The following is a 56,514-nucleotide window of genomic DNA, read 5'->3' as shown; positions in this document are numbered from 1 at the left end:
CCTGTGGCCCCGAGGAGTGCATGCCCGCTGACGACGTCATCGAGGCCTGCAAGCCTATCGCCGAGGCTAACGACTGCACCATCAAGCTGACCACCGACGTCAAGGACGGCGTCACCGGTGCCGACGTTATCTACACCGACGTGTGGGTCTCCATGGGCGAGCCTGACGAGGTCTGGGCCGAGCGCATCGCTCAGCTCACCCCGTATCGTGTCACCTCCGAGGTCATGGCTATGGCCAACCCGGGTGCCATCTTCCTGCACTGCCTGCCCAGCTTCCACGACACCAACACCACGATTGGCGCCGAGAAGTGCGAGCAGTTCGGCATTACCGAGCAGGAGGTCACCGACGAGGTCTTCGAGAGCCCCGCTTCCAAGGTTTTCGACGAGGCCGAGAACCGCATGCACACCATCAAGGCTGTCATGTACGCAACGCTCAAGTAAGAGCCTTTAAGCATTTCGCTCGGGGTGTATTGCTGCACACCCCGAGCGGTTTGTCTGGTAAATATCTTGCGTCGGGCGGTGGGCACGGCACGGAAGATCCGCTTCGCGCGAGAAAGTTAAATGATTTATGAAGGGGGGATGAGAACTATGACTGAGACCGCTAAGAAAAAGCGCGGTATGCCTTCATCGTTCACCATTCTTCTAGCTCTGCTGGCAATTGTTGCAGTGATTACCGTTATCGTCTCCGGCACGTCCGGCGGCGCTGTTACTGCAGCCCGCCTGAGCGATTTCTGCACCGCCCCGATTCTGGGCTTCGCTGACGCTCTGCCCGTCTGCCTCTTCGTTATGATCTTGGGCGGCTTCCTCGGTATGATGACCGAGACCGGCGCCCTGGACAACGGCATCGCCGTTCTGGTGCAGAAGCTTAAGGGCAACGAGATCATGCTCGTTCCTGTCCTTATGCTCATCTTCTCCCTCGGTGGTACCACCTATGGTATGTGCGAGGAGACCGTTCCCTTCTACGCCCTGCTCGCCGCTACCATGATGGCTGCCGGCTTCGACCCCATGGTCGGCGCCGCTACCGTCCTGCTCGGCGCTGGCTGCGGCTGCCTGGGCTCCACGGTTAACCCGTTCGCCGTCGGTGCTGCCGTCGACGCTCTGACCGGCGTTGGCATTGAGGTCAACCAGTCCATCATCATCGGCCTCGGTGCCGTCCTGTGGATTGTTACCACGGCCATTTCCATCTTCTTCGTCATGGGCTATGCCAAGAAGGTCAAGGCTGACAAGGGTTCCACCATCCTGTCGATGCAGGAGCTCAAGGGCGCCGAAGAGGCTCACGGCAAGGCTGCTTCCGAGGTTAACAAGGAGGTCAAGCTCACCGGTCGTCAGAAGGGTGTTCTGATCGCCTTTGCCTTCACCTTCGTCGTCATGATCGTCGGCTTCATTCCGCTGGCCGACCTCAACGAGGGCGTTGCCAACTTCTTTGACGCTGGCGCTGTCTACGATGCCGACGGTAACACCGTCGTCCAGGGCTGGTCTGCCCTGATCACCGGCCTGCCCATTGGCCAGTGGTACTTCGACGAGGCTTCCACCTGGTTCTTCCTCATGGCTATCCTGATCGGTATCATCGGTGGCCTGTCCGAGAAGCAGATCGTTAACACCTTCATCACCGGCGCTGCCGACATGATGTCCGTTGTTCTCGTCATCGCCCTCGCCCGTGGCATCTCCGTCCTCATGGCCAACACCGGTCTCGACGTCTACGTCCTCGACGCTGCCGCCAGTGCCCTGGCTGGTCTGTCCGGCGTGATCTTCGCTCCCATGAGCTTCCTGGTCTACTTCGGCCTGTCCTTCCTGATCCCCTCGACCTCTGGTATGGCTACCGTCTCCATGCCCATCATGGGACCGCTGGCTGTTAAGCTCGGCTTCTCGCCCGAGGTCATGGTCATGATCTTCTCCGCCGCCATCGGTGTCGTGAACCTGTTCACCCCGACCTCCGGTGCCATCATGGGCGGTCTCGCCCTGGCAAAGATCGAGTGGACGACCTGGCTCAAGTTTGCCCTTAAGCTCATCGTCGTTCTCTCCGTCGTCTGCGCCATCATCCTGACCGTCGCCTGCGTGTTGATCTAAGTACCCAACGGGTGCCCCACGGAAACCTTGACGATCCTGTAGAGGATCACTTGGTCATCGTCTGTCCGGTGGGGTCAACCCACCGGTAGACTCCTACCTTTAGCCCCCTCCCGTTCCGTGCGCGGGAGGGGGCGCTCTTATGTTGCGCGGTTCTACGAACCGCGCAACCAGTTGACGCTGCGCGCCGCCCAGAACGACAATTTGTCATTCAAAAGGCAAGGCATGACCAAAAGGTCTATGCCTTGCCTTTTTCATGCCAACTCGTACGTTCTGGACGGCGCTCGCTGACTTATGCTCAACCTGCGATGTTGCCATTGCTGGTGCAGGGGAAGTGCGTTTGGGGCAGCTAATTTGGGACGGGGCTTTTTTGACTACCCTTTATGTGGGGGTAGTCAAAAAAGCCCCGTCCCAAATTAGCTGCCCCGGCCTCGTCGGTGGGGGAGGGTCTGCTCCGCTATAATCGCCTAGGACATTAAATGGAAACGGGACGGGAGCCATACATGCGCCAGGGTTTCGACAACGCGAAGTATATCGAGCTGCAGGCTGCTCATATTAAGGAGCGCATCTCGCAGTTTGGCGGCAAGCTGTATTTGGAGTTTGGCGGCAAGCTGTTCGATGACTATCATGCGAGCCGCGTGCTGCCGGGTTTTGAACCGGACAGCAAGTTCCGCATGCTCAAGAGCATTGCCGACGACGTCGAGGTCATCATCGCAATCAATGCGAACCATATCGAGAAGAACAAAGCCCGTGGCGACTTGGGCATTACCTATGACGAGGACGTCCTGCGTCTGGTCGATCTGTTCCGCGGGAACGGATTTGCCGTTGCCGCCGTGGTCATCACGCAGTATGCCGGTCAGCCCGCTGCCGACGTCTTCCGCAATCGTCTAAACGCGCTCGGCATTCCCGCCAAGCTGCACTATCCCATCGAGGGCTATCCGCACGATGTCGACCTGATCGTTTCTGATGAAGGCTACGGCAAGAACGAGTTTGTCGAGACCACGCGTCCGCTCGTTGTCGTGACGGCGCCCGGCCCTGGCTCGGGTAAGCTCGCCACCTGCCTGTCGCAGCTGTATCACGAGCACAAGCATGGCACCGCTGCCGGCTATGCCAAGTTTGAGACCTTCCCGGTCTGGAATCTCCCCCTCACGCATCCGGTGAACATTGCCTATGAGGCTGCCACGGCAGACCTCGATGACGCCAACATCATCGACTCGTTCCACCTTGAGGCATATAACAAGACCACGGTCAACTACAACCGAGACGTTGAGGCGTTCCCGGTTGTTCGCGCCCTGATGGAAAAGATCTTGGGCGAGAGCCCCTATCAGAGCCCCACGGACATGGGCGTCAATATGGTTGGTTTTGCCATTACCGATGACGATGCATGCCGAGATGCCTCCAAGATGGAGATCGTGCGTCGCTATTTTGCCGCGGTTGAAAGCGTGCGCCGTACTGGCGTGGGCGATGAGCAGGTCGACCGTCTCAAACTCATTATGAAAAAAGCCGGCATCGACAAGAACTATTCGCCGGCACGCTCGGCTGCTCTCACCAGGGAGCAACTGACGGGCGGTCCCGTGGGTGCCATGGTGATGCCGGACGGTTCGGTAGTGACCGGAAAGACCTCAACGCGTCTGGGTGCCGCGAGCTCGCTCATCATGAACGCGCTTAAGCATGTTTCAGGCGTCGATCTTGAGCTCGAGGTCATCAGCGATGAGGCGATTGAGCCTATCAGCAAGCTCAAGACGCATTTCCTTGGCAGCAAAAACCCGCGTCTCCACACCGACGAGACGCTCATGGCGCTCTCTATCACCTCGGCCACGAGTGAGACGGCTACTCGTGTTCTTTCGGGTCTTGAGCAGCTGCGCGGCTGCGACGCCTTCTTTAGCGTGATTATCTCGCCTACGGACGAGACGGTGCTGCGCAAGCTGGGCATTAACGTGTGCTGTGAGCCCAAGTTTGAGCGCCGTGGCTTCTTCCATCGCTAAGATTGAGATGAGACGCCGCATCGGAGTGCGCACCCGATGCGGCGCTTAGGGGTTTTTAGGGCTTAATTTGCCGAAATTTAGGCCGTTTACCTGCCCAAAAGCGATTTGCGCGGTATACAATTACCTCAGTGGATACATCCTTTGCGGGGCTACCCATGATGGATGTTGCCGGCCATCGAGGGATGCGCCGGTCATGCGCGGTGCTTTTGATGCTCGTGCTCGGTTTGAGGAGGCTGCCATGGCGGGCAAGGGTCGTGCGAGTGTCAACGATATGAAGCGTGTCGAGGTGCTGGTGCTGATGGAGATCGCTCGGCAATCTAAGGGAAACGGTGTGCCGTACGGTTTCTCGCGCAAGACACTCTCCGAGTGCGTAGGGGTTTCGCCGTATCGTGCCCGCGCTGCAATCGACCGTTTGGATTCTGATGGCCTTATCGAGGTCGTTTCTCGTTATAACGATGATGGCGGCCAGCTTGCAAACGGCATATGCCTGACCGGGCGAGGCGAGTGGTACCTTAAGGGTGTTCGTGCCGGCATGCTTGTTCAAGATATGTTGAAGGATGAGACTGCCGATCGGTAACAACACGGCAGTTTCGACGAGCCTGCACCGCCCAAAGCTACTTGGGCGGTGTTTTGTTTCGAGATGGAGAAATGCGGGCATGCGGGTGAAAAATAGCGAGCGGCTTGCTTTTCGAGTATTACAATGAAGACCCGTAAGATGTGAATGGAAAACTTCTACGGGAAGCGCAGGTAATTCAATATGACCAAGCATGTATTTGTAACCGGCGGCGTAGTTTCGTCTTTGGGTAAGGGCATCACCGCGGCCTCGTTGGGCCGTCTGCTCAAGTCACGAGGCTACAAGGTGACGATGCAGAAGGCCGACCCGTATCTGAACGTCGACCCCGGCACCATGAGCCCGTTTCAGCATGGTGAGGTCTTCGTGACCGAGGATGGCTACGAGTCCGACCTGGACCTGGGCCATTATGAGCGCTTTATTGACGAGAATCTGACCCGTGATTCCAACTTTACGACCGGCGCTATCTACAAGAGTCTGATTGCCCGCGAGCGTCGCGGTGACTTTTTAGGCGGCACCGTTCAGGTGATTCCGCACGTCACCAACGCCATTAAGGATAAGTTCCGCCGCATCGAGGAGCAGACCGGTTCCGACGTGGTCATCACCGAGCTGGGCGGCACGATTGGCGATATCGAGTCGCAGCCGTTCGTGGAGGCCATTCGCCAGTACCGTAAAGAGGCCGGCCCCGAGAACGTCTGCTACATCCACGTGTCGCTCGTTCCCTATATCGCCGCCGCGCATGAGGTCAAGACCAAGCCCACGCAGCATTCGGTCAAGGAGCTTCGCAGCTTTGGCATTCAGCCCGACATCATTGTGCTGCGTTCTGATCACCATATCGACGATGCCATCCGTGGCAAGATCGCAAGCTTCTGCGACGTCGATACCGACTGCGTCTTTACCAACGAAGATTGCGCGAGTATTTACGACGTGCCGCAGCTGCTCGCCGAGCAGGACTTTGACCTGCGCATTTGCGAGCGCCTGGGCTTGGACCCGCGCGAGCGCGACATGAGCGAGTGGAACGAGTTCCTGCGCAAACAGAATCATGCCAACCACCATGCCGACAAGGTCAAGATCGCCGTTGTGGGCAAGTACACCCAGCTCCCCGATGCCTACCTGTCGGTTATCGAGGCCCTGCATCATGCAGGCGTTTTCTATGATCGTCATGTGGACGTGCAGCTGGTCGACGGCGAGAGCCTCGACGAGCAGAACGTCTCCGAGGTGCTGGGCGACGCATCGGGCATTTTGGTGCCCGGCGGCTTTGGCAAGCGTGCCCTGGAGGGCAAGATTCTTGCTGCCGAGTTTGCTCGCGAGCATAAGATTCCGTATCTGGGCATTTGTCTGGGCATGCAGGTCGCCGTGTGCGAGTTTGCCCGCAACGTGGTCGGCCTTGCCGGCGCTAGCTCCTCCGAGTTCGATCCGGACGGTCCGTTTAGCGTAATTGACCTGATGAGCTCGCAGGAGGACGTGACCGAGAAGGGCGGCACCATGCGCCTGGGCGCCTATCCGTGCAAGCTCGCTGCCGATACCCTTGCGCGCGAGGCCTATGGCGAGGAGCTTGTCTATGAGCGCCACCGTCATCGCTTTGAGTTCAACAATGCCTTCCGCGACCAGCTCGAGGGCGCGGGTTTGGTTATCTCGGGTCTTTCGCCTGACGAGCGTCTGGTCGAGATGGTCGAGCTGCCACGTGACGTGCATCCGTGGTATGTGGCCACCCAGGCCCACCCCGAGTTTAAGAGCCGTCCGACCAAGCCGCAGCCTCTGTTCCGCGAGTTCGTGCGCGCCTCGATTGGCCAGCACGAGGGCATCGATCGCCTGCAGGTGACGCCCATGAACCTCGCGACGGACTAAGGGTGCCAGCGAACGAAAGACATACCGAAGATACTCCCTCGTTGCTCGATACGGTGACGGGGGAGTATCTTGATTACCTTGCGGTCGAGCGAGGCTTGGCGCGCAATACGATCGCGGCATATCGTCGTGACTTGACGACTTACTGTTCCTACCTGGAGCGGGCCGGTGTTGAGTCCTTTGAAGGCGTGAACCGTCAGATAATAGAGGGTTTTGTCGGTGATCGGCGCGACGGGGGCTACTCCGATGCCTCGGTGGAGCGTGCAGTTGCGGCCGTGAAAGGTTTGCATGCCTTTTTGGTTCGCGATGGGATCGTCGCCCAAAACCCGACGGCTGCACTGCGCCTGCCCAAAAAGGCGGAGCGCCTTCCGGAGTATCTCTCGGTAGGGGATGTCTCGGCGCTCCTCGACCAAGATTTCCCGGAAGGGGAGATGGGTTTGCGGGACCATGCCATTTTGGAAGTGCTCTATGGATGTGGCCTGCGCGTGAGCGAGTTGGTGGGGCTCGATGTGGGCGATGTTCATTTTGACGACGGCTTTGTGCTGGTGCGCGGCAAGGGCTCGAAGGAGCGGCTTGCCCCACTCGTGGGAAGTGCCGCACGGGCTATGGCTCAATATATTGCTGATGGGCGTCGGCGCCTGGCCGCCCATGCCCGCGGGTCAAAGACACCGGCAGTCTTTTTAAATAAGAACGGTGGTCGCCTGTCACGTCAGAGTGTTCATGTCATATGCGAGCGATACGGGCGTCAGGTGGGACTGGTGGGACTTCATCCTCATACCTTGCGTCACTCCTTTGCGACCCATATGCTTGCGGGCGGTGCCGACCTGCGCGTGCTACAGGAGATTTTGGGACATGCCGACATTTCGACCACACAGGTCTACACGCATGTCGACCGCACGCAGCTGACCGAGGTCTACCTGGCGGCTCATCCGTTGGCGCATCGCTAGCGACTCTTTGACCTGCATATTTACAACTAATGGGGGACGGACCCCAGGTTGTCGTGACGCGGTTTTGTGCGCGTATCGGCAATCTGGGGTCCGCCCCATCTTTTGTCTTGCGCCGATGCGCCGGTGGGTCGCGCGTGACGTTGGTGGGGAAGTTTGGGGGGCGATGTGAACGGCGCGTAAAGGGACACAAAATTCGCCTCAAGGTCAACTTGAAGGTTGAAGTTGAAAGCCGGGCTGCTACAGATGGCATCCCGGCTTTGCTGTAAACACAACATGTTGTGTTTTCGAACATATGAACGAGGGTGTTTTACAGCACATAAAGGGTGGAGTGGTGGGGTGTTGTGGGGGAAGGTGTGGGGAAAGATGTTGAAAAATGGGGCAGTTCCCCATATTATTAATGACGTCGACAGGCGGGGTGGTTCCCCGCGTACGTGCCATCTGAGTAACCGAGGGGAGGGCGCACATGGGAATGACGGGTGCATACGAGCGCAATCTCGATGCAAAAGGTCGTCTGTCCCTGCCTGCACCCCTTCGCGAGGAGCTTGGAGAGCATGTTCGCGTGTTCAAAGCCCTGGATGTCGATGCTCTGTACGTGTTCTCTGCCGAGGCCTTCGATAAGTGGGTCGAAGGACTCTTCGCGGGTCGTGAGGGCCACGAGGGTTTTAACCCGCGTGACATCAACGACCAGAAACTCATGAGGGCGATCAACAAGCGCACCACCTCGATGGATGTGGACAGCGCCGGTCGTATCGGTCTTTCTGAGTCTCTCCGCAAGCAGGCGAACCTCGACCGCGAGGTCACGGTTGTGGGCAACTACGACCACCTCGAGGTTTGGGACCGTGCTACGGCCGATGAGGACGATGACGATGAGGCTCTGCTGGACCTCTTCTTCTCGTAAGGGCAAGGCATGAGTAACGGATGGAGCGTGGGATCTTGACACAAGAATATCGGCATGAACCTGTCATGCTCGGCGAAGTGCTTGAGTCGCTGCAGCTAAAGAGCGGATCTGTCGTCTGCGATTGCACCCTTGGCGGTGCCGGTCATTCGGTAAAGATGGCCGCGCAGGTGGGGGAGACGGGTCTTTTGCTTGGCGTCGATCAGGACGACATGGCCCTCGAGGCCGCTGGTGCCCGTCTGGACCGCGAGGTCCCCGGCGTCCCGCATCAGCTGCTGAAGGGCAACTTTGGCGACTTGGACGAGCTGCTTTGCTCGGCCGAGGTGCCCGGGGTCGATGGCTTCCTGTTCGATTTGGGCGTTTCGTCACCGCAACTCGATATCCCTGGCAGGGGCTTTTCGTATAACGAAGATGCCCCATTGGACATGCGGATGGATCCGGGTAACAACACCCTAAACGCAGCTGAGGTCATCAACACCTATAACGAACACGACCTCGCCCGGATTCTACGCGTCTATGGCGAAGAGAAGTTCGCCTCGCAGATCGCACGCGAGATCGTGCGTCGACGCGAGTCCGAACCGATTGAAACCACCGGTCAGTTTGTCGAGATCATCAAGGCTGGCATTCCGGCTGCCGCTCGTCGGCATGGCGGACACCCGGCCAAGAAAAGTTTCCAGGCCATTCGCATCGAGGTCAATCATGAACTCGATGTGCTCGAGAGAGGACTTGACGCCGCCACCAGGTGGCTCAACCCGGGCGGACGCATCTGCGTCATCTCGTATCACTCGCTCGAGGACCGTATCGTAAAGAACCACTTTAAGGAGATGAGCCAGGGGTGCACGTGTCCGCCGGAGATTCCGGTGTGCGTGTGCGGCAACGTGCCGATACTCAAGGTCATCACCCGCAAACCCTTGGTTGCCCAACCCGATGAGGTTGCGCGCAACCCTCGGGCGAGATCAGCCAAAATCCGCGTGGCGGAGCGCTTGTAGCGTTACGCGCGCGATATTGGACCTCCCGCTCGCGCCATAAACGAAGCTTAAACACACTACCAACGTACTCGGGATGGGAGGCGGCATATCATGGGCTACAACACCTCAAACGCAGCACTCGCCTATGATATGAACGCCATGCCCGCCTACCGCGAGGCACCGCAGGCGCCCGCTGCTCCTCGTGAGCAGCGCACACCGCGCTTTGATGTCTACACGGGCGCGGGCCGTCAGGCAAACCAGGCGGTAAGCCCGGTTTTCATGAGCGTTCTTAAAACGTTTTGCATCATTGCGGCTATCTTCATGACGATTGGCGTCGCCCGCGTGGCGCTTGCAAGCGTTACGGCCCAGGTGCTCAACAGCAACGCCGAGCTGACTAACACGCTCGAGAAGGCGACCGATGAGAGCTCTGACCTTGAGGTCATGCACTCTGTTTATGGTGCCGATACGCGCATTCGCGATCTTGCGGGCGCTTATGGCATGGTGGAGCCCAGTGAGAGCGTTACACTTGATTTTTCGCAGGATGCAGCCGCGGGCGCTAGCTCGGCTGCGGCTGTCCAGTAATAAGACGGTAGCTGAGTATGACAAATGATTATCACCGCGGTCCAGACGGGAGTCGCGGGCAGGGACGTCCCTCTTCGCGGGGACGTTCTGGTTATCAAGGATCGGGTCGGTCATCTTACAACTTGGGGTCGAATCGTGGCAACGACCCAACGTCGCGCCTTCGCGGCTCGGATGACCCTCAAGTACGCAATAGCAGATCGAATAGACGATCTTCGACCGAATGGCTTACGGGGACGCCATTGCCTCGCCGTAATGTCGTCATGGGTTGTATCGGTTTGGGCCTGGCTGCGGGCGCCATCCGCCTTACCGACTACCAGATCGTAAATGCCGATGAGTTGCGCGGGCGCGCCGATGCTCGACGCCTGCTTGCGGAGACGCTTTACGCCAAACGCGGCACGATCTACGACCGAAACGGCAACGTGCTGACGTCGTCGGTCGAGTGCAGCAATGTCGCCGTGAATCCACAGCTGATCGAGGATGTCGATAAAACGGTATCGGCCTTGGTTAAGGCGACTGGAATCGATAAGAAGACTTGCCGCAAGCTGGTTCAGTCCGATGGCACCTGGGTGTATATCAAGCGCCAGGTAGACGAGGACGATGCCGCGGCATTGAAGAAGAAAAATCTGCCCGGCGTGCTCTTTGAGCAGGCGATGAAGCGGGTGTATCCATACGGCAATCTGGCTTCGCAGGTTCTAGGCGTGGTGAACGTTGACAACGTGGGCCTAACGGGACTTGAAAAGCAATATGACAAATTGCTGACCGGAACAAACGGCACGCTGGTACGAGAGCGTGCGAGGGACGATAGCTATATTGCGGGTGGCGCCTATAAAAAGGTTGCCGCCATCGATGGCGTTGACATCGTGACGACGCTGGATGTCAATATCCAGCGTGCAGCAGAGGACGCTCTGGCGGAGGCGGTCGAGAAGACCAAAGCCAAGAACGGTTCGGCTTTGGTGACAGACCCTACTACCGGCGAGATTCTGGCCGCCTGTTCGTATCCGACCTACGACCCGACCAATCTGGAGAACGCCAAGACCGAGGATATGAACTTGCGCTTGGTCACCGATGCGTATGAACCCGGTTCGGTCTTTAAGACGCTCGTTGCAGGTGCGGGTTTCGACTTGGGCGTCGTGCGCTCGAGTACGTCGTTTGAGGTGCCGGCGAGCATTAAGGTCGGCGACGATACCGTCACCGATGTCGATAAGCGTCACTACGCCATGACCATGGATGTGCGCGAGATGATGCGCCGCTCATCCAATGTTGGCTTTGTATTGGTCGGGCGTAAGATCGGCGCGGACGATTTTGCCGCGTACGTGGACAAATGGGGCGTTGGACACAGTTCGGGCATCGATTTTCCCGGCGAGAGCCTTGGCATTGTCAAGGAGCGTGACCAGTATGACGGTGCCACGTTGGGCTCGATGAGTTTTGGCCAAGCGCTGTCTGTCTCGCCGATCGAGATTGCGCGCGCCGTGGGCGGCATTGCCAACGGCGGCGTGATGATGACGCCGCACTTTTATAAATCCAGCAAAGGCGAGGAGAAGGACTGGGGCGAGGGCGAGCAGGCGATTTCTGAGGACGCCGCCGCCCAGGTGATATCGTGCATGCAGACGGTCGTTTCCGAGGGCACGGGTGTCGGGGGCGCCGTCGACGGTTACGACGTGGCGGGTAAGACCGGTACGGCCGAGCGCGCCGATGAAAAAGGCGGCTACCTCAAAGCGAGCTATATGTCGTCCTTTATGGGGTTTGCCCCGGCGCAAGCACCCAAGGTTTTGTGCTATATCACGCTCGACGGAACGCCGAGCGGTTCGGATGCTGCCGCCGTGCCGTTCCAGATCATTATGGCTAACGCGCTCGATGTGTTGGGTATCCCACGCACCAAGTAGGGGGTTACAATCCTGAAAAGGGCTGTCGATTAATCTGGAGGGTGTTCACATGCCCTGCACCACGCATGCGCGGCGCTGGGATACAATACGCCGATAGCATTATTAGGTTTACAGGGGAGCTGCAATGATAGAGATCGCCGTCAACAACCTCGCGGCCGCAACAGGGGCCCGGACCGTGACGGGAGAAGCCGATCGGGTATGCCGTGGGTGCGTTATCGACTCGCGCCAGGTTGAGGAAGGCACGATTTTTGTTGCCTTTCCGGGTGAAAAAGTCGACGGCAACGATTTTGCTTCCCGCGCCATCGAATCGGGTGCCGGCGCTGTTGTGATGACGCGCGAGCCCAATGCCGAGCTTGTATCGCTGGCTCAGCGTAAGGGCTGCGCCATCCTGCACACCGATGATCCCGAGGAATTTTTGCTGCGCCTGGCACATGCCTATCGCACGCAGCTTGGCTGCCTAGTGGTTGGCATTACCGGCTCTATCGGTAAGACGACGACCAAGGATGTCCTTGCGGCAGTGCTTGCCAAGCGCTATCGCGTTTGGGCCACCAAGGGTAATTTCAACAATCTGATCGGTATGCCGCTCACGGTTTTGGCCGCTCCTGCCGACACCGAGGTGCTGGTTCTCGAGATGGGTATGAACCATTTTCACGAGATCGAGCGCCTTTCTCGGTCCGCCAATCCCAACCTTGCCATCGTGACCAAGATCGGCACCTCTCATATTGGAATCCTGGGAAGTCGCGAGAATATCGCCCGCGCTAAGTCCGAGATTGTTGGGGGCATGTGTGCCGCCGACGACCTTCTCCCGTTGCTGGTTTTGGGCGGCGAAGACGACTTCACCCCGTTCATTCGTGAGACGTTTGCCGAGCCCGCGGGTATCGACGTGATGCTGGCGGGTGTTTCGGATGTTGATGAGGTTTGCGCCCGCGGCATTCACATTGATGACGAGGGCCGCCCGGTCTTTACGCTTGACTTTGGCATGGGTGAGTCCGTTGACACCATGCTCGCCATTCCCGGCGTCCAGTCCGTTCCCAATGCCGTTAAAGCCGCCGCAGTTGCCTATCGTTTGGGTGTGACCCCCGAGCAGATCGATGCTGCCTTTAGGGGTATCGCGATTACCGGTCATCGTCAGGAGATCAAACACGCCAAGAGCGGTGCCCGCATTATCGACGACTCGTATAACGCCAGCGCCGAATCCATGGCTGCTGGCCTTGACCTGCTGTGCTCGCTTTCGTGTTCTGGCTCTCGAATGGCGATTCTGGGCGAGATGGGCGAAATGGGCGACGAGGCCCCCCGCATGCATGAGCTGGTGGGCGCCTATGCCGCGGCTAAGAAGCTCGATATGCTGGCGTGCGTGGGCGGTGAGCTGGCCGCTCGTATGGCCGAAGCCGCGCGCATGATGGGCATGGACGAGGACCGCATCCAGGTGTTCTCCGATTATCAGCAGGTGCTCGACCGTATGGCCGGCGCACTTGAGAAACATGACGTTGTGCTGGTCAAGGGCTCTCGCTTTGTCGAGCTCGACCGCTTTGTGGAAGGTGTGTGCTAGCCCATGTTCGGGAACCCCGCGTATCCTACATACCAGGCCTTTTTGGGACTTGGCATCGCCGCCGCCATTGCGCTGCTGCTCATGCCGTGGTGGATCAAGCTTCTTAAGGTCGAGGGTATCGGCCAGCAGGTCCGCGCCGATGGACCCAAACGCCACCTGATTAAGCAGGGCACGCCCACCATGGGCGGCGTTGTCATTCTCGTAGCCGTTTCGCTGACGTGCCTTTTGATGGGCAAGCTCACCACCGAGCTTGTGCTCGTGCTGCTTGCCACGCTTGCAACCGGCGTTCTGGGCCTTATCGATGATTTGACCTCTGTCACGCACGGTCGTTCGCTCGGCCTGACGCCCCACGCCAAGATGATCGGTCTCACCATTATCTGCGTCACGTTTACCGTGCTTGCCGTCAGCTGGTGCGGCGTTGCCCCCGAGATTCGTTTTCCTGGCGGTCTGACGATTGACCTCGGCATCTTCTCGACCACCATTGGTGGCCTTACCTTTCCGTGGCTCTACATCGTCTTTTGCTGGCTGATGATCGCCGGTCTTTCTAATGCCGTGAACCTGACCGATGGCCTGGACGGCCTTGCCGGTGGCACCTCCATGATTGCCATGCTTGCCATGGCTGCCATGGCGTTTTTGCACGGTGACGTAAACCTGTCTATCTTCTGTACCGCATGCGCTGGTGCTTGCCTGGGCTTCCTTTGGTTCAACTGCTATCCGGCGAGCATCTTTATGGGTGATACCGGCTCTCTTGCCTTGGGTGCGGCCTTTGCCTGCACGTCCATTATGACCAATACCGAGGTCGTCTCGCTCATCATCGGCGGCCTGTTTATCGTCGAGACCCTGTCGGTCATGATTCAGGTCGTCTACTTCCACTTTACGCATAAGCGCGTCTTCCTTATGGCGCCCATTCATCATCATTTCGAGAAGAAGGGATGGGCCGAGACTAAGGTCGTCATCCGTTTTTGGATTGTCGCTGCCGCTTTTGGCGCTCTGGGCCTTGCCCTGTTTTTCCAGTTGGGATAGTGGTTTTTCATGCCTCTTGCAGATTCCTTTAGCCTGCTCGTCTTGGGCCAGGGTAAGTCCGGTCTAGATGTCGCTCGCTGGGCGCTTGCGCACCCCGAGCGCGTGAGTACCGTTACCGTGTACGGCGGCGGCACGTCCGAGCCCAATGATGCCACGCGCTCGCTCGAGGCGCGCGGGGCATCGTTTGTCTACGGAACCGAGCAGGTCGAGGGCGCGTTTGATGTATGCGTGACGTGTCCGGGCATCTCGGAGTTCTCGTCATTCTTTAAGGCTGGCCGCGATCACGCTGTCCAGATCATGGGTGAGCCCGAGTTTGCCTACCGCCTGTCTCCCCAAAATTGGATCGCCATTACGGGCACCAACGGCAAGACAACCACCACGTCGCTGACCGACTACCTGCTTAAGGCAGCGGGCGAGGCGAGCGTTGCTGTCGGTAATATCGGTGAGCCTCCGGTGAACGAAATCGACGACCGCGCGCATAACGAGTGGTTTGTAGCTGAGCTTTCGAGCTATCAGATCGCAACGACCCAGGAGCTTCACCCCCGTGTGGCGGTGCTGCTCAACATCACCCCCGACCATCTGGGCTGGCACAAGAGCCATAAGAACTATGCGCTCGCCAAGATTAAGCTCTTCGAGAATATGGTCGATGATGACCTTGTGGTTATCGACGTCGAGGATGCCGGTATCCATGAATTCGATGAGTATGTCTACACGCCGGGTCGTCGCATCTGCAAGGTCGCCTTTGACGAGCCTGCGGGCGAGGACGCCGCATTTGTGCGCGATGGCAAGATGGTCATTCGCCTGAAGGGCGTCGAGACCCCGCTCATCGCCACGTCCGAGCTCAAAATCTCCGGACATCACAATGTCATCAATGCCCTGTGCGCTGCCACGGCTGCCCTTGCCGTCGGTGCCGATGTCGACGGTGTGTGTCGCGGCCTGGCCTCATTCCAGCCGCTGGAGCACCGCGTTGAGCCCTGTGGCGAGATCGATGGCGTGCGCTACGTCAACGATTCCAAGGCAACGAACACCGATGCGGTCGAAAAGGCCCTGACCGCGTTTCCCGACGACGACGTTATCTTGCTGCTCGGTGGTCACGATAAGGGCACGCCACTCGAGTCCTTCGCCCGCGTTGTCATGGACAACGTGCGATCGGTCGTCTGCTTTGGCGATGCGCGCGAGCGCTTTACCGCCGCTATGGACGAGGCCGATGTCGATGGTGATGTTGATATCGCTCAGGCTGACGACCTGCGCGACGCCGTCGACGTTGCCCGTTCGCTGTCGAGCCGAGGCGACGTGATCCTGCTTTCTCCCGCCTGTTCTTCGTTCGATGAGTTCTCGGGCTACGAGGAGCGCGGCCGCGTGTTTAAGGACTACGTGGCCCAGCTTGCCGCCGCAGCGAAATCGCAAATGGAATAGGGGCCGCCGGTGAGAGAGGAGAGCCCCCGACAAGGTATGAGGAGGCCCGACTCGGACCGTGCTTCCTCGCAGCGCAGTACGCCGCGTTCCGGTCGCGGCGGGCAGACGCTCAGCGAACGCTATATTGCCGGCGTCCCCGCCCGCATCATGCGCCCTCGTTTGATATTCATGGCGTGCCTGTTTACTTTAGTGTGCTTTGGTCTGCTGATGGTGTACTCGGCGTCATCGGTCGAGGCATTGCACGAGAACGGCTCGGCGACGTTTTTCCTGGTTCGACAGGCTACCTTTGCCGGGGTTGGCGTGCTTGCCATGGTTGCGATCGTTCGCGTCTTGCCGGACAGCTGGTTTGGGGAAAATGTACTTAGGGTCTTCCTTATCGGCATGATTCTCTTGCTGTTTGCGGTATTTCTTGTCGGCAGTGGCAGCCGTGGCGCCACGCGCTGGCTCAACATCGCCGGTATTCAGTTCCAGCCGTCTGAGTTTTTAAAGCCGTTTGCCATCGCGTATTCGGCCATCATACTCGACCGTTTCTTTTCGCCCGGTGGCAACATCAACGAGTTCCTTCGTAAGATGGTCGTCTACTTGGGCATTTCGCTCTTTTTGATCTTTATCCAGCCCGATTATGGCACCGTCTTGATCATCTCGCTGACCCTCATGTGTATGGCGTTATTTGCGGGCCTAGACCCCAAGTTTATCATCGGCGTGATCATTCTCGTCATTGTCGTGAGTGTGTTTGCGCTTGTTGCAGAGCCGTACCGCATGGTGCGTGTTCAGGTTGCCCTGAACCCTTGGGCCGACGAGTATGGCGATGGCTATCAGGCAACGCTTGCCATCATGGCGTTTGCTTCGGGCGGCTTGTTCGGCCGTGGCATCGGTAACTCCACCATGAAGTATTCGTATCTGCCCGAGGCACACAACGACTATATTCTGGCCATTATCGGCGAGGAGGTCGGTTTTGTCGGGACCGCGATGCTCTTCCTGGTCTTTGCGATGCTGATTTACTCAGCGTTTCGCATTGCCGAGCAGGCTGCGGACCGTCGCGGAGCGCTCATGGCATCGGGTTCCGCAGTCATTCTCGCGGTACAGTTTTTGATCAATGCGCTGGGCATCCTCAACGTGTTTCCCATGACGGGTAAGCCGCTGCCGTTTATCAGCTACGGCGGTTCGTCGATTATCGTATCGCTTATGCTTGCGGGGCTGATCTTGCGCGTCTCGCACGAGAGCGCCCGTCGTGATGAGTACGACCGTCGCCGCGAGAGCTTTGCCGTTATGGACGAGAGCACCGCCGGCGTGCCCCATGTGCGCGGCGATCGCCCTTCGCGCAACGGTTTTACCGTCTTGGATGGCTCTGCGTCCGATCCGGCGGCTCGTCCGCGCCCGCGAACGGCTCCGCAGGGGCGTCCCCAACGCCCGAACCCCCGAAGCTCGGGCGGCGGATATAATCGAATCAATTTGAATTCGGACCCGTCGGCGCGTCTGCGCACCGACGATCAGGGACCGCGCGTACGAAGGGATTTTCATGACCGATAAGATGACCGTTGCTATCGCAGCCGGCGGCACGGCGGGACATATCAACCCTGCGCTTGCCTTGGCTGAGGAGTTGCGCGACCGCGGACATCATGTTGTGTTCGTGGGCCAGTCGCACAAGCTCGAGGGTCGTTTGGTTCCCGAGGCCGGGTTCGATTTTGTACCTATCACGGTCACGGGCTTCGACCGCTCCCGTCCTTGGACCGCGCTGAGCTCGCTGTGGCGCGTCAATAAGGCCAAGCGCTCGCTCGCCAGCCATTTCTCAAAGGTTGGCAAGCCCGATGCTGCCATCGGTTTTGGTGCCTACGTCGAGGTCCCGCTGCTGGGCTGGTGCAAGGATGCGGGCGTTCCGTATCTGCTGCACGAGCAGAACTCTGTTCCGGGCCTGGCCAATAAGATGATGAGTTCCCATGCCGCCCGCGTGTGTATCTCGGTGCCGGCTGCGCGCTCTGTCTTTGAGCGCGAGGGCGACCCCGAGCATGTGCTCATGACCGGTAATCCGGTGCGCCGCTCGGTCATTGAGGGCGATCGCGCCCGCGGCCGCGAGGCACTTGGCGTGCCCGAGGATGCGACGCTTCTGCTCGTCTTTGGCGGTTCGCTCGGTGCCCAGCATCTCAACGAGCGCGTAGCCTCGCTCAAGAGTGAGCTGCTGACCCGCGAGAATCTCTACATTTTGCATTCGACGGGAGCCGACGGCTTTGAGGACACCGAGCGTGCTTTGGCGCTGACGTCCGATGAGACGAAGCGCTATCGCGTCCAGCCCTACATTGATGACATGGGCGACATGCTAGCTGCAGCTGACCTGGTGCTCTCGCGCTCCGGCGCCTCGAGTGTGGCCGAGATTGCCGCCCTCGCCGTGCCTTCGGTGCTCGTGCCGTATCCGCATGCCACGGCCGACCACCAGACGACCAATGCGCGTTATCTGGTCGATGCCGGTGCCGGCGTGCTTTGTGCCGATGCCGATATCGATGCTCCGGCGTTTGCCGAGGAGCTGCTGCATCTGGTCGATGACGCTGCAGCGCGCGATGCCATGCGTCAGGCGGCGCGCGGGTTGGCTCAGGACCGCGCCGCCGCACTTTTGGCCGATGCGGTAGAGGGTTTGCGTTAGTTAGGCGGGATATCGAGCTTGCGCTCGCGCGGATGCGGTAGGTGCGGTACAGTTAACGGGTTACAGGCAGTGTTTACGCAAGGAGTACACGAGCACATGGCTGATTCCCAGACTGCAACCTCCGCGCCCGAGTTCAAGAGCGCCCACTTTATCGGTATCGGTGGCGCCGGCATGAGCGGCATCGCTCTCGTTTTGCACGAGCGTGGCTATGCCGTTACCGGTTCCGACCTTAAGACCTCGCGCTACATTCGTCAGCTTACCCGTGCTGGCGTGAAGGTTCATGTGGGCCACGAGGCCGCCACGATCGATGAGGTCAAGCCCGACGTGGTCGTGGTCTCTACCGCTATTCCCGAGTCCAACCCCGAGCTTGTGCGTGCTCGCGAGCTCGGTATTCCTGTGTGGCCCCGCGCCAAGATGCTCTCGGCTCTGGGCCACGGCTACACCACCATCGCTGTTGCCGGCACACACGGCAAGACCACGACGTCCTCGATGTGTGCCACCATGCTCGACCGCATGGGTCTGGATCCCAGCTTTTTGATCGGCGGTATCGTCGAGGGTTACGATACCAACGGAAAGAACGGCTCGGGTGACTACTTTGTCGCCGAGGCCGATGAGTCCGACAGCTCGTTCCTGTTCCTGAACCCCAACGTGGTCATCGTGACCAACGTCGAGGCCGACCATCTCGACCACTACTCGGGCATCGAGGAGATCGAGGCCACCTTTGCCAAGTTTATGGGCCTGGTTGGAGAGAGCGGTACCGTCATCGTTTGCGGTGAGGACCCGCATCTGGTCGAACTTGCCAAGTCGACGGGTCGCCACGTGCTTTCCTATGGCTTTGCCGAAACCAACGACGTCGTCTGCGCGCATCCGGATGTCAAGGGCATTCAGAGCGACTTTACCGTTCGCTTTGAGGATGGGACCGAGCATGCTGTCGAGATCAAGAGCAACCCCGGTCGCCACAACATGCTCAACGCCACGGCAGTGCTAACCGTTGCCCATGTCCTGGGTCTCGACGTCGATGCCGCAGCCGAGGCGCTTTCGAGCTTTGAGGGCGTCCGCCGCCGCTTTACCCATGTGGGCGATATTGACGGCATCACCGTGGTCGATGACTACGGCCATCACCCCACCGAGATCAAGGCGACGCTTGCCGCCGCCTCGTCGCTGGGCTATAAGCATGTTGACGTCGTGTTCCAGCCGCACCGCTATTCGCGTTTGCAGGCGCTGTGCGATGACTTTGCCGATGCCTTCGCCAATGCCGATAAGCTGCTGCTCATCGATGTGTTCTCTGCCGGCGAGATGCCGATTCCGGGCGTAACCTCCAAGATGCTCGCTGATACTGTGCGCGCCAAGCACCCTGGCAAGGAGGTCGTGTACTGCTCCAGCCGTCTCGAGCTCAATCATGAGCTCGAGAAGATGGTAGGTGAGGGCGATTTGCTGCTTACTATGGGCGCCGGCGACGTTACGACCGTTGGCCCTGAGTTCATCGAGTATCTGACTGCCAAGAAAGACGCTTAGCCCCTATGGGTCTGTTTAACGCCGTCATGGCGCTTTCGGGCATGATTGACACGGATGTAGTCGAGGATGAACGCCTTGCGCGTCATACGAGTTATCGTATCGGCGGCAAGGCCGACCTCTTCGTGACGTGCCATAGCTATCATGCCCTTCGTCGTGCCGTGGCAGTACTCGACCGTGAGCAGGTGCCGTGGGTCATTATCGGCAAGGGATCTAATCTGCTCGTTGCCGATGCGGGCTATCGCGGCGCCGTCATTTCGCTGGGGCGTGAGTTTCAGCGCACCGTTGTTGCCGAGGACGGTTGCACGCTGACCGTTGGCGCGGGCGTTATGTTCGCACGTTTGGTCAACGATGCCCTGTCGCGCGGGCTTTCGGGCCTTGAGTTTGCGGTTGGCATCCCCGGCTCGGTCGGCGGCGCCGTATCTATGAACGCCGGTACGCGTACCGAGTGGATAGGTTCGCTTGTCGAGGATGTGGTCACGTTTGACCCGGCATCCGGCATTAAGCATTATGCGGGGTCCGAGATTGCCTGGGGCTACCGTGAGTGCAGCCTGCCGCGTAACGAGATTATTCTCGAGTGCGTGCTTAAGCTCAAGCCTGCGCCTAAGGCCGACATTCGCGAGCGTATGGAGCGGTACCTGACGAGGCGCAAGCGCACGCAGCCCATGGGTCGCGCTTCTTGCGGGTCGGTCTTTCGCAATCCACCCGACGCGAGCGTTGGCAAGCTGATTGAGGATTGTGGATTAAAGGGTTTTTCGGTTGGCGGTGCGGAAGTTTCGCCCGTACACGCTAATTTTATCGTTAATAACGGTACCGCCTCGGCCGATGACGTGGCCGCGGTTATCAGGCATGTGCACGGAAAGGTGAGGGAGGCGTATGGCATCGAGCTCAGACCGGAAGTCAAATTCCTCGGCTTCTAGAGCATCGAAACCTACCTTCCGCCGCGCCGGAGGGCGTTCCGGCGCACCCGTCCAGCCTCAACGCAAGCCCCCTGTGTCCTCCAAGCCCGCTGGATCCGTACGGTCCGCCAAACGTCCGGTCGTCGGCTCGCAACTTGGTGGACGCCCTGCCGCAAAAAAGACGGTTCACCCGGCTCCGCGCCCCTCGGTGACGTCTAAGTCGGCGATGGGTGCCAAGCCCTCTCGCCCCATAGTGACGCCCAAGCCCTCGCTGGGGGCTAAAGCGACGCATCCCGGTCGTACGTTGGGCGCTGCCAAGCCGCGCTCGTTGACGTCGGTGCCCGCCACTAAGGCACCTGCGACCAATAAGGGTATCAATCCGCTGTCGTCGCTTGGCGCCATGGCGAGTAAGACGTCCGAGGCCGCCTCTGCCGTTAAGGGCAAGGGCAAAATCGTGGGCGGTATCTTGGCGGCTGTGGCCGTGCTTGCCGTCGTTGCCATCGTCGTTATCAATTCCGGCCTGTTTGCCGCTACCGATATTCAGATCGAGGGCAGCGAGCATGTGACCAAGCACGATGCCATGCAGCTGATCAGTCTGCCCGAGAATACATCGCTCTTCAACGTAAATCCCGACCAGATTACCGAAGATCTCAAGCAGAACCCGTGGGTTTCGGGCGTGGACGTTCAACGGCAGTTTCCCCACACGCTCGTCATTACGCCGACGGAGCGCAAGGTCACCGCGATCGCTTATATAAGTTCCGACGATCTTGCCTGGGCCATCGGCGACGATGACACCTGGATCGCACCGCTTTCGACCTCTGTGGAGGTGGACGACCAGGGAAATGTCGTCACTTCGGGTGAGGGCGCCAACACATTGAGCGGTATCGATGCTGCGTTGGCGCTGGCCAAGCACTACGGGGCCGTGCTGCTTACCGATGTCTCGGCTGATGTCGAGCCGGTCTCGGGGCGGGCTGTTTCTTCCAAGGCCGTTAAAGCGGGCCTGGATTACGTGCGTGGTTTTTCCGGCGAATTCTTGGCGCAGATCAAGGATATTTCTATACCTTCGGTCGAGGCCATCTCGGCGAATCTTGATAATGGCGTTGAGGTCTCGCTGGGCGATTCTGATGATATCGCCAAGAAGGAACGCGTCGTGACCAAGCTTCTGTCGCAGGTAGAGGGCGTAACCTACATTAACGTTCGGTCTCCCGGCAACTATACGTTTAGAAACGCACCGACCGCTTAGCGTCGGTGCGTGGCTTTGTTGAGGGGCCATACCACGCCGTTTATCTGGTTTGTTTGGTTTTCACGGTCAATTATTTGACTGATACGTTCATAATGTGCAAACATAATACGGTTTACCTTTGCATTTACTTTCAACCTGAAGGTTAATGTGCGCAGGGGTCAACCCATGCTATGGCTATAACCTTTGTTCGGAGGACCGACATGCACGAGACAGAGATCAACAACTACCTTGCCGTCATTAAGGTGGTCGGCGTCGGCGGCGGCGGTACCAACGCGGTCAATCGAATGATCGAAGAGGGCATTCGTGGCGTCGAGTTTGTTGCCATCAACACCGATGCTCAGGCGCTCGCGATCTCTGATGCCGATATCAAGGTCCACATCGGTACCGACCTTACCCGCGGCCTGGGCGCTGGCGCCAATCCCGAGGTTGGTCGCAAGGCTGCCGATGAGTCCCGCGATGACATCGCCGAGGCACTCGCTGGCGCCGACATGGTGTTCATCACCTGCGGTGAGGGCGGTGGCACCGGCACCGGCGCCGCTCCCATCGTTGCCGATATCGCGATGAACGAGGTCGGTGCGCTGACCGTCGCCGTCGTGACCAAGCCCTTCACCTTCGAGGGCCGCAAGCGTAAGAAGAGCGCCGAAGAGGGCATTAAGACCCTTTCCGATTGCGTCGACACCATGATCGTAATCCCTAACGACAAGCTGCTCGACATCGCCGAGAAGAAGACCACCATGCTCGAGGCCTTCGCGATTGCCGATGGCGTCCTTTCCCAGGGCACCCAGGGCATCACCGACCTCATCACCGTCCCGGGCATCATCAACCTGGACTTCGCTGATGTTAAGACCATCATGAAGCAGGCCGGCACCGCCATGATGGGTATCGGTACTTCTTCTGGGGACACCCGTGCCGTCGACGCCGCCCAGCAGGCTATTTCCAGCCCGCTGCTCGAGAGCTCTATCGATGGTGCTACGCGCGTCCTGCTCTCCATCGCCGGCTCCAAGGATCTGGGCATCCAGGAGATCAGCGACGCTGCCGACGTTGTCGCCAACGCCGTCGATCCCGAGGCCAACATCATCTTCGGTACCGTTGTCGACGAGTCCCTGGGCGATCAGGTGCGCATCACCGTTATCGCTACGGGCTTCTCCGACTCTAATGTCAACCGTCAGGACGAGCTCTTCGCTGCCCAGCAGTCCCAGAGCAAGGCTTCCGTTGTCGAGCCTCAGCGTACCGCTCCCGCTGCAAGCTCGGCTCAGTTTGCCCCGACCCGCAACGTCGGCGGTACGGAACTTCCCAATTTTGGTAACGACCAGTTTGAGCTTCCCGACTTCCTTAAGCGTGGTAGCTTCTAGTTCGTTTTTCTCAACGACCTGCACGGGGTGTATCCATTTGGATGCACCCCGTTTTGTTTCTCGTTTGTAAACGAAAGTCTCCAATCTCTTTACGTTCCCCTTACGTTTGGTCCCTACCGCTGCGGGTATCCTTTTGTAGAAGTATGGCAGCCGTATGGCACGGACTGCTGCGGCTTGGCCGCGATACTCGTGTTATTAGGAGGCTTTAGTATGGCAGCACGTGCGGACAACGTTTCGCGTGTCGACCATGATGGAGTTACGTTGGTAGAGGGCGTGACACACGATGTCCGCTTTGCCTTCACCGAACGCACTGGCGGTGTTTCCGAAGATGCGTACTCCTCACTTAATCTGGGCTCGCATGTTGGCGATGACCCCTTTGCCGTTCAAGAAAATCGTCGCCGCGTACTCGAGGCCATGGGTATTGCCGAGTGCGAGCACAACCTGCTTGTCCCCAATCAGGTACACGGTGACAATGTCGTGACGGTGACCTCGAACGGCGCCGATGATCTCGAGAACATTCGCGAGCAGATTGCCGAGGGCTGCGATGCCCTCGTCTGCACGGCGCATGAGGTGCCCGTGATGCTTTGCTTTGCCGATTGTGTTCCCGTTGTGCTGGTGGCTCCCGGCGGCTTTGCCGTGGTGCATTCTGGCTGGAAGGGCACGATTGCGCGCATTTCCGCCAAGGCGTGCCAAGCGCTCTGCGAGGCGGCTGGCTGCAAGCCAGACGACATCTCTGCCTATATTGGGCCCCATATCCTGGGTGACGAGTACGAGGTGTCCCAAGAACTTATGGACCGCTTTGCCTCCGAGTTCGCGTGCATCGATGCTGCCGCTTCTCGTATGCTCGATCTTTCCGCCGCCATTCGCGAGGCGTTGATGGACGCCGGCGTCGAAGCGAACGGCATTGTGGACACCAAGCTCTCCACCGTTCGTCAGAACGACCGCTTTTATTCCTACCGCAACGAGGGCGGCACCTGTGGGCGCCATGCTGCGATCGGCGTGATGCTATGAGAAAGATCGCATCGGTCCTAAGCGCGGCAGTGCTCACGCTTACGCTGTGTGCCTGCTCCTCGGGATCTTCCACGTCTTCTATCACCGTGGCCGGCTCGACCACCTGCCTTCCCATTGCCGAGATTGCGGCCGAGGGCTTTAAGGAGGAGACCGGCACCGACGTGCTCGTCTCTGGCCTTGGCTCTTCTGCCGGTATCGAGGCCGTCAGCAACGGCACGGCCGACATCGCCAGCTCGTCTCGTGGCCTCAATGCCGACGAGCAGGATCTGGGCCTGACCCCGATTGTAATCGCGCACGACGGCATCGCAGTCATCGTGAACGACGATAATCCGGTCGACAACCTCTCGACCGAGCAGCTTCGCGACATATACGCCGGTAAGATTACCAACTGGAAGGAAGTCGGCGGAGAGGACCTGAAGATTCAGGTTATTAACCGCGATGAGGCGTCCGGTACGCGCGAGGCCTTCCGTACCATCGTGATGGACGGCACGCCGTTCGATCGTCGCTCTGCCGTTCTTTCGGGCACGGGCCAGGTGCGCGATGTCGTGTCCCGTTCGCGTGGTGCTATTGGCTACATCTCGCTGGGTTTTGTCGAGAGCCTCAACGCTAAGACTTCGGTTAAGGCTGTTTCGGTCAACCATGTCGAGGCATCCGAGAAGACGGTCGCAAGTGGCGGCTACCCCATCTCGCGCGACCTTTACTTCTTTGTGAAGGGTACGCCTTCGCAGCGTGCACAGGACTACATTGACTATGTGACGTCGGAGAAGATGGACAAGCAGATTCGCGAGGCGGGCTTTATTCCCGTCACCAACGACGGAAAGGGGAGTGAGTAGCATGGAAGCACAGGAAACCCCCCAGATTGAGCGAGAGGCTCAGGCGCCCAAAAAGCGTGAGTTGGCGTTGGTGTCGCGCAGCACCTATCTCAAAGAGAAGGCGCTGCAGTGGATCTTCTTTGCTTGCGCGTTCTTGGCGGTCGTTACCGTCATCCTGATTTTTGTCTTTACCACGTACTCGGCGTTGCCCGTCTTTACCGACATCGGTCTGGCGGACTTCTTTAGCTTTACGTGGGCGCCCTCCGAGGGCCACTACGGCATCATGTCGCTGCTGGCGGGCTCTGGTCTGGTGACGGTCGGTGCGCTCGCCATGGGTGTGCCCCTGGGTGTGGGCACGGCCGTGTATCTGGTCGAGATCGCCGGCAAGCGCGTGCGCAGTCTCATCAGCCCCGCCGTCGACCTGCTGGCGGGTATCCCCTCCATCATCTACGGTTTCTTTGGCATGGTCATCATCCGTCCGTTTATCGCGCAGCTGACCGGCGGTCTTGGCTTTGGTGCGCTGACAGCGTGGCTCGTGCTCGCCATCATGATCGTTCCCACCATCACCACGCTCACCATCGATGCCCTCAATTCCATTCCCATGGGTATTCGCGAGGCATCCTATGCCATGGGTGCCACCAAGTGGCAGACCATCTACAAGGTCGTGCTGCCTGCAGCCAAGTTGGGCATCGTCGATGCGATTGTCTTGGGCATGGGTCGTGCCATCGGTGAGACCATGGCCGTGCTCATGGTCGTTGGCAACGCTCCGGTCATCCCGGACAGCATCTCGAGCCCCATCTCGACGCTCACGAGCCAGATCGCGCTCGATATGAGCTATTCCTCGGGCCTGCACCGCTCGGCTCTGTTTGGCATGGGCGTGGTCCTGTTTATCATTTCCGCCGCATTGGTGGGCATCGTCCGTCTGATTTCCAAGAAGAAGAGGGGGTAGGCTATGTCCGATTCCGTTGACACGACGGTCGATACGACCTCGTCGCGCGAACGCATCAAGCGTGCCCTTTCCCATGGTAAGAAGGGCCGCATCAACAAGGATCTGTCCAACAAGATTATGCTCGGCGTGTTTCGTGCCGCGGCCTATATCACCACGCTGGTGCTGGTCGCCATCATCGCCTATGTAGTTATCAACGGTCTGCCGCACATCTCGCTCGACTTTATCTTTGGCTGGCCGCAGGGCGTAAACGCCGAGGGCGGCATTTGGCCCACTATCGTCTCGACCGTCTACGTGACGGCGCTCGCCATGCTCATCTGCACGCCGGTTGCCGTCTTGGCTGCGGTCTATCTGGCTGAATATGCCAAGCAGGGCAAGGTCGTCGACATCATTCGCTATGCTGCCGATGCCCTGGCCTCGGTGCCCTCCATTGTTATGGGCCTTTTTGGCTACGCCTTGTTTGTCGAGGCCATGGGCCTGGGTCTTTCGATGGTTTCGGCCGCCCTGGCGCTCGCACTTCTGATGCTGCCCATTGTCATGCGTACCACCGAGGAGGCAATCCGCGCCGTTCCGCGCTATATCCGTTGGGGCGCATATGGCCTGGGTGCCACCAAGTGGCAGGTCGTCTCCAAGATCGTGCTTCCTTCGGCTTTTGGCCGCATCGCCACCGGCATCGTACTTGCCATCGGCCGCGCCATCGGCGAGACCGCCGTGGTGCTCTACACCATGGGCCAGGCCATCAACCTGCCTATTTCGCCGCTCGATTCCGGCCGCCCCATGACCGTTCACCTTTATCTGCTTGCCAATGACGGCATCAACATGAACGCAGCCTACGGCACCGCGCTTTTGCTGATGGCGATTATTCTGGCCTTCAACCTGTTTGCGCGTTATCTGTCGCGCAAACGCCGCTAGTTAAGGAGTCCCATGTCCGTCTATCAGTCCGCTCCCACGCTGGAGCAAGCGGCCATCACGGCCAAGGATTTCAACTTTTGGTACGGTGACTTTCATGCGCTGACGGGGCTCGACCTCAACATCGCCAAAAACGCCATTACCTCGTTTATCGGCCCTTCGGGCTGCGGCAAATCGACGTTTTTGCGCTGTATCAACCGTATGAACGACCTTATCGAGGGCACTCGCGTCGAGGGCACCATGACGCTCGACGGCAACGATATCTATGCCGAGGGCGTCGACCCGGTCGACCTTCGCCGCCGCGTGGGCATGATTTTTCAGCAGCCCAACCCGTTCCCTAAATCCATCTACGAGAATGTTGCTTTTGGCCCTCGTTTGCAGGGCGTGACTAGCAAAAGCGACCTCGATGACATCGTGGAAGAATCGCTCAAGCGCGCCAACCTCTGGAAAGAGGTATCCAATCAGCTCAACAAGGATGGTTTGGCGCTCTCGGGTGGTCAGCAGCAGCGTCTGTGCATCGCGCGTGTGCTCGCGGTGCAGCCCGATGTCCTTCTGATGGACGAGCCCTGCTCCGCCATCGACCCCACGTCCGTCTCCAAGGTCGAGGATCTGATGGCCGAGCTGGCGCCCGAGATGACGATCATCATCGTCACACATTCAATGCAGCAGGCAGCTCGCATTAGCGACTACACCGCCTTCTTCTTGCAGGAGGTTGCCGGCGAGCCCGCCACGCTCATCGAGTATGGTCAAACCGACGCGATCTTCACCAGCCCGGTGGATTCGCGGACGGAAGACTATATCACCGGCCGCTTTGGCTGATCGGTGCGACTAGTCCCGAGCCGATCGGACCTGGTCCGGTGCGTATTCACTGTGCGGGCGGCATGACCGCACCCAACTGATTGGAGTGAACCATGCGCAAACTGTTTTCCCGTCAGCTCGTCGAGGCTCGTCACGAGATGTTGAGCATCTACGAGGCTGTAGACCTGGCTCTTCACGACGCCGTGAAGGCCTATGTGACCGACGACCGCAAGCTCGCCACCAAGACCAAGAAGCGCACGCTTTCGATTGACGCGCGCTGCGCCAACCTGGAGGCCGTGTGCTACAACCTGATCGCTACGCAGTCGCCGGTCGCCTCCGACTTCCGCTTGCTGCAGACGATCATCTACGTCGACTTTAACCTGCAGCGCATGACCGATAAGGTTCGCCAGATCTGCCGCGCCACGCGTCATATGGTCAAGGCCGATATCTCGCTGCCCCAGGAGCTCGTCGGTACGGTTGAGGCCGAGGCCGAAGCCGTATACCAGGTGCTGGGCTCGTCGCTTTCCGCGCTCGTCACCAACGACATGTCCATCATCTGCAACTTGGCCGTCGAGGACGAGCCGGTGCATGCGGCCTATGAGAAGTTCTTCCGTACCTTCAACCGCATGGACGCGGGCGAGTTTATGGACGACGACAGCAACTATGACGATCTGCGCCGCGCCATCATGGTTTCGCGCTACCTCGATCGCATCGCCTCGATTTCCATCGATGCCGCCTGCCGTCTGACCTTCCTTTTGACCGGCCAGCGCATGAACGCCGGCGATATCGCCCGTACGGACGAGGATGAGCTCGAGAGCATGCGCGTACCTTCGGGCGAGGGCGTCATCATGAGGCCCGCTGTCGATGCGCGCTTTGTTGCCAAGGTGCCCGCTAACGAGGTGAGCGAGGGTCTTCGCTACCTGCTCGAGCACCTCGAGGACGAGGACGATACCGAGGATGACGAGGAGTAGGGTAGCTCCGTTCGTCGAAAGATTGTAAATACCTAAGTGAGCGCGGCCTTGCACATGCAGGGCCGCGCTCTTGCGTTAGCATGGGACTACTTGTATGGCTGTTAGCGGAGGCGATTGGCAATGGATAATTATTTGAACGTGATGCGCGCTCGCCGCGAGCAGATTCTCGAACGCTTTTATGCCGCACTCGATCGCGCGGGCCGTCCACACAATGCCGCACGTCTGATTGCCGTCTCCAAGACCGTTGGCGTCGATGAGACCGTTGCCGCCATCCAGACAGGGTATCGTCATTTTGCCGAGAACCGTCCGCAGGAGCTTGTTCGCAAGCTTGCGGGGCTAGCGGAGCATCCGGAGCTGCCCGAGGTGCGCTTCGATATGATCGGTAATCTTCAGACCAACAAGATCAATGCGGTGCTGGGTGCGGCCGAGCTGATTCATTCGGTGGGGTCGCTTCATTTGGCGCAGGCTATCTCGAGCCGTGCCGTCCGCAAGATTGAGGCGGGCGAGCTTGCCGGTCCTCAGCATGTGCTGATCGAGGTCAATGTAAGCGGCGAGGAGTCCAAGGGCGGCTTTTCGCCCGATGAGGTTCGTGCCTCCGCCGGCGAGCTTGCGGAGCTTGAGGGAATTTGTGTGCAGGGGCTTATGACCATGGCGCCCCGGGGGAATAAGGATGTGGCGCGCCGCACCTTTGCCGGGCTGCGTGAGTTGAGGGATGAGCTGGAGACGGCACACCCCGATCTGTGTCTGCCTGAGCTTTCTTGTGGCATGAGCGAGGACTTTGAGCCTGCCCTTGAGGAAGGCTCGACGCTTGTTCGCCTGGGCAGGGTAGTATTTAGCCCGGAGTTTGAAGTAAAATAAGAGCCTGAAGTGCGCGCTGATTGTCAGAGCGCCTGCATTAGACCGTGAGAGGACACAACCATGGGTTTCCTTGACGAAATTAAAAATAAAATGCACCTAGGCGGCCAGCAGGGTTATGACCAGGGTTATGGCCAGGATGATGACTACGGTTACGATGACGGCTATGACGACGGCTATCAGAACAACGGCTACAGCGGTGCTTCGGGCGAGGGCTTCTACACGCAAGATGAACCGAGCAATGGACTGCTGGGGCAGACACGCCGCGGAGAGGCTGAGTCGGTTGCTGTGTACACGCGTTCCGGTCAACTGGTCGGCGACGACTCCCGTCACGCTACGACGTACAATCCGCCTTCGCGCTCTCAGGATGCCGCTGCGGGCGGTTATCGTCCCGGCGCCTATGACACGCCGTCAAGCTACGCCGAGAACGCTCGGGTCCGCGCTGCCGCTGTGCCCGCTCCTGCTTCAACGCCGAGCGATGCCTCTGCCTATGCGAGCAATATCATCAACGCCACGCCTCAGTTGCCGGCCTACGTTCTTCGTCCGGAGAGTTATGACGACGTGGAGACGGTCGTGCGCCGCGTGCGTACCAAGCAGCCTGTTGCGCTGATTTTTGTGGGCGTTCGCACCGAGGTTGCCAAACGCGTCCTGGACTTTAGCTATGGCTTTGCCTGCGGCCTGGGCGCTTCGGTCAAAGAAGTGGGCGACCGCGTGTTTATGGTGCTGCCCGCCGGCTGCGAGGTCAAGGATTCGGATCTCAAGAAGCTTCGCGCCGACGGCTATCTCAAGTAAAGACAAGGTGAGGAGATTCCCATCAACATCTACACCATCGTTCAGGTTGTCAACACGCTGTTTAATTTTTATTCCACGTTGATTGTGGTCTACTGCTTTATGACGTGGATTCCCATGAAGCAGGGTGGTTTGCTACAGGATATCGCGGCGGCGCTCGACGGCGTTTGCGGCCCTTGGCTCAACCTGTTTCGCCGGTTTATCCCGCCGATGGGCGGTATCGATTTTTCACCGGTCGTTGCGATTATTGCGTTGCAGTTGGTGCAGAAGCTGATTCTGCAGCTACTTATAGGTATACTCGTATAGGACTGGCTCAGTAACCTATGTCGGGCGCTTAGCGCCAAGGCGATGATAAAGGAGAACTTGTTATGGCTATTACCCCTGCTGACATCCAGGCTCAGACCTTCTCTGAGGCCAAGCGCGGCTACGATCCCGCCGAGGTCGACGTCTTCCTGGAGACCCTGTCCTCCGAGGTCGACGCTATGCTTGCCAAGATCGTTGATCTTAAGGGTCGCCTGACCGCCACCGAGCAGCAGCTTGCCGATACGCAGGCTCAGCTTGCGCAGGCCCAGGATTCTGCCGCTCAGGCTGCCCCTGTCGCCACTCCCGCTCCCGATTTCTCCGCTCAGGAGCGTCAGATTTCCGCCGCTCTCATTGCGGCTCAGCAGACCGCCGAGGCGATTGTCAACGACGCTAACGAGAATGCTGACCGCATCCGCAACGAGGCCGACGCCAAGGCCCGCGAGGTCATCCGTCAGGCCCTGACCGAGAAGCAGGCCGAGCTCGAGGAGATTGACCGTCTGAAGGCTTCCCGCGAGGAGTTCAAGGCCGAGTATCTCAAGCTCATTCAGCACTTTATGGACGATGCTCAGAATTCCTTCCCGGCCGATCTGCTGGCTTCTACGCCGGTCGGTTCCGCGGCTTCTCCTGCCGTGACCATGCCTGCCGCCGAGCCGCTGCCTGTCGCTGATCCGGTTGTCCCCGTGGCCGACCCCTTCGCCCCGATTGACAACTTTGCCGCGGACGACCTGGACTAGCGCCAAAACTACAATCTAGCTCTTAAAAGGAGCTCGCGCTTGCGAGCTCCTTTTTTGTAGCTGTATACGGGTTGGGAAACAAAACGCCGAGCTCTGCGTGCGATAGGGCAGAACTCGGCGAACGTTTGAGCGGTAAAAGGTAGATTTTAGGGCATGGGCCAAAAACTACTTGAGAAGGAAATTGGATAGAGGAATGGTGCGGGCCTCGCGATGCTCGGGGTCGGCGATATGGTCGGCGGGATAGCCGCAGACGAGCATGTGGTAGGGATAAACGCCCTCGGGCAGGTTGAACTGCTCGCGGGCTAGCTCGGGCTTAAAATGGCATACCCAGCACGTTCCCAGGCCCTGTTCCTCGGCCTCCATCATCATCTGATCGCAAACAATCGAGGTGTCGATAGCGCTGGAGTTCATCTGATCATAGGGACGCACCCAAGCATCGTTGGTAACGCTGCAAATGAGGAAGATGAGCGGAGCGCCAAAGATGGACCCATCACGAGCAAACCGAGGCTGACAAGCAGCTGCCTTTTCCAGAAGCTCAGGTGTATCCAACACCATCACGCGGGTTGGATGATTATTGCAAGCAGAAGGAGCAATGCGCCCAGCCTCAACAATGGTATCCACTACAGCCTGCTCAACAGAACGATCCTCAAACAAACGACAAGAATACCGAGACCGAGCCAGATCCAAATACGACATACAAGCCCTCCAACAATTAAAAATCAAACAAACCCAAAGTAACCCAAAGAGTACCCAAAGCAGCAATCAGTCAAACGCTCACCAAGGGCCAAAGTGTCCGAGCGGGTACCAAAGGGCCCTTCAGCCAAACCCCCATTGCGCTAAAACTATCAGCCAAAGTTTCAATGGTGATACACAAGGGAGCGGGCCCGACCACTGATAACCTTTTGAACGACTCTGCTTGCAGCCGGAGTGAAAAGGGTTATTAGTGGCCGGGCCCGCGACCGATGGGACATGTACCCCCAATTAACTGTTCTTCATGACAATCGAATCCACGACATCGGCCACATTCTCGCAGCAGTCGGCGCAGTACTCCAAGAAGGCGTACACGTCACGCCAGGCGATGACCTCGAGCGGGTCCTTGCCGTTGACGTGCAGGTTACGCATGGCGTTGATGTAGAGTTCGTCGGCCTCGGACTCGATGGTGTTGATCTGGATGACGAGCTCGCGCAGCGTTTTGGACTTGCGGTAGTTGGGCAACTCGACCATCAGGTCCTTCATGGCGCGGCAGGCGTCGGTCACCTTGTGGGCGATCACGATGGCATCGGGGTGGATGCTCTGGATGTTGGTGAAGTAGAGGCGCTGCACGACGCCCTCAATACGGTCGAGCACGGTATCGAGCGAGCAGCTCATGAGGTTAAGGTCCTCGCGCTCAAGCGGGGTGATAAAGGCCGTGAGCAGGGCGTCTTCGAGCTCATGGTGCTTCTTGTCTGCTGCATGCTCAATCGCATGCATCTTCTCGAGCATGTCGTGGATCTGCGCGGGGTCAAAGTTCTCAAAAATCTTGGTGAGCAGCTCGGCTGCCTGAACGGCGAAGTCGGCGCAGGCGACGTAGTTGTCAAAGTAGAACGAATCGGGTTTCTTTGCCATGAGTGGTCCTTTCGGGGCGAAGACGGGTGGGCGAGGTAATGCGGTCCGGATGGAAGTTCGGTTTGACTAGAGGAACATCATGAACAGCCTGGCCATAACAAAGCTGATGAGTCCACAGGCGGGGAAGGTGAAGAACCACGTGAACATCATGTCCTTGACCACGCCGAAGTTGATGGCCGAGAGGCGCTTGACGGCGCCAACGCCCATGATGGCGCAGGTCTTGATGTGCGTGGAGGACACGGGGATACCGGTGAGCGTGGCAAGCAGCAGGTTTGCGGCTCCTGCCAGGTCGGCAGAGAAGCCCTGATACTTCTCAAGCTTAACCATGCTCTGGCCGACGGACTTGATGATACGCTCACCGCCCACGCTGGTGCCGATGCCCATGGTGGCCGAGCACAGCAGCATGATCCAGATGGGGATGCCGGCGTCGCCGACGCCGGTCTGTCCGTTGGCAAAGGCGACACCTAAAAAGAGCACGCCGATGAACTTTTGTCCATCCTGCGCGCCGTGCATAAAGCTCATGGCCGCGGCGCTCGCGATCTGAGCATATTTAAAGAAGACGTTGGCACGTCGCCTGTTGGCGGCAGCGAAAAGAATCGAGACGAGCTTGCACAGGACCCAGCCCATGACAAAGCCCAGACCGATGGAGAGCGCCAGGCCGTAGATGACCTTCATCCACTCGTGGACATTGACGCTGCTGGCGCCGCCGAGGGCGATGGCAGCGCCGGTCAGGCCGGCGATGAGGCTGTGGCTCTGCGAGGTGGGGATGCCAAAACGCGATGCCGTGGCGCCGTAGACGACGATGGAGAACAGGGCCGCGCAGAGGCACGCGAGCGCCATGGTGCTGTTTCCGCCAAAGTCGACGATATGGGAGATGGTGTTGGCAACGCTGGCATTAAAGTGCGTCATGATGAGCACGCCCAAAAAGTTGAACGCGGCACTCATGAGAATGGCGGCGCGGGCGGGCATGCAACGCGTGGTGACACAGGTCGCGATGGCGTTGGGCGCGTCGGTCCATCCGTTGACGAAGATGGCGCCGAGCGCGAGGAACACGGTGACGGCAAGGACTGGGTTCGAAACAAGTTGGCCGAGGAAGGCTGAGAACGTTACGTCCATATACGGGCTTTCTCGAAGTTTGCAGAAACGTTACAAAAACATGATAAATCGTATCACCTCCTGCGGGTTTCTTTACCGAGTTCTGACGGGAGAAGTGAATTTTTTGGCACTAAAATTGAATATTAGCCCTGTTGACCGCGGGTGTTCTTTTTGCTAACACGCCGTGAGGACACGTGCGCTCGCTCCGACACCCCAAAACCACAGTCTGTTCGCTTTACAATATACAAACATGCGTTCGATAATAGAGGGCATGGAATATCGACAGACAGATGGCAAAACTCGGCGCGTGCACAAGCAATATGTGGACGTCGTGGCCCGCATCCTCGCGGGCGGACAAGTTGTGCCGGTTACCGTCTGCTGGGTCGACGGTCGCTGCTTTACAATTGACGAGATTGTCTCGTCTACCGGTTTTGGCCTGACGGTTCACGGCATTCGTACGGCAACCTATAAGGTTCGTTTTGGCGGACATACGACCGAGCTGTATCTGGAAGACCAGGCGCGTGAGCGACCGGATGGCTCGCAGGCTCATCTGATGCGGTGGTGGGTGTGGGCGTTCGACCGCACACTCGAGAGTGAGCGCCGCGGGTAAGAGCGCGCGCCATTCGGGTACAATGGCAGGAATCTTGTCACCTACGGCGCTGTCGCGGCGCTTTTTGAAAGGACGAAATTATGAACGATATCCAGGGCTATCAGAACGGCCCCATCGAGACCGGCGCAAGCCGTGCCAAGGAGATGTCGCCGCGCGCGTACAACCTTGCCATGTCTGCCCTGATCTTTTTGGGTTTTTGCGCTATGGGCGCTGGCGCCTACTTTACGGGCACCATGTCGTTTGCGCGCATGATGATGAGTGGCGCCGCCCTGCCGCTGGTCTTTGGCTCGTTTATCCTGACCATTGTCGGCATCGTCATGATGTCGGCCGCCGCCAGCAAGCAGTCCGTGGGCCTGTCGCTCGCGGGTTACGCGATCTTTGCGAGCACCTTTGGTCTGACCGCGTCGTTTGGCCTTGCCAACTACGACCTGCCCACCATCAACACCGCCTTTATCGCCACTGCCGCCATCACCTTTGTCTTTGGCGCACTGGGCGTGACCTTCCCCAAATTCTTCCAGCGTGTGTATGGCATTGGTTTTGGCATTCTGCTTGCCACGATTCTGGTCGAGATCGTGCTGATGTTCATGGGCGTCTCGCAGACCATCACCGACCTGATCGTGATTGTGGTGTTCGCCGGCTTTATTGGCTACGACACCTATGTGGCCACGACGGTGCCGCCCACGCTGCCCAACGCCGTGCTCATGGCGTCCAACCTGTTCGTGGACATTATCAACGTGTTCCTGCGCATTCTGAACATCCTTGGTCGTCGCGACTAGTGCCAGATTGCAGCGGTGCTTGCCGCGCGCAAATCGATGCGAAAGGCGGTCCTTCGGGGCCGCCTTTTTTGTACGCGGCGGGGTATCATGGATGGGAAAAGCCGATAGCGGCAGCGACCGAGAAAGGTGACCACTTATGGCAGACGTCGACAACAGGAACCGTAACCGTAGGCCCAACCGCGCGGGACAGCCCAATCCCAAGCGCGAGGCCCGTGCCAAGGCCGCCGAGCGTCACGTGGCGACTGTGTCCGAAGCGTGCGCAAAGGATATCGAGCGCTCGCTTGCCGGCGTGCGCGAGTTCGAGGGCATGCCTGCCGGATTTGTCGCGGCGATGAAGGCTAAGGCCCAGGTGGCTGCTGCCGAAAAGCAGGTTGCCGATGAGTCTGAGGCCACCGAGGTTGCGCCTGCCGAGACCGAGGTCGTGGCCGAGCCTGTGCCCGCAGAGGAAGCCACGGAGACCGAGCCCGCGCCTGCTGCCGAGGAGCCCGCTCCGGTCCTGCCCGAGGTCACCGTGCTCGACGCCTCTGCCACGCAGGCCATTCTGGATAACGGCCGAGGCTACGCGCAGTTCTGCGACATGGCCGTGCTCGCCTTTGCCTCGTTCACCAACCCGGGCGGTGGCTACATCCAGGGCTATCTGGGTCAGGAGGCCACGCTCTGTGCCGATTCGTATCTGTACAATGTGCTCGATAAGCAGCGCAAATGGTACGGCGAGAACCGTCGCCGCAACATCAACTGTGAGCTGTACCGCAACCGTGCGCTGGTGGTGCCTGCGGTGCGCTTCGACCGCAACCACGTGCATGCGTATGCCGACGTGATCGTTGCCGCTGCGCCCAACGCCAAGCGCGCTCGCCAGGAGTATCGCGTGGGTGACGATGCCCTGCTGGACGCCCTGCGCGATCGTATCCGCTTTGTGCTGGCCATCTGCGACGAGCTTGGTCGCGAGAAGCTCGTGCTGGGCGCCTGGGGCTGTGACAACAACGGCTTTGACGCCGAGGCCGTGGCCGAGCTCTTCCGCAAGGAGCTCGCATCGGGCGACTTTAAGGTCAAGCAGGTCTTCTTTGCCGTGCCCTCTACGCGCTGGGACGAGGATTTTGCCAAGTTCGAGCACGTGCTGGCAAGCTTCCCCGAGCGCAACGAGGAGTCCTATGCCCAGGTTGCCGCCCGTGCCGCGGCCGCCCGTGCCGCCGAGCAGGCTCATGCCGCTGCCGAGGACGACGAGGATGATGAAGACTGGCGCAAGTATCTGTAATCGGTGCGCGCTGACAGATAGGTCGAGCCGGCGGGAGGGGCTGCTCCCGTCGGCTTTTTACTGAGGGAAGGGCTTGCGATGAAAAACGTCCTGTGCTTTGGTGACAGCAATACGTATGGCTACGATCCGGCGGGCATGCGCGATGGCACCGCGGTGCGCTATGCGCACGATGTGCGCTGGTGCGGCGTGGCCCAGCGCGACCTGGGCGATATCGATTATCTGCACATGCTGCCCGAAAGCCACGAGAGCCTGGGCCACGCCGTGGCAGCCAAGCTCCAAGAGATGCTCGGTGAGTAGCGCAGCCCCAAACCACCACAAAGGGACAGGCGCCTTTGCGGTGGTTTGTGCGGTGGTTTTGGCTGCTGGCTTTTTAGTACTGCCACATGTGGTTGACGGGGCCGGAGCCCTTGCCCATGTTCAGGCCGGCGGCGAGAGCTCCTGTTAGGTAGGCCTTGCCGGCGTTGACGGCGTCGGCAAGATCCATGCCCTGGGCCAGCGCGCAGGCGATGGCGGACGAGAGCGTGCAGCCGGTACCATGCGTGTTGGCGGTCTCGATGCGCTTGTGGCGGAACCACGTGGTGAGCGGATCGCCCAGGTGGTTGCCCTCGTCATCGAGCGGCGCGGGCTCTGCTAGCACATCGTTGGCCTCGTTGACAAAATGCCCGCCCTTAACGAGGGACGCGCAGCCAAAGCGGCGGGTGAGGAGCATGGCAGCGTTTTGCTGTGTGCGCTCAGAATCGACCTCGTAGTCGAGCAGCGCCATGGCCTCGGGAATATTGGGCGTGATAACGCTTGCCAGTGGGAACAGGCGGCGTGTAAGCGCTTCGGCGGCGTCCTCGGCGATGAGACGAGCGCCCGAAGTGGCGACCATGACGGGGTCGACGACGATATTTTGTGCGTCCCAGGCGCTCAGGCGGTCGGCTATGACTTCGATAATCTCGGCGGAAGAAACCATGCCGATCTTGACGGCACTGGGGCGGATATCGTCAAAAACGGCATCGATCTGCGCCGCGACAATATCCGGGGAGATGTTCTGCACGGCGGTGACGCCTAGGGTGTTCTGTGCGGTGATGGCCGTGATGACCGTCTCGGCATACAGGCGGTGCGCCGTGATGGTCTTGATGTCGGCCTGAATGCCGGCACCGCCGCTGGAATCGGATCCTGCGATGGACAGGACGGCAGGTACCTTACTACGATCCATGTTCGCTCCCTTGTTCGGTCGGATTCAAATGGGTCTCCTGCCCGCATTATAAAGTTGCCCGGGCCGGCTGTATGCCGATCCCGGGTGGGTGGCGCAATCTTTACGTAAATGTAAGAAAATGTTCACACGTCAACAATTGACGAACGCCTTGTGGCCGATTATGGCTCCGGTGACGAGTTAGTCCTCCATGCCGAGGTCGATCGTCGTGCCCTCGAACACCTTGTTGACGGTGCGGACGGCGCACATCTTGCCGCACATGGTGCAGGTGCCCTCGGTGGCAGCAGGGGATTCCTCGTAGCGCTTCTTGCCGGTGACCGGGTCGAGCGCGCACTTCCACATGGCGTCCCAGTCGAGCTTGCGGCGTGCCTGGCCCATCTTGTCGTCCATGTCGCGGGCGTGGGGCACTTTTTTGGCGATGTCGGCGGCGTGTGCGGCAATCTTGGTGGCCATGAGGCCGTCGAGCACATCCTGGGCGTTAGGCAGGCATAGGTGCTCTGCCGGTGTCACGTAGCACAAAAAGTCGGCACCCGAGCTCGCGGAGATGGCGCCACCGATGGCTGCGGTGATGTGGTCGTAGCCCACGCCGATATCGGTCACCAGCGGCCCGAGCACGTAGAACGGGGCGTTGTGGCACAGGCGCTTCTGCAGTTTCATGTTGGCGGCGATCTCGTCGAGCGCCATGTGCCCCGGGCCCTCGACCATGACCTGGACGCCGGCGGCCCAAGCGCGCTTGCACAGCTTGCCCAGCTCGATCATCTCGGCGGTCTCGGTGGCGTCGTTGGAGTCGTAGAGGCAGCCCGGGCGGCAGGAGTCGCCGAGCGAAATCGTCACGTCGTACTCGTGGCAGATCTCGAGCAGCTCGTCAAAGTACTCGTAGAAGGGGTTCTCGTTGCCGGTGACCTCCATCCAGCCAAACAGCAGTGAGCCGCCGCGGCTGACGATGTTCATGAGACGGCCGGTCTCCTTAAAGGTTTTGGTGACCGACTTGTTGATGCCGCAGTGGACGGTCATAAAGTCCACGCCGTCCTCGGCGTGCGCGCGCACGACCTCGAACAGGTCGTCCTTGGTAAGCTTGACAAGCGGCTTTTCCATGTAGCCGATGGCGTCGTACATGGGGACGGTGCCTACCATGAGCGGCGTCTCGTCGATGAGCTGCTGGCGGAATTGGCGCGTCTTGCCCGAGTTGGAGAGGTCCATGATGGCGTCGGCGCCAAAGTCCTCGGCGATCTTGACCTTCTTCCATTCCTCGGCGGCATCGGCCTTGTCGCCCGAGATGCCCAGGTTGACGTTGACCTTGGTAGACAGGCCCTCGCCGACACCAAAGGCGCGCATGCCCTTTTTGATATGCACGATGTTGGCGGGAATGGCGATGCGGCCGTCGGCCACGCGCTCGCGGATGTACTCGGGGTCGCGATGCTCGCGCTCGGCAACCTCCTTCATCTGCGGTGTGATTTGCCCGGCGCGGGCGAAGTCGATTTGCGTGACGAGCTTGGGCTCGGTCTGTGTGCTCATTGGCACGGCTCCCTTCGTTGGCATTACCCATATCAGGTTTGCGGGTCAGGGCGGGCGCGCCCAGTCTCAGCCTGCCGTCTTGTCCTGCAAGCTCCCCGTTTATGTGGCGGGCTCAAGTATAGCTCGAATGGGTACGATTGACGCGACGAGCATGCCCGCGGGGAGGCGAACATGGAAGACAAGCATCTGTATCGAGAGACGCAGTGGGATGTGTCGGCCGAGGAGAGCCGCGCCCATCATGGGCTGGTCGCAATTGGTTTCGCGATTCTTGTCGTGATGGTGATTGCCTGTTGTATCTGGACGTTTGGCGGGCGTGGGGGAGTTTCCTGGACGTTTGAGGCGGACGATAGCCTGCCGATTATGACGGCGAAGGTCGCGGGTGGTAATACCGTTGCCGCGCCGGGCGACTATTGGTATCCGCGCGACAAGTTTGTGCAACTGCAGCTGAGCGGTGGTTCCATTCCTGGTGAAGAGATCGAGCGTGTGACCTTCGATGCGTCGCTTAGGACGCTGTCGGTCGAGCTCAAAGATCAGGGGGATGTACCCACGACCATGGATATAGCCCTGACGGAATGGCGCCTGGAGCCTCCGTCGGGTGTTGAGGCGTCCGAGGTGGAGCACGTTAAGGTTACCTACCAAGATGGCTCGACGACCGAGATTGCAAAAGCCGACGGCCTGGCGGAATAGACGCCGTGCCTAGGCAGCACATTCAAAAGTAGTGGTAGTCCTACAAGGCCTGTTCGTTCAGGAAGACCAAAGTGTTTTTATTTGAAAGCTCGGGAAAGTAACGATAACCAACGTCGAACGCGGTGAGCCCGCTTACATCCTCGAACTTGTTTTCTGCCATCCAGCGCACCATGGAGCCGCGCGCTTTTTTGCTGGCGGTCGAGCGTTGGATGGGCTTGCCGTTGCGGATGCCTTCGCCAAAGAGACATGTGACGACCGTGGCGTCGGTGGTGAGGCGGGTCAGAACGGCTTTGGCGTATTCCGCGCTGGCGAGGTTGACGATCGTGGCGTTGGAGTCTGCCGGAGCGATGACCCGTGCGAGCTTGTCGCCCCAAAACGCGTAGAGGTCTCGGGCGTCGTCGACGGCAAGCTTCGCGCCCATCTCCAGCCGATACGGTTCAACGGCATGAAAGGGGCGTACGCATCCGTAAAGGCCCGAGAGGATCCACAGATGGTCTTGCAGCCATGCGAGCTGTGCGGAATCCATCACCTCGGGCGCCATGCTTTGGTATTGAATGCCGTGATAGGACATGACGGCAGGGGAGAGGTGACGGGCGAGTGCGGGATTGTCGAGATCGCCGCTTTGCAAGATGGGCTCGAACTCATGCAGGGTGTTGAGGCAGGGCCCCAGCAGTTTGTCACTCACGTTCCACAGCGCCTGCAGGCTGTCGCTGCCTTCATTCCGCTCGATATCTAGCAGTGCGCGGTGGAGGCGAGCCGTCTCGCGCACAAAGGGTGGAATGCCCAGGACTTCAAAAGCATCTTGGGCCGCGCGCATCTGCTTGGCGGGCGAAATGATGACCTGCAGCATGGACTCTCCTCTGTCAAAAAGGAAGTTGCGGTGTAATACGGTCTGTTTTGGCCGTTTATGGGCCAGTTTAGTCCGTATCTCACCGCAACTGATGAAGGGTTGGTTAGGCGCGCTCGATGAAGGCCTTGTAGCCGCGATAGGCCTCGTAGATATCGGCCTTGTTGGCGACCTCCCACAGGGCGTGCATGGACAGGACGGCAACGCCGGAGTCGATGACGTTCATGCCGTACTTGGCCATGATGTAGGCGATGGTGCCGCCGCCGCCCGCGTTGACGCGACCGAGCTCGCAGGTCTGGAAGTCCACGCCGGCCTCGTCCATAATGTCGCGGATGAGGGCCATATACTCGGCGTCGGCGTCGTTGGAACCGCCCTTGCCGCGGCTGCCCGTGTACTTGTTAAAGCACAGGCCGCGACCCATAAAGGCTGCATTCTTGGTCTCGAACTTGCCGGCGTAGCCCGGGTCGAAGCCGGCGGATACGTCAGAGGAGAGCATGCGGCTGCGGGCGAGTGCGCGGCGCAGGGCCAGCGGGCTGCCCTCGCCGGCGAGCGTCATGATCTCGGCGACGGTGTTCTCGAAGAAGCGGCTTGTCATGCCGGTGGCTCCCACGGAGCCAATCTCCTCCTTGTCGACGATGAGCGTGATGCTCGTGCGCTCCACGTTGGCCACATTGATCTGGGCGAGCATGGAGGGGTAGGCGCAGACGCGGTCGTCGTGGCCATAGCCCAAAATCATGGAGCGGTCGAGGCCCATGTCGCGGGCGGGGCCGGCGGGCACGACCTCGATTTCGGCGGAGAGGAAGTCCTCCTCCTCGACGTCGTACTGCTCCTTGAGGATATCCAGGAACATCTGCTTGACGGGCTCGGTGGGGGCGTCCTTGTCGTCCTCGTCAAATTTTACGGGACGGCCGCCCACGATCACGTCGAGGATCTCGGCGTCGACGGCGTCCTTGGCGGGCTTGGACATCTGCTCGCTCGAGAGGTGGATCAGCAGGTCGGAGATGGTAAAGACCGGATCGTCGGCCTTGTCGCCGATGTTGATGTCGACGGTGGTGCCGTCCTTTTTGCAGATGACGCCCACGAGTGCGAGCGGGGAGGCCACCCAGTGGTAGCTCTTGACGCCACCGTAGTAGTGCGTGTCGAGGTAGGCCATGTCGCCGGCCTCGAACGCGGGATTCTGCTTGAGGTCCAGGCGCGGCGAGTCCACGTGGGCGCCCAGGATGTTAAAGCCCTGCTCGAGCGGGGCGGTGCCCAGGTTGACGAGCATAAGATCCTTGCCGTGGTTGGCGGCGTACACCTTGTCGCCTGCCTTGAGCTCGCGGCCTTCGGCGATCACGGTCTCCAGGTCGACGTATCCCGCCTCCTCGGCCATCTTGATGCCGGTCTTGACGCACAGGCGCTCGGTCTTGTTCTCGCTCAAAAACTGCTTATAGCCGCGGCAAAGCTCCTCGAGCTCCTCGATTTGCTGTGGTGTGTACTTTTTCCATGCGCAGGGACGCTCCATGACGCAGGCTCCTTTCGGATCGATCGTGCTGGTTGTTGTACCGTGAGCCATCGTATCACGCGCGGGCTCACGGTGGCGGGGGAGCTTGATGCGCGGTGGCCGCGGGGCGGGGAGCGTGTAAACTGGAGTGAGCAAGCCGTGCCCAGTCCAAAGCGAGGTATTCAATATGTCTGACAAGCGCCGCACCTTTGCCGTTATCGACGGCAACTCGCTCATGCACCGCGCCTTCCACGCCGTGCCGCCGACCATGAACGCTCCGGACGGTCGTCCCACCAACGCGATCTTTGGCTTTCTGAACATGTTTCTTAAGATGATCGATGCCTTTAGCCCCGACGGTGTGGTCGTGGCGTTTGACAAGGGCAAGCCGCGCGTGCGCATGGAGATGCTGCCGCAGTACAAGGCACAGCGCCCGCCCATGGACCCCGATCTGCATGCGCAGTTTCCCATGATTAAGGAGCTGCTCACGGCGATCAACGTGCCAATTCTGCAGTCCGAGGGCTGGGAAGGCGACGATATTCTGGGAACCATGGCGCGCCTGGGTGAGGAGGCCGGCTGCGACATGCTGCTGGTGACCGGCGACCGTGACATGTATCAGCTTGTGACCGAGCACGTCAACGTGGTCTCGACTCGCAAGGGCCTGTCCGACGTGGCGATCATGACGCCCGAGAGCGTGGACGACCTGTATCACGGCATTACGCCGGCGCTCGTGCCCGATTTTTACGGTCTGAAGGGCGATACGTCGGACAACATTCCCGGCGTACCGGGCATCGGCCCCAAAAAGGCGAGCGCGCTCATCGCGCAGTACGGCAGCTTGGACGAGGTCATTGCGCATGCTGACGAGGTCAAGGGCAAGATGGGCGAGAACCTGCGTGCACACATCGACGATGCGCTGCTGAGCCGCAAGGTTGCGACCATCCGCACCGATGCACCTGTCGAGCTCGACTTTGACGCGACGTCCTTCCCATCGTTTTCTGCCGATGAGGTGTCCGCGGCGCTGGGCGCACTTGGCATTACGGCCATGCAGAACCGCTTCCTGGCGCTGATTGGCGGCGAGGGCGGGGTCGTGCCCGCTGCCAGCGCGTTCGAGATACCCGCGGTTTCGCGTGCCGCCGCCGGCGACGCTGAGGCACTTGCTGCTGTGGCGGCCGAGATCTCTCGCGCGATTGATGCGGGCGAGTGGGTCGCCGCCGTGGTGGACGATGACAAGGAGGAGGGTGCGCTCTTTGGCCTGACGCGTACGCTGTGGCTGGCGACGCCCAAGGGGCTCTTTGCGCTCGAGGAAGCCGATGACGGCACGCCTGCCGCTGTCGAGGGCTTCAATTCTGCCCACGGCGTTATCGCTGGCGTGCTCGCGCGCCTGTTTATGGAGGGCCGCGTGGCGAGCCCGGACATGAAGGCGTTGCTGCATGAGCTTTCGCCCATCGATTCTTCTGAGCCCGAGCTCATGGACCCGCTGGCAGTCGATTCCGTGCGCATCTTTGATACCGTGGTTGCCGCGTACCTGTTGGATTCTGACCGTTCCGAGTTTGACGAGGCATATCTGGCCGATACCTATCTGCAGATGGCGCTGCCTGCGGCGCGCGGTGCGGATGGTGCTGGCGAGGACGCTCCTGCTCCTGCTGCCCGTACCGCGGCGCTGACGCTGGCACTCGTGGCGCCGCTTCGCGACCGCATGGCCCGCGAGAACGCCGCCAACGTGTTCGATGGCATTGAGATGCCGCTCGTGCCGGTGCTTGCCAAGATGGAGCGCGCGGGCATGCTCGTAGATCCCGACCGGCTGCGCAGCCTGTCCGAGGGCCTGGCGACCCAGATCACCGAGGTCGAGCGCAGCATTCGCGACCTGGCAGGTGATGAGACGTTTAACATCGGCAGTCCCATGCAGCTCTCGCACGTGCTCTTTGACGTTATGGGGCTTCCGACCAAGGGCCTCAAAAAGACCAAGCGCGGGTACTATTCGACCAACGCCAAGGTACTGAGCGACCTTGCGCGCGACCACGAAATCGTGCGCCTGATTCTGGACTGGCGTGAGAAGTCCAAGATTAAGTCGACCTATCTGGACACGCTAGGTCCGCTGCGCCGTGGTGACGGTCGCGTGCACACCACGTACAACCAGACCATCACGGCAACGGGTCGCCTGTCCTCGAGCGACCCGAACCTGCAGAACATCCCGACGCGCTCTGAGCTGGGCCGTACCGTTAAGACGGCGTTTTCGGCAGGCGAGGGCAGTGCCTTTTTGGCGGTGGACTACTCGCAGATCGAGCTGCGTCTACTCGCGCATCTCTCGGGTGACGAGCACCTGGTGCGCGCCTTTAACGAGGGCGAGGACTTCCATGCCGAGACGGCCGCGCGCGTGTTTGGCGTTTCGGTGTCCGAGGTAACGCCCGACTTGCGCAGTCGCGCCAAGGCCGTGAATTTTGGCATTGTGTATGGTCAGCAGGCGTACGGTCTGTCGCAGTCGCTGCACATCTCGATGGCCGAGGCGCGCGACATGATCGATCGCTACTACGAGGCCTACCCGGGCGTGCGCACGTTCCTCGACAATGTGGTGGCGCGCGCCAAGCAGACGGGCTACGCCGAGACCATGTATGGCCGTCGTCGCCATATTCCAGAGCTCAAGGCCAAAAACCCACAGCTCCGCGGCTTTGGCGAGCGCACGGCCATGAATCACCCCATGCAGGGCACCGCCGCCGACATCATCAAGATCGCGATGGCCCGCGTAAGCCGCCGCCTGGAAGAAGAGGACTTTGCCGCCCACATGATCTTGCAGGTGCACGACGAACTGGACTTTGAGTGCCCCGTCGACGAAGTCGAGCGCCTGACCGCCATGGTCCAAGACGTCATGGAGCACGTAGTAGACCTCCGCGTACCCCTCATCGCCGAAGCCAGCACCGGCATAACCTGGGCCGACGCGAAATAGGAAAGCGCCCACAATTCCAAAGTAACTAAAGGCAGAAGGGGGCTCCTTGCCAACAAGGAGCCCCCTTCATTCCAAAAAATCAGCCAAGTATCTAGACACCCAAGACGCCATCTAGGCGGCAAGCAAGTCAACATAGCCATGCCCGGGGCCGGCCGTTTGATTTTTGTAGATTCCGCACGAGCCGAAGGCCACTTAATGTGGCCTTCGAGCGAGCCCAGGACCTGACCGAGCAAAAATCAAACGGCCGGCCCCGGGCATGGCGACGAGATAGATTACCGAGCCGCCAAGATGGCATCGATGAGCGTCAGTACGCCCCCGTCGTTGTTGCTCGGAATGCGCCATTTAGCATGCGCGTTCATATGATCCTCGGCATTGTCCACGATAAAGCTATGCCCGACGCGCTCGAGCATAGGGATATCGTTGTAGGTGTCGCCCACGGCGGCGGCATCGGCGATATCGATGCCCAAGTGCTCGCACAGGTGCGCGACGCCGGCGCCCTTGTCGACGCCCAGGTTCATAAAGTCGATCCACTCGCGGCCCGCATTGGTGACGTAGAGCTGATCCGAGAACGCGGGGTTATAGGTCTCGCGGAACGCAGGCTCAGCGTCGTAGGCGGGGAAGAAGATCGAAATCTTGTTGGACTCGAAATCAATGCCCTCAAAGCTGTCGACGTAGTTGATTGTGTTGTAGTAGACGCTGATCTCGTCGTGGTATTGATGGTCGCGGGCAAGCACGTAGAACTCGTCGAAGCAGCACAGGACGGGAACGGCGCGAGAATCCTCCGAGGCACGAGCGAGCACCTGTTGATACAGCGCCACATCGATGTTGCTCTTATAGATATAGTTGCCGCGATAGATGACGCAGGCTCCGTTGTCGGGACAAAAGGCGAGGCGGTTCTTGATGTCCTCAAACATCTCCTCGAGCTTGGGGGCGGGACGTCCGCTGGCGGGGCAGAATACGATGCCGGCTTCGGCGAGCTTGTCCAGGCGTTCGTCAAGGCCTTGTGGCAGCACGCGCTCGTCGGTCAGCAGCGTCTTGTCCATGTCGACGGCGATGAGCTTAATGTTTCCAATATTGGCGTCCGATTCGTAAGTTTGCATAAAAGCGAGCCTTTCGTTTCGAAATTGTTTCAGACGTTATAACCATCAACTCGTAATCAGGCGTATTTTCGCAGGAACGGAGCGTATTTGCACTGCATTTCACAAACTAATGAAAAAACTTTTCAGAAATATGAATTTGTCGCTTGTGCAGCAGGCACTTTAGCGTAATATAGCGACCATCGAAAACGGAGACGGCAAAAGAGCCGCTTACCGAGGAAAAGGTACCGTTTGCGATATTAGAATTGCGCCCGGCGATGTGTGAAAGGAGAGGCAGATGCAGTTCGTAAAGATCATAACCACTGCAGACAATGCCATCCGACGCCAGCGCGCAATTTCCCGACGACGATAACAATCGTCTCTGTCCGCATGGGGCGAATTGCCTCAACAGAGTCATTTTAAGGTCGTTGGGTTTTAGCACGACATTGCTGCATGTTTCTAGGGCATGTATGTGCTGATTTTTGCTATTTAACCTGATATTGCACGGTACGTGACCTTGAAATGACTTGCAACTGACCGATGTTCTAACTAGCTACCAAGGGCGAAAGGAAACAGCCATGAGCAAGGAAAAAGTCGTTCTCGCATATTCCGGTGGACTTGATACATCCGTATGTGTCAAGTGGCTCCAGGACGAGAAGAATCTCGACGTCGTTTGCGTTTGCGGCAACGTGGGCCAGGAGGAGACCGGCCTGGATGCCAAGAAACAGAAAGCGCTCGACCTGGGCGTTCTTGATTGCCAGGTGCTCGACCTGCGCGATGAGTTCTCCGATGAGTTCCTGACCAAGGCCATCGCCGCAAATTCCATGTACGAGAACAAGTACCCGCTGCTTTCCGCTCTGTCTCGCCCGCTGCTCGCCAAGAAGCTTGTCGAGGTCGCTCACGAGTTTGGCGCGACCTACGTCGCCCACGGCTGCACCGGCAAGGGTAACGACCAGGTTCGTTTTGAGGCTGCCGTCAAGGCCCTCGACCCCGAGCTTAAGGTTATCGCCCCGGTGCGTGAGTGGGATCTGAAGTGCCGTCCCGACGAGGTCGCCTATGCTCATGCTCATAATGTGCCGGTTCCCGAGGGCGCTAACGACAACCCCTATTCCATCGACGACAACCTGTGGGGTCGTGCCATTGAGTGCGGCCACCTGGAGGATCCCTGGAACGAGCCGCTCAACGACGCCTGGGTTATGACCAAGAATCCCGAGGACACGCCCGACACCCCGACCTACACCGAGATTGAGTTTGAGGCCGGCAAGCCCGTCGCCGTCGACGGCAAGAAGATGAAGCTCTCCGAGATCGTCATCGCCCTCAACAAGATTTCGGGCGATAACGGCTTTGGTCGTCTCGACCTGGTCGAGGATCGCCTGGTGGGCCTCAAGAGCCGCGAGTGCTATGAGGTTCCCGGCGCCCTGACGCTTATCACCGCCCACAAGGCGCTCGAGGATATTTGCGTCGAGGGCGATCTGCTCAAGACCAAGATTAAGCTCGAGCAGGATTGGGCCACCGCCGTGTACAACGGCCAGTGGTACAGCCCGCTCAAAATCGCACTCGACGCCTTTATGGCCGATACCCAGAAGTTCGTGACCGGCACCGTCCGCCTGAAGTTCTTTAAGGGCAACTGCCATGTTGTCGGCCGCAAGAGCCCCTTCAGCCTCTATGACTACGGTCTGGCCACCTACGACCGCGACACCACGTTTGACGAGAAGGCCAGCGCCGGCTTTATCGAGATCGACACGCTGTCGCTCAAGACGTGGGCCAAGGTCCAGGGTCCCAGCTCTGCTGCCGCCCAGGCTTAAGTCTTTCTCCCTTGGTATCCGCGCGGCCCATCCGCGTGATACATAACGGGCGCATGGGGTCCCTACCTTTCGTTATGCTTGCTGACACTTCTTAACATCGGTGGCCCCTACATTCCGCCCGCATATATGATGCCGCGCCTGCGGCTGAGTCCGAGCCCCGCCGGGGTTGTCCGGCGGGGCTCCTTCTATCAATTTGACGGCTCTGCGCCTATATATCTGAGGAGTATCCATTATGTTCAATGCTATCGCGCATGCTTTACTTGCCCTCGCGCCCGAGTTCGATGCTGCAAAGGTCGAGGATGTCCCTATGAGCCTGAAGACATGGATTGACGGCTCGGCGAGCAACGGCTGGCGGGAGTCGATGGGCGCCAAGTGCCTGGTGCGTCACTTCTTTGCAAATTAGCCACATGGTCTCGCGCTCGGTGGGGAATGTGCAAAACTAGCGGTTGATAAATCGCTTTAGCGACATGGCGCTTTGCTTTGGGCGCTTGTTTTGGTATTTGGAGAAAGGGGACGGTTCCATGGCTCTTTGGGGCGGTCGTTTTGAGACAGGCGTGGCCGAGGTCACGCAGGAGTTTGGCGCGTCGCTGCCGGTCGACAAACATCTCTATAAGCAGGATATCGCTGGCTCTAAGGCACATGCCAAGATGCTGGCGGCCCAGGGCATTATCAGTGCAAAGGACGAGCAGGCGATTGCCGAGGGTCTGACCGCAATCGAACAGGATATCGATGCCGGCAACTTCACCTTCGATATCAACGACGAGGACATTCATATGTCCATCGAGAGCGAGCTGACCCGTCGCATCGGCGAGGCGGGCAAGCGCCTGCATACCGGGCGTTCGCGCAACGACCAGGTGGCGACCGATACGCGCCTGGGCGTCAAGGCGCTGGCCAAGGAGCTCATGGAGGCCAATCTTGAGCTGCGCCACGTGCTGGTGGATGCGGCCAAACAGTACGACAAGGTGATTCTGCCGGGTTACACGCACATGCAGCATGCTCAGCCCGTGCTGCTGTCGCATCATCTGCTGGCGTATTCTTGGATGTTCGCGCGCGACTTTACACGCCTGAAGGCCGCCTTTGGTGCTGCCGACAACTGCCCGCTGGGCGCTGCCGCGCTTGCCGGTACGAGCTATCCGCTCGATCGTCAGATGACGGCCGCCGAACTTGGCTTTGCGGGCGTGATTCCCAACTCGCTCGATGCGGTTTCCGACCGTGATTTCCTCCTCGACCTGCATTACGCCGGCTCCGTCATGGCGATGCACCTGTCGCGTCTTTCCGAGGAGATCGTGCTGTGGTCGAGCTCCGAGTTTGGCTTTATCACGCTTTCCGACTCGTATTCCACTGGCTCGTCCATCATGCCGCAGAAGAAGAACCCCGATTTTGCCGAGCTTATCCGCGGCAAGAGCGGCCGAGTCTATGGCAACCTGGTGCAGCTGCTCGTGACCATGAAGGGCCTGCCGCTCGCTTATAACAAGGACTTGCAGGAGGACAAGGAGGGCGCGCTCGATACCGCCCATACGCTCATGCAGTGCCTGTCCGTTATGGCCGGTATGATCTCGACCTGGACCGTCAACGAGGATGCCATGGCGCGCGAGTGCGGCGTGGGGCACCTTGCCGCCACCGATGTTGCCGATTACCTGGCCAAGCGTGGCCTGCCGTTCCGCGAGGCCCACGCCGTGGTGGGCCATTTGGTCCTGATGTGCGAGAAGCGCGGCTGCAATCTTGAGGACCTGCCGTTTGAGGTGTTCCAAGAGGCAAGCCCGCTCTTTGAGCGCGACATTACCGAGGCGCTCGACATCCCGTCGATCGTTGCCGCGCGCACGACCGAGGGCGGCACCGCTCCTGCCGCCGTTGCCGTGCAGCTGCAGCGTGCCGAGGCGCAGCTCGTGGCCGATGAGGACGTGGTTGGATCGCTGACCAAGGTCGTCGAGATGGGCCACGGGGCAAAGTAAGGGTTTAGTTGAAGCGGCTTTGGCCATTTATTGATAAATCGTTTTTGCTTTTACGGGCGTCTGCTGCAGCGGACGCCCGTATTTTGTTGCAATGGGGAAGGGGCTTGTCGATAACTTCTGTAGGACCTTTGGGCAGGTTGTGAAGGAGCTACGTTCACGGGCGGCAACCGACCGTCCGCTCGGTTCGGTGCGGTTGATGCGCGGTCGGATGGTACTCTAATCGGGCTTCGAAACAGAAGTGACACATATGGAACGTTTTAATAAATTGTAGTGTTTCAATAAACAGTTTTTTGTTTAACTGCAGCTAAAACTCTGTTACGATGCAGTCCAGGCGGGTGCCGGAATGGGACTTGGGCACGCGCGAACCTACTTGAAAGGCTACCTTATGGCTATCGAGAAGACCTTCATCATGATTAAGCCCGACGCTGTGCGCGATCGCAAGATCGGCGAGATCGTCGCTCGCATTGAGCGTAGCGGCCTTGTCATCGAGCGCATGGAGATGACCACGCTCGAGCGTGCTACCGTCGAGGAGCACTACGCCCATCTGGCCGACAAGCCCTTCTTTGGCGGTCTCTGCGACTTTATGACGAGCGGTCCGGTCGTCAAGATGGTCGTTTCCGGTCTCTCCGCTGTCTCCAAGATGCGCACCCTTATGGGCGCTACCAACCCGCTTGACGCTGCCCCCGGCACCATTCGCGGCGACTTCGCTGTCGATGTCAACGCCAACGTAATCCACGGCTCCGACTGCCTGGAGAACGCCGAGATCGAGATCAAGCGCTTCTTTGGCTAAACCAGCTTTGACTCCTCAAAGCTGTTAGCGTGTGGCTTTGGCGCCGCGGAATTCCATCCGCGGCGCCCTTTTTATTCCAGTAGATTTCTAGGTATATCCCAAAAATCTACTAAACAGCCCCCGTCCGGATGTTTCTTCCGGGCGGGGGCTGGCGTTAGCATATGGCTTTGTAGGTCTTTAGGCCTCGTCGACGACCTTGAGTCCGCGGGTCTGGTCGATCTCGTTGATGAGATTGACGCGACGCTCGTGGCGGCCGCCCTCAAACTCGGCATCGAGCCACTCGTCGACAATCATCTTGGCGAGCTCGGAGCCCACGACGCGGGCACCAAAGGCGAGCACGTTGGTGTTGTTGTGCATGCGGGAGAGCTTGGCGCTGAAGGGCTCGGAGCACACGACGGCGCGTACGCCCTCGACCTTGTTGGCAGCCAGGCTAATCCCGACGCCGGTGCCACAGATGAGGATGCCCAGGTCGACGTCGCCGTTGGCAACGGCCTTACCCACCTTGTAGCCGGCGATGGGGTAGTCAAAGCTCTCGGAGGTGTCGGTGCCAAAGTTCACGACCTCGCAGCCGCGCTCCTTCAGGTGCTCGGAGATGATGTTCTTGAGCTCGACGGCGGCGTGGTCGTTACCGATACCGATCTTCATGGATGCTTCCTCTCTGGTCTGTGCGGCGAGATTGCTAAAGGTTTTACCGCGTTCGACTGCATGATAGCGCGACTTTTGTGTAAACGCTCGGGCGTTTTTTGCTCAAACGCTTTAGCATGCAATAAGACCGGCTTCTCATGAATAATGCCGCTAATTTGTGCTCGAGCGCCGTCCGCCGGAACCATGGTTGTGGTTTTTGATGCATTGTTATCAAATAAAATAGCGAACTATTTTGAGAGCCCAGCCCGTTATACAAGTAGGAGATACCTATGCCTGCCGATTCCCTTCGTGATACCGCGTTTTGCGATGTTTTAAACCGTGAGCTTGTCTGTGCGCTCGGCTGCACCGAGCCCATTGCCGTTGCCTATGCAGCGGCGCTGGCGAGCCAGACGCTCGGTTGCGAACCCGATCATATGGATGTTGCCTGCTCGGGCAACATCATCAAGAACGTAAAGAGCGTGACCGTGCCTAACTCGGGCGGTAAGCATGGTATTGAAGCCGCGGCCGTGCTGGGTGCCGTGGGCGGCGACGCCAAGAGCGCGCTCGAGGTGCTCGAGAGTGTTGACGATAAAGACCGTGCTCGTGTGGCCGAGCTCCTCGCCGATGCCGGCTACTGCGATGTGTCGCTTGTCGAGGACGTGCCCAACCTCTACATCAAGGTGACTGCCACGGCTGGGGGGCATACCGCGGTCGTTGAGATTACCGACCACCACACCAATGTTACGTGCCATACACTCGACGGTATTCCGGTATGCGGCAAGTCGGTGGGGGAGTGTGCCGCCTGCGCCGAGCGCGTGGTGGCCGAGCGCGCGGCAGATAGCGCCGACACGCCCATGTCGATTGAGACCATCATCGACTTTATTGAGGACGGCGATGTTGAGGGTGCTCGCGCTGCCGTTGAGCGTCAGATCGAGCTGAACGGCGCCATTAGCGCAGAGGGCTTGGCGCACGCTTGGGGTGCCGAGGTGGGCCGTACGCTGCTGGGCGCTCGTGCCGATGACGTCGCCTGCCGTGCCCGTGCCCGTGCAGCCGCCGGGTCCGACGCCCGCATGAACGGCTGCGCACTGCCGGTCGCCATTGTGTGCGGCTCGGGCAATCAGGGCATTACCTGTGCATTGCCCGTTATGGAATATGCCGAGTACCTGCGCTGCGACCACGAGCGCCTGGTGCGCGCCGTGATGCTGTCCGATCTTATTGCCGTGCATATCAAAAGCTATATTGGTGCACTTTCGGCGTTTTGCGGTGCTATTTGCGCCGCGTGCGGTGCCGGCGCTGCGATTACCTGGCTGTGCGGTGGCACGCGTGATCAGATCGGCGCGACGGTCTCGAATACGCTCGGCAACGTGGGCGGCATCGTGTGCGATGGCGCCAAGGCGAGCTGTGCCGCCAAGATTTCCGCAGCCGTTGATGCGGCGATTCTGGGCTACGATATGGCCATGCAGGGTCGCGGCTTCCGTGCCGGCGAGGGCCTGATTCAGGATACGGTGGAAGAGACGATCGCCAGCATGGGCTATGTGGGCCGCGTTGGCATGAAGGATACCGACGTCGAGATCCTCAACATCATGATCGGCAAGACTATCGTCGACTGCTAGGGGCTCTGGGGCACTGCATCTTGTTGTTGAAACTATCGCGCTTGTGGCTGTAAAGCACCTGTCTGCATTGCGGACAGCGAGGATCTCGCGGTATGTCACCAGGTCGTTCTCGCGCTTGATGCGCTCGAGGACGGTCGCGACAACAAGCGCCGCTATCGCCGGCAGGAACGCCGCAGCCGCGGCGACGCCGGCGCCCCAGGTGCCCTCCATCCAGTTAAACGCCGGCGACAGTATCAGTGCGAACGCCACCGCCAGCAACGCGAGCATCAGCACGGCCAGCCATAGCATCCGCGTTCCCATGCGCTTGCGATCTCTTTCGACTGCCTCTTCCATAACGGTCACGTCTCCCTTCACGAGCGTGTCTATGGAGGTGCCGAATAGGATGCTCAGCATGAGCAGACTCTGGACGTCCGGATACGTCTTGTCCCGCTCCCAGTTGCTGATCGTCTGACGCGATACATAGAGCTTCTCGGCAAGTTGCTCTTGCGAGAGGCCCATCGCCTCGCGCCGCGTCTTGATCTGGTTGCTGATGTCCATCGTCACCTCCCGGTCGTGAAGGAGCGTCCCGCGAACACGCCGGGTGCGCTATCGAATCTGTTGTACATCATATGCGGCAAGGCTTGCCGGGCGCTGCAAAAACTGTTTTGCACGGGGTTTACCTGCATGATTGTTGCTGCGATGGCTTAGCGATGTTGTCGAGCAGTCATCCAAGTGTACAGGCCCATGGCGGCGTAGCCGATTGCGGTATAGGCAACCCCATGGAACGCAAGGTCCTGGCTGCCCTCGACCTTGAGGGGAAACAGGACCGCGGGTCAGATTCCGAGCGCCGCGGGTACCCAGAAGAGCGTCCTCGCGGAGTTCGCGGCGAGCAGGCCGAGGGTGATTGCAGTTGCGGGGAGCACGGGGTAGATCAGCGCCATCATGGCGATCATGCCGGCATCGGGTGGGACGACCCTCACCAGGAGGACGGGGATTGCCCAGCAGGCGCCAACGATTGCGATCAATGCGATGAGGGACGCGCGTACGGTGACGTTCATGGGGCACCTCCTAACGGGAATCGCCCCCATTCTGGCATACATCTTCAGAATGGGGGCTAAGGGGGATACCATTTCGGGGAACGGGTGCGTACCCGCGCTTTTAACTCAGCATCTTGGCGAGCATGCCGATGCCGACGCCCACCAGTCCGCCGGCGATGGCGCCGATGATGATCTGCACCGCGTTGCGCGTGCCCTTGACCCAAGGGTTCATCTCGCGCTCACGGCGCCCCTCGAGCGTGTCGCGATCGACCTGCTCGCCGCGGCTAAACGCCAACACCTCGCGGTACGTGACGAGGTCGTGCTGCTTCTTCATGCGTTCCATATACACGAACGCCACGAGCATCACGACGAGCGCCACGGCGGCAAACGCCGCGGTGGGCGCGATGTGCATGCCCCAGCCCCATTCGAACTGGAACGCCGCCCACGCGCTCAGCACCAAAAACACGACCGCACTCACGACCGTGATTGTGGATAGGGCGTTGTACTTCTTGACCGCTTCGTTCATTACCTGTGCCATGGTTTCCACATCTCCTTTGATGAGGGAGTCCACGGTCACCCCGAACACGTTGGAAAGCAGCAGCAGGCTCTGGACATCCGGATACGTACGGCCGCACTCCCAGTTGCTGATGGTCTGGCGCGACACGTAGATGCGCTCCGCCAGATCGTCTTGGGACAGTCCGAGCTCCGTGCGATGCTCCTTGATGTGCGAGCCCAGCTCCATGCGTTTGCTCCCTAGAGGGTCGGGGTGACCCCTGTCGAGAGCCACCATGTCATTGACGCGAGCATCGTACCATCAAAGGTCTTTATATTTGACCCCCACGGGGCAAAATCGAGCTGTCAAAAGGCTTTATATACGACATCTAGCTGGGAAAAGAACGGTCCCCAAAGGCGGATGCCTCCGGGGACCGGTTGGTGCGTATAGAGGGGGCGAGCTTGCTTTGGGTTGGTGTTGGCCCCGCCGTTCGGCTCGACTTTGGAGCGGCGGGGCTCAGCTCTGCCTCGACCGCGGCGCGGGGCGCGGCTTTGTCCCGACGTCGGCAGCGGCCGAGCCCTGTCTTCCCGGCTTAGCCCTCTTCGCCTTTGGGCGTGCCCTTGAACGAGGGCTCTTTCTTCGGCAGCCTTCCCGCGCGTTTGAGGGCGTCTCGCAAGATCCATTCCACCTGACCGTTGGCGCTGCGCATCTCATCGTCCGCCCAGCGTTGGACGGCCTCCCAGATAGCGGGGTCTATACGGAGTGGATACTGCTTGCGTGCCATGACGTGCCTTCTTGTCGAATGTGCAATTTTGCACCCGTCCCCAAATTACTCATTGGTGTTGGGGTTAGTACAGCGAGCCTGCGTTGAGCACCGGGTGCGCCTCGGATTCACCGCAGAGCACCACCATGAGGTTGCTGGCCATCTGCGCCTTGCGCTCGTCGTCGAGCTCGATGGTGCCGCCGGCAGCCATCTCCTTCACGGCCATGTCGACCATGGAGACCGCGCCCTCGACGATCTTCTTGCGTGCGGCGATGACGGCCTCGGCCTGCTGGCGGCGCAGCATCGCCTGGGCGATCTCGGGGGAGTAGGCGAGGTGCGTGAGACGTGCATCGTCGACCTCGACGCCGGCGGGCGCCAGGCGCATCGCGAGCTCGCGGCGCAGGGCTTCGGAGACCTCTTCCACATTGGCGCGCAGCGTGATGGCGCCGGCGGCATCGGACTCGTCCTCCAGGTGGTCGTAGGCGTACACGCTCGCCACGTGGCGCAGCGCCGTCTCGGCCTGCATGGCGACATAGCTCTGGTAGTCGTCGACGTCGAAGAGCGCCTTGGCGGTATCGGCGACGTGCCACACCACGACGGTTGCGATCTCGATGGGGTTGCCCATTTTGTCGTTGACCTTCAGGCGCTCGCCATTCAGGGTGCGCACGCGGGTGGAGATGGTGGTGGGGTTGCCCTTGGCGGCCTTCTGCGCCGCGGCCTTGGCGGCCTTGGAATCGCTCATCTCGAGCTCGATCATCTCGCCGATCCCGGCCGATCCGCCCATGCTCTTGCTAAAGAACGGGTTGGCCCAGAAGAAGCCCTCGTCGCGGACGGTGCCCACGTACTTGCCGAACAGGATGCACACGCGCGCCTGGCCGGG

Annotated in this window: 53 protein-coding genes and 1 pseudogene (2 of these 54 running past the window's edge); 40 read left to right on the top strand and 14 right to left on the bottom strand. The window is 59.6% G+C overall.

The window, feature by feature from the left end; genetic code table 11:
- From argF to ACTQV3_RS03255, 29 genes are all read left to right on the top strand, one after another.
- On the top strand, window positions 1-440 hold the final stretch of the coding sequence (gene argF, locus ACTQV3_RS03395) for an ornithine carbamoyltransferase (RefSeq protein ID WP_154515223.1). It extends 556 nt beyond the left edge of the window; only the last 440 of its 996 coding nucleotides appear in the window; its start codon lies beyond the left edge, outside the window; it ends in the stop codon at window positions 438-440.
- Between the two features lie 138 nt (window positions 441-578).
- Window positions 579-2,066: a YfcC family protein gene (locus ACTQV3_RS03390; protein WP_441068159.1), complete on the top strand. Its 1,488-nt coding sequence runs from the start codon at window positions 579-581 to the stop codon at window positions 2,064-2,066.
- Between the two features lie 500 nt (window positions 2,067-2,566).
- On the top strand, window positions 2,567-4,048 hold the full coding sequence (locus tag ACTQV3_RS03385; RefSeq protein WP_154515227.1) for a DUF1846 domain-containing protein: 1,482 nt from the start codon (window positions 2,567-2,569) through the stop codon (window positions 4,046-4,048).
- A gap of 193 nt (window positions 4,049-4,241) precedes the next feature.
- Entirely contained in the window at window positions 4,242-4,625 is a 384-nt protein-coding gene (locus ACTQV3_RS03380; protein WP_154515229.1) for a hypothetical protein, read from the top strand.
- Between the two features lie 180 nt (window positions 4,626-4,805).
- Entirely contained in the window at window positions 4,806-6,467 is a 1,662-nt protein-coding gene (locus ACTQV3_RS03375; RefSeq protein WP_441068157.1) for a CTP synthase, read from the top strand.
- Between the two features lie 2 nt (window positions 6,468-6,469).
- Window positions 6,470-7,411, top strand: coding sequence for a site-specific tyrosine recombinase XerD (xerD, locus tag ACTQV3_RS03370; protein ID WP_441068155.1), 942 nt, complete (start codon window positions 6,470-6,472; stop codon window positions 7,409-7,411).
- Between the two features lie 463 nt (window positions 7,412-7,874).
- A complete protein-coding gene (locus ACTQV3_RS03365; RefSeq protein WP_035137949.1) occupies window positions 7,875-8,309 on the top strand; it encodes a division/cell wall cluster transcriptional repressor MraZ in 435 nt (144 codons plus the stop codon).
- Between the two features lie 20 nt (window positions 8,310-8,329).
- Window positions 8,330-9,295: a 16S rRNA (cytosine(1402)-N(4))-methyltransferase RsmH gene (gene rsmH, locus ACTQV3_RS03360; RefSeq protein ID WP_154515233.1), complete on the top strand. Its 966-nt coding sequence runs from the start codon at window positions 8,330-8,332 to the stop codon at window positions 9,293-9,295.
- Between the two features lie 90 nt (window positions 9,296-9,385).
- Window positions 9,386-9,856: a hypothetical protein gene (locus ACTQV3_RS03355; RefSeq protein ID WP_427719178.1), complete on the top strand. Its 471-nt coding sequence runs from the start codon at window positions 9,386-9,388 to the stop codon at window positions 9,854-9,856.
- A 239-nt stretch (window positions 9,857-10,095) separates the two neighbouring features.
- Window positions 10,096-11,739 carry a peptidoglycan D,D-transpeptidase FtsI family protein gene (locus ACTQV3_RS03350; protein ID WP_441068153.1) on the top strand — a complete coding sequence of 548 codons (1,644 nt, stop codon included), beginning with the start codon at window positions 10,096-10,098 and terminating at the stop codon, window positions 11,737-11,739.
- 124 nt (window positions 11,740-11,863) lie between these two features.
- Entirely contained in the window at window positions 11,864-13,288 is a 1,425-nt protein-coding gene (locus tag ACTQV3_RS03345) for a UDP-N-acetylmuramoyl-tripeptide--D-alanyl-D-alanine ligase (protein WP_427719184.1), read from the top strand.
- Between the two features lie 3 nt (window positions 13,289-13,291).
- Window positions 13,292-14,311, top strand: a complete 1,020-nt coding sequence (mraY, locus tag ACTQV3_RS03340; RefSeq protein WP_154515238.1) for a phospho-N-acetylmuramoyl-pentapeptide-transferase — start codon at window positions 13,292-13,294, stop codon at window positions 14,309-14,311.
- Window positions 14,312-14,320: 9 nt separating this feature from the next.
- Window positions 14,321-15,727 (top strand): UDP-N-acetylmuramoyl-L-alanine--D-glutamate ligase, encoded by a 1,407-nt coding sequence (gene murD, locus ACTQV3_RS03335; RefSeq protein WP_427794149.1) that lies wholly within the window; start codon window positions 14,321-14,323, stop codon window positions 15,725-15,727.
- A gap of 9 nt (window positions 15,728-15,736) precedes the next feature.
- Window positions 15,737-17,257, top strand: coding sequence for a putative lipid II flippase FtsW (ftsW, locus tag ACTQV3_RS03330; protein WP_441068151.1), 1,521 nt, complete (start codon window positions 15,737-15,739; stop codon window positions 17,255-17,257).
- On the top strand, window positions 17,247-18,362 hold the full coding sequence (gene murG, locus ACTQV3_RS03325) for an undecaprenyldiphospho-muramoylpentapeptide beta-N-acetylglucosaminyltransferase (RefSeq protein ID WP_441068149.1): 1,116 nt from the start codon (window positions 17,247-17,249) through the stop codon (window positions 18,360-18,362). Before ftsW ends, murG begins: the two co-directional genes overlap by 11 nt.
- A 96-nt stretch (window positions 18,363-18,458) precedes the next feature.
- The gene (murC, locus tag ACTQV3_RS03320; protein ID WP_441068147.1) at window positions 18,459-19,877 is read left to right on the top strand and encodes a UDP-N-acetylmuramate--L-alanine ligase; all 1,419 of its coding nucleotides are present in this window, start codon (window positions 18,459-18,461) and stop codon (window positions 19,875-19,877) included.
- A 5-nt stretch (window positions 19,878-19,882) separates the two neighbouring features.
- Window positions 19,883-20,794 carry a UDP-N-acetylmuramate dehydrogenase gene (gene murB, locus ACTQV3_RS03315; protein ID WP_154515248.1) on the top strand — a complete coding sequence of 304 codons (912 nt, stop codon included), beginning with the start codon at window positions 19,883-19,885 and terminating at the stop codon, window positions 20,792-20,794.
- Between the two features lie 205 nt (window positions 20,795-20,999).
- Window positions 21,000-22,016 carry a cell division protein FtsQ/DivIB gene (locus ACTQV3_RS03310; protein WP_427719196.1) on the top strand — a complete coding sequence of 339 codons (1,017 nt, stop codon included), beginning with the start codon at window positions 21,000-21,002 and terminating at the stop codon, window positions 22,014-22,016.
- Between the two features lie 200 nt (window positions 22,017-22,216).
- A complete protein-coding gene (gene ftsZ / locus ACTQV3_RS03305) occupies window positions 22,217-23,368 on the top strand; it encodes a cell division protein FtsZ (RefSeq protein WP_441068143.1) in 1,152 nt (383 codons plus the stop codon).
- Between the two features lie 210 nt (window positions 23,369-23,578).
- Window positions 23,579-24,379: a polyphenol oxidase family protein gene (locus ACTQV3_RS03300; RefSeq protein WP_441068141.1), complete on the top strand. Its 801-nt coding sequence runs from the start codon at window positions 23,579-23,581 to the stop codon at window positions 24,377-24,379.
- A complete protein-coding gene (locus tag ACTQV3_RS03295; protein ID WP_427727615.1) occupies window positions 24,376-25,212 on the top strand; it encodes a phosphate ABC transporter substrate-binding protein in 837 nt (278 codons plus the stop codon). The genes ACTQV3_RS03300 and ACTQV3_RS03295 overlap by 4 nt, the downstream gene beginning before the upstream one ends.
- 1 nt (window position 25,213) lies before the next feature.
- Window positions 25,214-26,140 (top strand): phosphate ABC transporter permease subunit PstC, encoded by a 927-nt coding sequence (gene pstC, locus ACTQV3_RS03290; RefSeq protein WP_441033191.1) that lies wholly within the window; start codon window positions 25,214-25,216, stop codon window positions 26,138-26,140.
- 3 nt (window positions 26,141-26,143) lie between these two features.
- Complete coding sequence (pstA, locus tag ACTQV3_RS03285; protein WP_427727613.1) at window positions 26,144-27,049, top strand: phosphate ABC transporter permease PstA; 906 nt, start codon at window positions 26,144-26,146, stop codon at window positions 27,047-27,049.
- Between the two features lie 12 nt (window positions 27,050-27,061).
- Window positions 27,062-27,865, top strand: coding sequence for a phosphate ABC transporter ATP-binding protein PstB (gene pstB / locus ACTQV3_RS03280; protein WP_089571588.1), 804 nt, complete (start codon window positions 27,062-27,064; stop codon window positions 27,863-27,865).
- Window positions 27,866-27,957: 92 nt separating this feature from the next.
- A complete protein-coding gene (locus tag ACTQV3_RS03275; RefSeq protein WP_427719211.1) occupies window positions 27,958-28,815 on the top strand; it encodes a phosphate signaling complex PhoU family protein in 858 nt (285 codons plus the stop codon).
- A 120-nt stretch (window positions 28,816-28,935) separates the two neighbouring features.
- Window positions 28,936-29,673, top strand: a complete 738-nt coding sequence (locus ACTQV3_RS03270; protein ID WP_441041704.1) for a YggS family pyridoxal phosphate-dependent enzyme — start codon at window positions 28,936-28,938, stop codon at window positions 29,671-29,673.
- Window positions 29,674-29,733: 60 nt separating this feature from the next.
- Window positions 29,734-30,462, top strand: a complete 729-nt coding sequence (locus ACTQV3_RS03265; RefSeq protein ID WP_441535871.1) for a cell division protein SepF — start codon at window positions 29,734-29,736, stop codon at window positions 30,460-30,462.
- Window positions 30,463-30,477: 15 nt separating this feature from the next.
- Window positions 30,478-30,765: a YggT family protein gene (locus ACTQV3_RS03260; RefSeq protein ID WP_441549821.1), complete on the top strand. Its 288-nt coding sequence runs from the start codon at window positions 30,478-30,480 to the stop codon at window positions 30,763-30,765.
- A gap of 62 nt (window positions 30,766-30,827) precedes the next feature.
- Window positions 30,828-31,496, top strand: coding sequence for a DivIVA domain-containing protein (locus ACTQV3_RS03255; protein ID WP_154515270.1), 669 nt, complete (start codon window positions 30,828-30,830; stop codon window positions 31,494-31,496).
- 165 nt (window positions 31,497-31,661) lie between these two features.
- On the opposite strand, the gene ACTQV3_RS03250 is transcribed toward ACTQV3_RS03255, so the two are convergent.
- From ACTQV3_RS03250 to ACTQV3_RS03240, 3 genes are all read right to left on the bottom strand, one after another.
- Window positions 31,662-32,192 carry a nitroreductase family protein gene (locus ACTQV3_RS03250; RefSeq protein ID WP_441535872.1) on the bottom strand — a complete coding sequence of 177 codons (531 nt, stop codon included), beginning with the start codon at window positions 32,190-32,192 and terminating at the stop codon, window positions 31,662-31,664.
- Between the two features lie 285 nt (window positions 32,193-32,477).
- The gene (locus ACTQV3_RS03245) at window positions 32,478-33,101 is read right to left on the bottom strand and encodes a DUF47 domain-containing protein (protein ID WP_427719219.1); all 624 of its coding nucleotides are present in this window, start codon (window positions 33,099-33,101) and stop codon (window positions 32,478-32,480) included.
- 66 nt (window positions 33,102-33,167) lie between these two features.
- Window positions 33,168-34,217 (bottom strand): inorganic phosphate transporter, encoded by a 1,050-nt coding sequence (locus ACTQV3_RS03240; protein ID WP_427719222.1) that lies wholly within the window; start codon window positions 34,215-34,217, stop codon window positions 33,168-33,170.
- 250 nt (window positions 34,218-34,467) lie between these two features.
- Here ACTQV3_RS03240 and ACTQV3_RS03235 point away from each other — a divergent pair, with 250 nt between their 5' ends.
- The 4 genes from ACTQV3_RS03235 (at window position 34,468) to ACTQV3_RS03220 (ending at window position 37,131) form a co-directional block, all read left to right on the top strand.
- Window positions 34,468-34,806 carry a hypothetical protein gene (locus ACTQV3_RS03235; RefSeq protein WP_154515278.1) on the top strand — a complete coding sequence of 113 codons (339 nt, stop codon included), beginning with the start codon at window positions 34,468-34,470 and terminating at the stop codon, window positions 34,804-34,806.
- A gap of 80 nt (window positions 34,807-34,886) precedes the next feature.
- Complete coding sequence (locus ACTQV3_RS03230) at window positions 34,887-35,582, top strand: Bax inhibitor-1 family protein (protein WP_154515280.1); 696 nt, start codon at window positions 34,887-34,889, stop codon at window positions 35,580-35,582.
- Window positions 35,583-35,718: 136 nt separating this feature from the next.
- On the top strand, window positions 35,719-36,834 hold the full coding sequence (locus ACTQV3_RS03225) for a TIGR02452 family protein (protein ID WP_441535874.1): 1,116 nt from the start codon (window positions 35,719-35,721) through the stop codon (window positions 36,832-36,834).
- Window positions 36,835-36,912: 78 nt separating this feature from the next.
- Window positions 36,913-37,131 (top strand): hypothetical protein, encoded by a 219-nt coding sequence (locus ACTQV3_RS03220; protein ID WP_441535875.1) that lies wholly within the window; start codon window positions 36,913-36,915, stop codon window positions 37,129-37,131.
- A 73-nt stretch (window positions 37,132-37,204) separates the two neighbouring features.
- On the opposite strand, the gene thiD is transcribed toward ACTQV3_RS03220, so the two are convergent.
- Entirely contained in the window at window positions 37,205-38,035 is an 831-nt protein-coding gene (gene thiD / locus ACTQV3_RS03215) for a bifunctional hydroxymethylpyrimidine kinase/phosphomethylpyrimidine kinase (protein WP_441068132.1), read from the bottom strand.
- A 177-nt stretch (window positions 38,036-38,212) separates the two neighbouring features.
- A complete protein-coding gene (thiC, locus tag ACTQV3_RS03210; RefSeq protein ID WP_427727600.1) occupies window positions 38,213-39,547 on the bottom strand; it encodes a phosphomethylpyrimidine synthase ThiC in 1,335 nt (444 codons plus the stop codon).
- A gap of 171 nt (window positions 39,548-39,718) precedes the next feature.
- On the opposite strand from thiC, the gene ACTQV3_RS03205 reads away from it, so the two are divergent.
- Entirely contained in the window at window positions 39,719-40,234 is a 516-nt protein-coding gene (locus tag ACTQV3_RS03205; RefSeq protein WP_427747772.1) for a hypothetical protein, read from the top strand.
- Window positions 40,235-40,274: 40 nt separating this feature from the next.
- Here the strand turns inward: ACTQV3_RS03205 and ACTQV3_RS03200 are convergent, their stop codons facing one another.
- Entirely contained in the window at window positions 40,275-41,084 is an 810-nt protein-coding gene (locus ACTQV3_RS03200) for a YaaA family protein (RefSeq protein WP_441535876.1), read from the bottom strand.
- A gap of 103 nt (window positions 41,085-41,187) precedes the next feature.
- Window positions 41,188-42,585, bottom strand: a complete 1,398-nt coding sequence (locus ACTQV3_RS03195) for an aminopeptidase (protein WP_427794724.1) — start codon at window positions 42,583-42,585, stop codon at window positions 41,188-41,190.
- Between the two features lie 166 nt (window positions 42,586-42,751).
- Here ACTQV3_RS03195 and polA point away from each other — a divergent pair, with 166 nt between their 5' ends.
- Window positions 42,752-45,502: a DNA polymerase I gene (gene polA, locus ACTQV3_RS03190; protein ID WP_441535877.1), complete on the top strand. Its 2,751-nt coding sequence runs from the start codon at window positions 42,752-42,754 to the stop codon at window positions 45,500-45,502.
- A 272-nt stretch (window positions 45,503-45,774) separates the two neighbouring features.
- Here the strand turns inward: polA and ACTQV3_RS03185 are convergent, their stop codons facing one another.
- Entirely contained in the window at window positions 45,775-46,602 is an 828-nt protein-coding gene (locus tag ACTQV3_RS03185) for a Cof-type HAD-IIB family hydrolase (protein WP_441535878.1), read from the bottom strand.
- A 554-nt stretch (window positions 46,603-47,156) separates the two neighbouring features.
- Here ACTQV3_RS03185 and ACTQV3_RS03180 point away from each other — a divergent pair.
- From ACTQV3_RS03180 to ndk, 4 genes are all read left to right on the top strand, one after another.
- Window positions 47,157-48,383 carry an argininosuccinate synthase gene (locus ACTQV3_RS03180; RefSeq protein WP_441535879.1) on the top strand — a complete coding sequence of 409 codons (1,227 nt, stop codon included), beginning with the start codon at window positions 47,157-47,159 and terminating at the stop codon, window positions 48,381-48,383.
- 232 nt (window positions 48,384-48,615) lie between these two features.
- Window positions 48,616-48,786 carry a hypothetical protein gene (locus ACTQV3_RS03175; RefSeq protein WP_441056172.1) on the top strand — a complete coding sequence of 57 codons (171 nt, stop codon included), beginning with the start codon at window positions 48,616-48,618 and terminating at the stop codon, window positions 48,784-48,786.
- Between the two features lie 118 nt (window positions 48,787-48,904).
- Window positions 48,905-50,335: an argininosuccinate lyase gene (gene argH, locus ACTQV3_RS03170; protein ID WP_441535880.1), complete on the top strand. Its 1,431-nt coding sequence runs from the start codon at window positions 48,905-48,907 to the stop codon at window positions 50,333-50,335.
- A 385-nt stretch (window positions 50,336-50,720) separates the two neighbouring features.
- Complete coding sequence (ndk, locus tag ACTQV3_RS03165) at window positions 50,721-51,125, top strand: nucleoside-diphosphate kinase (protein ID WP_055251725.1); 405 nt, start codon at window positions 50,721-50,723, stop codon at window positions 51,123-51,125.
- A 177-nt stretch (window positions 51,126-51,302) separates the two neighbouring features.
- Here ndk and rpiB read toward each other — a convergent pair whose 3' ends face one another.
- A complete protein-coding gene (rpiB, locus tag ACTQV3_RS03160) occupies window positions 51,303-51,770 on the bottom strand; it encodes a ribose 5-phosphate isomerase B (protein ID WP_427719257.1) in 468 nt (155 codons plus the stop codon).
- A 269-nt stretch (window positions 51,771-52,039) separates the two neighbouring features.
- Here rpiB and ACTQV3_RS03155 point away from each other — a divergent pair, with 269 nt between their 5' ends.
- Window positions 52,040-53,362, top strand: a complete 1,323-nt coding sequence (locus ACTQV3_RS03155; RefSeq protein WP_441535881.1) for an L-cysteine desulfidase family protein — start codon at window positions 52,040-52,042, stop codon at window positions 53,360-53,362.
- 366 nt (window positions 53,363-53,728) lie between these two features.
- On the opposite strand, the pseudogene ACTQV3_RS03150 reads toward ACTQV3_RS03155, so the two are convergent.
- The 5 genes and pseudogenes from ACTQV3_RS03150 to ACTQV3_RS03130 all read right to left on the bottom strand — a co-directional run.
- Window positions 53,729-53,899: pseudogene (locus ACTQV3_RS03150) on the bottom strand (helix-turn-helix transcriptional regulator); the annotation flags it as partial.
- Between the two features lie 275 nt (window positions 53,900-54,174).
- The gene (locus tag ACTQV3_RS03145) at window positions 54,175-54,399 is read right to left on the bottom strand and encodes a hypothetical protein (RefSeq protein ID WP_441535882.1); all 225 of its coding nucleotides are present in this window, start codon (window positions 54,397-54,399) and stop codon (window positions 54,175-54,177) included.
- A 100-nt stretch (window positions 54,400-54,499) separates the two neighbouring features.
- Window positions 54,500-55,120 (bottom strand): helix-turn-helix domain-containing protein, encoded by a 621-nt coding sequence (locus tag ACTQV3_RS03140; protein ID WP_117762863.1) that lies wholly within the window; start codon window positions 55,118-55,120, stop codon window positions 54,500-54,502.
- A gap of 343 nt (window positions 55,121-55,463) precedes the next feature.
- Window positions 55,464-55,655, bottom strand: coding sequence for an Arc family DNA binding domain-containing protein (locus ACTQV3_RS03135; protein ID WP_117734980.1), 192 nt, complete (start codon window positions 55,653-55,655; stop codon window positions 55,464-55,466).
- A gap of 64 nt (window positions 55,656-55,719) precedes the next feature.
- Window positions 55,720-56,514, bottom strand: partial view of an SPFH domain-containing protein gene (locus ACTQV3_RS03130; protein ID WP_117734981.1) — the 3' portion only. Its footprint extends 225 nt past the window's final position; the window shows 795 of its 1,020 coding nt (coding positions 226-1,020); the start codon falls outside the window, past its right edge; the stop codon is at window positions 55,720-55,722.

The organism is Collinsella sp. LCP19S3_A7 (assembly GCF_052121995.1).
GTDB lineage: Bacteria > Actinomycetota > Coriobacteriia > Coriobacteriales > Coriobacteriaceae > Collinsella.
Note: the sequence above shows the minus strand (reverse complement) of the source record. Positions and strands in the feature narration are given on the sequence as shown.

What these genes read in the sequence shown, in the direction of transcription:
- ACTQV3_RS03390 (WP_441068159.1), top strand. Translation starts at nt 579, where the DNA reads ATGAGAACTATGACTGAGACCGCTAAGAAAAAGCGCGGTATGCCTTCA.
- ACTQV3_RS03385 (WP_154515227.1), top strand. Translation starts at nt 2,567, where the DNA reads ATGCGCCAGGGTTTCGACAACGCGAAGTATATCGAGCTGCAGGCTGCT.
- ACTQV3_RS03380 (WP_154515229.1), top strand. Translation starts at nt 4,242, where the DNA reads ATGCGCGGTGCTTTTGATGCTCGTGCTCGGTTTGAGGAGGCTGCCATG.
- ACTQV3_RS03375 (WP_441068157.1), top strand. Translation starts at nt 4,806, where the DNA reads ATGACCAAGCATGTATTTGTAACCGGCGGCGTAGTTTCGTCTTTGGGT.
- ACTQV3_RS03365 (WP_035137949.1), top strand. Translation starts at nt 7,875, where the DNA reads ATGGGAATGACGGGTGCATACGAGCGCAATCTCGATGCAAAAGGTCGT.
- rsmH (WP_154515233.1), top strand. Translation starts at nt 8,330, where the DNA reads ATGGAGCGTGGGATCTTGACACAAGAATATCGGCATGAACCTGTCATG.
- ACTQV3_RS03355 (WP_427719178.1), top strand. Translation starts at nt 9,386, where the DNA reads ATGGGCTACAACACCTCAAACGCAGCACTCGCCTATGATATGAACGCC.
- ACTQV3_RS03345 (WP_427719184.1), top strand. Translation starts at nt 11,864, where the DNA reads ATGATAGAGATCGCCGTCAACAACCTCGCGGCCGCAACAGGGGCCCGG.
- mraY (WP_154515238.1), top strand. Translation starts at nt 13,292, where the DNA reads ATGTTCGGGAACCCCGCGTATCCTACATACCAGGCCTTTTTGGGACTT.
- murD (WP_427794149.1), top strand. Translation starts at nt 14,321, where the DNA reads ATGCCTCTTGCAGATTCCTTTAGCCTGCTCGTCTTGGGCCAGGGTAAG.
- murG (WP_441068149.1), top strand. Translation starts at nt 17,247, where the DNA reads ATGACCGATAAGATGACCGTTGCTATCGCAGCCGGCGGCACGGCGGGA.
- murC (WP_441068147.1), top strand. Translation starts at nt 18,459, where the DNA reads ATGGCTGATTCCCAGACTGCAACCTCCGCGCCCGAGTTCAAGAGCGCC.
- murB (WP_154515248.1), top strand. Translation starts at nt 19,883, where the DNA reads ATGGGTCTGTTTAACGCCGTCATGGCGCTTTCGGGCATGATTGACACG.
- ACTQV3_RS03310 (WP_427719196.1), top strand. Translation starts at nt 21,000, where the DNA reads ATGGGTGCCAAGCCCTCTCGCCCCATAGTGACGCCCAAGCCCTCGCTG.
- ftsZ (WP_441068143.1), top strand. Translation starts at nt 22,217, where the DNA reads ATGCACGAGACAGAGATCAACAACTACCTTGCCGTCATTAAGGTGGTC.
- ACTQV3_RS03300 (WP_441068141.1), top strand. Translation starts at nt 23,579, where the DNA reads ATGGCAGCACGTGCGGACAACGTTTCGCGTGTCGACCATGATGGAGTT.
- ACTQV3_RS03295 (WP_427727615.1), top strand. Translation starts at nt 24,376, where the DNA reads ATGAGAAAGATCGCATCGGTCCTAAGCGCGGCAGTGCTCACGCTTACG.
- pstC (WP_441033191.1), top strand. Translation starts at nt 25,214, where the DNA reads ATGGAAGCACAGGAAACCCCCCAGATTGAGCGAGAGGCTCAGGCGCCC.
- pstA (WP_427727613.1), top strand. Translation starts at nt 26,144, where the DNA reads ATGTCCGATTCCGTTGACACGACGGTCGATACGACCTCGTCGCGCGAA.
- pstB (WP_089571588.1), top strand. Translation starts at nt 27,062, where the DNA reads ATGTCCGTCTATCAGTCCGCTCCCACGCTGGAGCAAGCGGCCATCACG.
- ACTQV3_RS03275 (WP_427719211.1), top strand. Translation starts at nt 27,958, where the DNA reads ATGCGCAAACTGTTTTCCCGTCAGCTCGTCGAGGCTCGTCACGAGATG.
- ACTQV3_RS03270 (WP_441041704.1), top strand. Translation starts at nt 28,936, where the DNA reads ATGGATAATTATTTGAACGTGATGCGCGCTCGCCGCGAGCAGATTCTC.
- ACTQV3_RS03265 (WP_441535871.1), top strand. Translation starts at nt 29,734, where the DNA reads ATGGGTTTCCTTGACGAAATTAAAAATAAAATGCACCTAGGCGGCCAG.
- ACTQV3_RS03255 (WP_154515270.1), top strand. Translation starts at nt 30,828, where the DNA reads ATGGCTATTACCCCTGCTGACATCCAGGCTCAGACCTTCTCTGAGGCC.
- ACTQV3_RS03250 (WP_441535872.1), bottom strand. Translation starts at nt 32,192, where the DNA reads ATGTCGTATTTGGATCTGGCTCGGTCTCGGTATTCTTGTCGTTTGTTT.
- ACTQV3_RS03245 (WP_427719219.1), bottom strand. Translation starts at nt 33,101, where the DNA reads ATGGCAAAGAAACCCGATTCGTTCTACTTTGACAACTACGTCGCCTGC.
- ACTQV3_RS03240 (WP_427719222.1), bottom strand. Translation starts at nt 34,217, where the DNA reads ATGGACGTAACGTTCTCAGCCTTCCTCGGCCAACTTGTTTCGAACCCA.
- ACTQV3_RS03235 (WP_154515278.1), top strand. Translation starts at nt 34,468, where the DNA reads ATGGAATATCGACAGACAGATGGCAAAACTCGGCGCGTGCACAAGCAA.
- ACTQV3_RS03230 (WP_154515280.1), top strand. Translation starts at nt 34,887, where the DNA reads ATGAACGATATCCAGGGCTATCAGAACGGCCCCATCGAGACCGGCGCA.
- ACTQV3_RS03225 (WP_441535874.1), top strand. Translation starts at nt 35,719, where the DNA reads ATGGCAGACGTCGACAACAGGAACCGTAACCGTAGGCCCAACCGCGCG.
- ACTQV3_RS03220 (WP_441535875.1), top strand. Translation starts at nt 36,913, where the DNA reads ATGAAAAACGTCCTGTGCTTTGGTGACAGCAATACGTATGGCTACGAT.
- thiD (WP_441068132.1), bottom strand. Translation starts at nt 38,035, where the DNA reads ATGGATCGTAGTAAGGTACCTGCCGTCCTGTCCATCGCAGGATCCGAT.
- thiC (WP_427727600.1), bottom strand. Translation starts at nt 39,547, where the DNA reads ATGAGCACACAGACCGAGCCCAAGCTCGTCACGCAAATCGACTTCGCC.
- ACTQV3_RS03205 (WP_427747772.1), top strand. Translation starts at nt 39,719, where the DNA reads ATGGAAGACAAGCATCTGTATCGAGAGACGCAGTGGGATGTGTCGGCC.
- ACTQV3_RS03200 (WP_441535876.1), bottom strand. Translation starts at nt 41,084, where the DNA reads ATGCTGCAGGTCATCATTTCGCCCGCCAAGCAGATGCGCGCGGCCCAA.
- ACTQV3_RS03195 (WP_427794724.1), bottom strand. Translation starts at nt 42,585, where the DNA reads ATGGAGCGTCCCTGCGCATGGAAAAAGTACACACCACAGCAAATCGAG.
- polA (WP_441535877.1), top strand. Translation starts at nt 42,752, where the DNA reads ATGTCTGACAAGCGCCGCACCTTTGCCGTTATCGACGGCAACTCGCTC.
- ACTQV3_RS03185 (WP_441535878.1), bottom strand. Translation starts at nt 46,602, where the DNA reads ATGCAAACTTACGAATCGGACGCCAATATTGGAAACATTAAGCTCATC.
- ACTQV3_RS03180 (WP_441535879.1), top strand. Translation starts at nt 47,157, where the DNA reads ATGAGCAAGGAAAAAGTCGTTCTCGCATATTCCGGTGGACTTGATACA.
- ACTQV3_RS03175 (WP_441056172.1), top strand. Translation starts at nt 48,616, where the DNA reads ATGTTCAATGCTATCGCGCATGCTTTACTTGCCCTCGCGCCCGAGTTC.
- argH (WP_441535880.1), top strand. Translation starts at nt 48,905, where the DNA reads ATGGCTCTTTGGGGCGGTCGTTTTGAGACAGGCGTGGCCGAGGTCACG.
- ndk (WP_055251725.1), top strand. Translation starts at nt 50,721, where the DNA reads ATGGCTATCGAGAAGACCTTCATCATGATTAAGCCCGACGCTGTGCGC.
- rpiB (WP_427719257.1), bottom strand. Translation starts at nt 51,770, where the DNA reads ATGAAGATCGGTATCGGTAACGACCACGCCGCCGTCGAGCTCAAGAAC.
- ACTQV3_RS03155 (WP_441535881.1), top strand. Translation starts at nt 52,040, where the DNA reads ATGCCTGCCGATTCCCTTCGTGATACCGCGTTTTGCGATGTTTTAAAC.
- ACTQV3_RS03145 (WP_441535882.1), bottom strand. Translation starts at nt 54,399, where the DNA reads ATGAACGTCACCGTACGCGCGTCCCTCATCGCATTGATCGCAATCGTT.
- ACTQV3_RS03140 (WP_117762863.1), bottom strand. Translation starts at nt 55,120, where the DNA reads ATGGAGCTGGGCTCGCACATCAAGGAGCATCGCACGGAGCTCGGACTG.
- ACTQV3_RS03135 (WP_117734980.1), bottom strand. Translation starts at nt 55,655, where the DNA reads ATGGCACGCAAGCAGTATCCACTCCGTATAGACCCCGCTATCTGGGAG.